Source organism: Kosakonia oryziphila (genome assembly GCF_900094795.1).
Lineage (GTDB): Bacteria > Pseudomonadota > Gammaproteobacteria > Enterobacterales > Enterobacteriaceae > Kosakonia > Kosakonia oryziphila.
On record NZ_FMBC01000044.1, the window covers coordinates 1 to 40,503 of the forward strand.

Genomic DNA, 40,503 nt, shown 5'->3' on the forward strand with positions numbered 1-40,503 from the left:
TGGCAAATAAACTGGCGCGAATAGCGTGGGCAATCACGACGAACCGCAATGAATATCAGGCCTGCCACATGCAGGCTTGACTTAATCTATTGATTTTTAGGTACTTAAAAAGTAGTTACCCATCTGGTTTTGCGAAGACTGGTTATTGATGACATGAACGGCATATCGGCCTGATGAGAAACCTCACGCAAAAAATGGCTCACTGAAGCCGGGGGGCTTTTCAGGTTCATCAGGCGCGGAACTCATCGTGGCGCGGGCATCCTTGCCCACATAGACGCCGGATAGATTTAAGCAAGCCCACCATTAATCAAAATCAGTGTTGCAAAAATGGGGGTGACCATAGATTTTTTGCTTTATTTTTCCCCTGGTCAGGTCATATTCTTAATTGGTTATCTTGCTAAACTAAAACGTGATTTAAATCACACTTAAATTATAACAAACATGTAACATTTCTATTTTTGCACAGTGGTGGACAAGGATATTCGCCATGGGTAAGTAACCTCTGTTTCTGGCAGGAGTATCATTCGAATGGCTGAAAGCAGCATAACAACCCGTGCATCGCTCACCAGCAGCGATACTCGCAGAAGGGTGTGGGCGATTATTGGCGCTTCATCGGGCAACCTGGTGGAGTGGTTTGATTTCTATGTCTACTCCTTTTGTTCTCTCTATTTTGCTCATATATTTTTTCCGGCAGGAAATACGACAACCCAGCTATTACAAACGGCAGGCGTATTTGCCGCCGGTTTTCTGATGCGCCCTATTGGCGGATGGTTATTTGGTCGAATCGCCGATCGCCGCGGGCGTAAAAACTCAATGCTGATCTCCGTCTGCATGATGTGCTTTGGATCTCTGGTCATTGCCTGTTTACCAGGTTATGCCGCAATCGGCACCTGGGCTCCAGCACTATTGCTGATTGCCCGTTTGTTTCAGGGGCTTTCAGTCGGCGGCGAGTACGGCACCAGCGCGACCTATATGAGCGAAGTCGCCGTGGAAGGAAGAAAAGGTTTTTACGCATCATTTCAGTATGTTACGCTGATTGGTGGGCAATTGCTGGCGCTACTGGTTGTCGTGATCCTGCAACAGATTCTTGATGATGCAGAATTACGCGCATGGGGCTGGCGTATCCCCTTTGCCATTGGTGCAGTGCTGGCCATCGTTGCACTTTGGCTACGCCGCCAACTGGATGAAACATCGCAGCAAGAAGTTCGGGCTTTAAAAGAAGCTGGTTCAATGAAAGGATTATGGCGCAACCGTAAAGCTTTTCTGATGGTGCTTGGGTTCACGGCGGGAGGATCGCTGGCGTTTTATACCTTCACCACTTATATGCAGAAATATCTGGTTAATACGGCGGGTATGCACGCAAACGTTGCCAGCATCATTATGACTATAGCTCTATTTGTCTTTATGCTAATTCAACCGATTATCGGTGCTTTATCTGACAAAATTGGGCGTCGCACATCAATGCTGCTGTTTGGCGGTCTTTCAATGGTGTGCACTGTACCGATCCTCAGTGCGTTGCACAGTGTCACGTCGCCATACGCGGCATTTGCTCTGGTGATGCTGGCGCTGGTGATCGTCAGCTTTTACACCTCGATCAGTGGGATCCTGAAAGCAGAAATGTTTCCCGCACAGGTGCGGGCTCTCGGAGTCGGGCTTTCTTATGCCGTGGCGAATGCCTTATTTGGCGGTTCGGCGGAATATGTCGCATTGTCGTTGAAGTCATTCGGTGTCGAAACCGCTTTTTTCTGGTACGTCACTGTGCTGGGAGCGTTAGCGTTTCTGGTCTCGCTTATGCTTCATCGCAAAGGAAAAGGCATTCGTCTTTAGTGACTTGCCAGTTGCCACACGGTATAACCCGTTGCGGCGCCGGCAACATCCCATGCGAAATCTTTCCAGCTCCAGCCGCTCCCTGCCGGGCGGCTGTCCCAAAGCTCCTTCGATGCGCCAAGGCTAATTGAAAACATCAGCCCTACCATTGCGCTGCGATCGCGGCTATATCCCTGATGTTGCGCTACCTCGTTACCAGCGGCAGAAAGCATGGCGGAAGCAAGAAAATGCTGCGCCTTATCTTGCCCACTCCAGCTATCATTCGCCATATGACTACAACCCGTCAGTAGCACCAGACTTGCTATCAGCATGTATTTCATCAGCAGACCCGAAAAAAAGCCCCATCACACGACAGGGCTTAATTATTTAAAGAATACGACTTATCAGCTTATCTATGCGGATACGGCGCAATCGGCGAATAAGTTTGCGTACCTTCACCGGATAATCTGCGATGCTTTGCAAATCACGATAATGATTCACCATGGTAGTATGCGTGCGGATAAGCTCCAGCTCTTTGTCGCGCTGAGCCGCCAATTCATGTTTCGGATCGTGAATCAGGATGGCGTTTTCCAGATCCAGCCGCCAGGCGCGGGGGTTCAGGTTGTTACCTGTCAGCAGGATCCATTCGTCGTCCACCCACATTCCTTTCAGGTGATAGGTGTTATCGTCGTCTTTCCATAAACGCACAACTAACTGATCGGTGTTAACGTAATACTGTAGTCTGCTCAGGAAGCGACGCAGATTGATTTCATACAAATAAGGTAGCGCGCCGATGATTTTGAACGGTTCATCTTCCGGAATGAAAAAGTCGTTAGCCGTTTTGTCGCCAACGATAATTTCCACTTTTTTACCCTCGCGCAATAACTGAATAATGTTACGCACCAGCACCGCAGGCAGGTTGAAATAAGGGGTACAAATCGTCAGCTTGTGCTCTGCACACGGCATCAGATGGAAAATAGTTTTGTTCAGCAGGCTGGATTTACCCAGACCGACCAGCGGCGTGACCGCCAGTTGATCGTTATCCGCATTGCCCTGGAAATGGTACGTAGCATCACGCAGCTCCTGACGGAACAGACGAATATCATTTTTGATTTCCGGGCTTTTCGGACGCTGAGCATTATCAAGACGATTTACGCCGCGTCCCTGAATCAGGTTTTGATCGACCCAGTTACGAATGATATCCGCCATTTGTGGGTTGCGGATCAGCTGATAGCGGTCATAACGATATTTATCGTGCTGATGTAAATAGACGTCATTGAGGCTTGCACCGCTGTAAAGTACGCTGTCATCAATGATAAATCCTTTGAAATGCAGCACTCCGAGGGCTTCACGCGTATTCACAGGAACACCATAGACCGGAACCACAACGTCCGGGTTTTCCTGAGCGAGGCGGCAATACCAGTCAGCGTTGGTGTTCAATGCTGCTGCGCCAATGCGGCCACGCTGGGCGCGGTGCCAGTCGACAAGCACACAGACATCCAGTTCCGGGCGCTGGCGCTTGGCTTCATACAGCGCGTGCAGAATTCCCTTCCCGCCATCGTCCTGCTCCAGGTACAGGGCAATGATATAGATCCGACGCGTAGCACTGGCGATTTTCGCCAGTAGCGTCTCCCTGAAATCAGTGGGTGAGTAGAAAAACTCTATGTCATCAACTGACTGAGCAATCTTGGGGAGTTGGGCAAGGTGTTGTTGATGTTTATTACGCTTAAATTTTGACAACATCACAGTGCGTTTCTTCTCTGTTTATTGAAGGGTCTTCTGTACCATGCAGACGACATAAGCGGGCAATAATAACACCGCGCCTGCCAAAGTCGTCAACATTTCCAGTGCCTTACTCAGGATTGCTCCGTCTTCATCAGTTGGAGAGACAATCCAACAATGCCATCTTCCAGCTGAATATCAACGTCAAATCCCAGTTTACGCGCCAGCGTCACCATACCGCGATTGTTGGGCATAGTAATACCATTCAAGCGCTTAAGTCCGTGATCCCGGGTATAACTGATAAGCTTCTCAAGTAAACGTCGGCCAAGCCCCAGCCCTTTCAAATCGGAGCGAACCAGCACAGCAAATTCAGCGTCAATATTATCCGGGTCGGAAATCGCACGTGTAACGCCCAGAATTTCTTCACCCTGATCTATGCGTCGTACTGCAACAAAAGCCATTTCCCGATCGTAGTCGATCTGTGTCATATTCGCTAAATCATCATGGGTAAATTCGTTGATCTCGCTAAAATAGCGGTAGTAAAGATCCTCTTTTGTCACCTGGGCGATAAAGTGCCGTAGCTGAGGCTCATCTTCTGGAAGAATCGGGCGGAACAGGCACTGCTCGCCGTTTTTCATCTCAACCTCTTCTTCCAGATGTTGAGGATAGGGACGAATAGCGAGACGTGTTTCACCGTTTCCGGCAACGGGGGCAATGGTCATGGTCACATCCAGCGCGGTGAAATCGCTACCGGAGGCAAGTAAAGGATGAATATCCAGCCGCTCAATTTCCGGGCAATCAACAATCAGATTCGAAACCTGCACCAGAAACTGGCTTAACCCAACGACATCCAGCGATCGTAACGCACTACGCCCGCGGATCTTTTTACTTTTAATCGCCTGAATCACCAGATAACGGGCGAGGTTCATGTTCAGCGGCGGCAATGCAACGGCGGCCTGATCTTCTGCGCGCCACTCAACGCCGCCTTCGCCTAACATAATCAACGGGCCGAACACAGGATCATGTTCAACAACCACCCGTAGTTCCTGCGCACCCGCGCGGTTTGCCATGCTTTGCACCTGCAAACCGTGAATACGCGCCTGCGGCCAGTTCATCTTCACACGATCAATAATCGCATCCGCTGCCTGCTGCACCTCGTTCGCCGTGCGCAGATAAAGCATCACCCCCTGGACTTCGGATTTGTGAGGAATATCCGGTGAACGCAGTTTTAAGGCGACCGGGTAACCAATCTGTTCGGCAATGTGTACGGCTTCAGCGCTGTCGTTGGCAATCCATGTCGGCAGTGTTTGCAGCCCCCAGGCGCCTAAAATCGGCTGGACTTCATGAGTATCCAGCGTTGTTGCACCCTCCATCAGCGCTTGCTGTAACAGATGGTGTGCTTCGGCGGTATTCGCCGCCATGCTGAGGGATATTGCGGGTGTTTCGCGGAGTTGTTTCTGGTTGCGGCGATACTCCACCATATGCATAAACGCAGTGATGGTGCCTTCCGGTGTGCGGTAAGTGGGTAAACCCGCTTCGCTGAACAGGCGTCGCGCTTCCTGCGAAGAAAACTCTCCGCACCAGTTGGTCAGAACAGTCACATATTTCCCGCGCGGATGTTTGTTCAGTGCGTCGATCAAGGTTACTGCGCTTTCACTGCCCGGTGCGGCGGCGCTGGGTGCATGGATCACCATCAACGCGTCGTAATCCTGGCTGTCGAGCAAAATATTAAGCGCCGCGACATAGCGCTCATTACTGGCATCATCGCGTAAATCAAGCGGGTTATCGGGGACGACGGAATCCGGTAACGCCGTGTGCAAACGGGACAGCGTCTCTTCGCTGAGCGCGGCCAGTTTGCCATTACGCAGCCAAAGTTCATCCAGCGCCAGCGCTGCCGGCGCGGCGCCATTACTGACGATCATCAGGCGCTCGCCGCGCAGAGGGCGCATATGACTGAGTGTTTCTACTGCGGAAAACAGTTCATGTGTATCCTGGACACGCAGCAAACCGGCTCGCTGAATCGCCGCGTCCCATGCAGGATCAAGACCGGAATGCACCTGCAATAATCGCTGTGCTTCCGGGCTGCGGCCGCTTTTGATAACCAGGATAGGTTTATTTCGCGATGCGCTGCGGGCAGCAGAGACAAAGCGACGCGCATCGCTTAAATGTTCCAGATACAGCAGAATGGCGCTGGTTTTACTATCCCGCGCGAGAAAATCCAGCAGCTCGTCAACATCGATATCCAGGCTATCGCCAAGTGCGATGAAGTAAGAGAATCCCATTTCTCTTTGTTGTGCCCAGTCGAGGATCGTATTCGACACTGCCGCTGATTGGGAGATAAACGCCAGTTTGCCGCGCGTAATCGGCACTGGCGAAAAACTGGCGTTCAGTCCCTGCCACGGTGCAAGCAAACCGAGGCTGTTCGGGCCGAGCAATCGCATCTGGTAGCGTGCAGCGCAGGCCAGAAGAAGTGGATGCTGATCGGGAGGCGCAGAGAGAATAATGCAGGTTTTGCAGCCTTTTTGCCCCAGCGCATCAAGTAGTTCAAGGTTGCGTTTGGCATGTGTGCACAGCACCGCGAGATCGGGCGTAAACGGTAGGCTGGCGACATCCGGCCAGGCCAGCACGCCCTGAACCGCTTTATAGGCGGGCGTAACCGGCAATACCGGCCCGGCAAAACCTCCCGCCAGTAAATTGCGCATCATCAGAAAACCTGCGCGATCCGCCTTCATTGACGCGCCCACCACCGCAATCGATCGGGGACGCAATAACGCTTCCAGCCCTCGTTGGCTCATACCGGCCTCCGCTTAAGAGAGATCCGATGATTTTAAACGTTTTCGGTTGTGTTTGCTGTGATAGCGGATGGATGGTGGGTTTTCCCTGCCAGATAACGTTCGCGAAAGAGCGTGAAATGTTCGCCAAGCGCCTGTGCGGCCTTGTTGTCGTGCGCGATATCCAGCAACGCAATCGCCACTTCTGCGGTGCAATATTGATCGTCGGCATGTGCTTCCCGTAGGCGGTAAGCGGAAACGCGCGAGAGATCCACAGAGATAACTGGCAGTGCATCCAGATAAGGGCTTTTGCGAAACATTTTTCGCGCTTCAGTCCAGGTACCGTCCAGCATAATAAACAGTGGCGGTTTACCTGTCGGCGGCGAGCTCAGCACTTGCCGTTCACTGCCCGCATAAGAGGCGGGAAACACCACCATTGGCTGGTACGCCTCACAGCGGCAGAGATCGATAAGCGCCTGCGGCGGTTCGGTGCGCGACCACTGAAAAGCCAGCGTATTGGGTAGCACGTCAGCAATCAACCTTCCGGTATTGCTCGGCTTCATCGGTTCGGTATCAAACATCACCAGACAGAAACGGCTGTTGGCGGTCGCGGGTTTTAACGTTTCACACAGACACTGTCGTAGCGGCAACAGGCAACGCTGGCAGCGACGGATACGGTTACCACGGGCAAGGAACGGACGCGTCGAACGGGCAAGACGTTCGGCGCGGAGTCGAAGAACAGCGTTTTCGGTCATGGGGATTGCGCAATAAAAACGCCATTGTCGCAGAGCCGGAAACGGGGCACAAGATGCGCCCCGACGGGATCACAGCGATTCGTTGAGCCAACTGTCGAACGGTGCTTTCGGCATGGCGCCGCTAAGCATGTCGACAACTTCACCATTCTTGAACAGCATAATGGTTGGAATACTGCGAATGCGGAATCGTGCGCTCAGTTCACGTTCAGCTTCGGTGTTTACTTTGACAAATCGCACTTTACCGTTGCGTTCTTCCGCCACATCTTCAAAAATCGGCGCAAAACTACGGCATGGGCCGCACCATGGTGCCCAGAAATCAACGACCACGGGCAGATCGTCTTTCAGCAATTTATCCAGCGTTTCACCAGTAGCATTGATCACATCTCCATCGAACAGCTCGTGTCCACAGCGTCCACATTTTGCACCGTCGTTCATTCTCTCTTCGGGAATGCGGTTCAGCGCCTGACAGCTTGCACATACGGTATTCATAACTAACCTCAGGAAAAGCGATGGTACAGAGCGGCATGACTGCCGGTATGTTTCTACTATGTTACATATTATTAATAAGAAGCTCTTAAACGACAATGCGTTTTGTTCAATGAATACAATAGTCGATAGCTTTTGAACGAATTAATGGCGAAGCGCAAGGACATCAGGTAATCTGCGCGCTTCGCGCAGCGCTGGTGGAGAAAAGCATGAACGATGAATTAAAGAACAAAAGCGGCAAGGTCAAAGTGATGTATGTCCGCAGTGATGATGATTCCGATAAACGTGGCCAAAACCCACGCACCGGGAAAGGGCCAGCACGAGCAGGATCGTCGTCTCGTGCCGGAGATGACCGTCGTACTGCCCGCGATGATCGTGGCCGCCCTGGCCGTGATGACAGAAACCGTTCTGCCCGCGACAACAACAGTCGCCGCCCGCAGCGAGACAATTACAATGAGCGTAGTGATTCCCCATGGCGTACTGTTTCCCGCGCGCCGGGCGACGACACGCCTGAAAAACCGGATCATGGCGGTATCAGCGGTAAAAGCTTTATCGATCCCGAAGTGCTGCGTCGCCAGCGCGCAGAAGAGACGCGCGTATACGGCGAAAACGCCTGCCAGGCGCTGTTCAGCAGCCGTCCTGAATCCATTGTTCGCGCTTGGTTTGTGCAGAGTGTAACGCCGCGTTTTAAAGAAGCCCTGCGCTGGATGGCGGCAAACCGCAAAGCTTATCATGTGGTGGATGACGAAGAACTGGAGAAAGCGTCCGGTACGGAACATCACGGCGGTGTCTGTTTCCTGATCAAAAAACGCAATGGATTAAGCGTGCAGAAATGGGTGGCAAGTGCCGGTGAAGAGGATTGTGTACTGGCGCTCGAAGATGTTGGCAACCCGCATAACCTCGGTGCGATTATGCGTAGCTGCGCGCACTTTGGCGTCAAAGGTGTGGTGTTGCAGGATGCTGCGGTGATTGAATCCGGTGCGGCAGTGCGTACCGCAGAAGGCGGAGCCGAACACGTTCAGGCAATTACTGGCGACAGCTTTGTCGATGCATTGGAAGAGTTCCGTCAGGCAGGTTATGCGCTGGTAACGACTTCCAGTCACAACGGTACGCCGCTGTTCAAAGCGGCATTACCGAAAAAAATGGTGCTGGTACTAGGCCAGGAGCGCGATGGGTTATCTGATGCGGCGCTTTCCCGCACGGATCTGAGTGTCTCGATTGATGGTACTGGCAACGTTGAAAGTCTCAATGTTTCTGTGGCAACCGGCGTGCTGCTGGCAGAATGGTGGCGGCAGAACAAAGCCTGAGCCTGAGACTGACGTTAGCCAGTAGATTAAAAGAGCCAGCGCCTTTATGAGGGCAGCCCGCAACGCTGGCTTTTTTTACTCGGTTTCCGCGGGCAATGTCGGCATCCAGTCGATAGGCTGTTCTCCATGCTGCTCCAGCCACTGATTTGCCAGCACAAAGTGATTACAACCAAAGAAACCGCGATGCGCAGAGAGTGGCGACGGGTGCGGCGCACGTAAAACATGGTGGCGGGATTTGTCGATAATCGCCCCTTTCTTCTGCGCATGCGAACCCCAGAGCAAAAACACAATGCCTTCCCGATGTTCATTAATCAGCGCGATCACTTTGTCGGTAAAGGTTTCCCAGCCGAGACTGGCATGTGAGTGCGCCTGGCCGGCACGTACTGTCAGCACGGTATTGAGTAACAATACGCCCTGGCGCGCCCAGCTCTCCAGATAACCATGCTGTGGTCGTACGAAGCCAGGGATGGTGTTTTCCAACTCTTTATACATATTCAACAGGGAAGGTGGGATGGCGATCCCCGGGCGCACAGAAAATGCCAGACCGTGTGCCTGACCAGGACCGTGATAGGGATCCTGCCCCAAAATCACCACTTTAACATCGCCCAGTTCGGTAAAACGGAAAGCGTTAAACACATCTTTCTGCGGTGGGTAGATGGTCATTCCGGACTGCCGCTCAGCCGCAACCGTACTGAGGGTATTGATAAAGTAGGACTGCTGTTTTTCTTCTGCCAGCACATCATGCCATGTTAATGAGGTGGTCATCCCGCTCTCCTGCGAAGTTGGTTCCCCATAGCTTAACTGCTTCTTGTGGCATAACAAAATTCACCATCGGCTTTTGCTGAATTCACTAAAAAAAATTGAAAATTTACAAAAATTTTTAAGGTTGTTTGAAACGCGTAACTTGATATAAAACAAGTGTATTGCCTAATAACCATTTTTACTGTGTGGTTTTTGTTGATTTAAATCAAAGAATACGGGGTGTCAGACTGGTATATAAACAATCAGACAACAATGGTTTTACCAATTGGCCGGGAAAACCGGCTAATCGAATAATGTGCCGAAGGGAGGCAAATCATGATTACTGGTATCCAGATTACTAAAGCTGCAAACAACAACCTGCTAAACTCGTTCTGGCTGCTTGATAGCGAAAAAGGCGAAGCACGTTGCGTTTGTGCAAAAGGTGGTTTCGCGGAAGATGAAGTCGTTGCAGTCAACAAACTGGGCGCTATCGAATATCGTGAAATTCCGATGGAAGTGAAACCGGAAGTGCGTGTGGAAGGCGGTCAGCATCTGAACGTGAACGTTCTGCGTCGTGAAACGCTGCTTGATGCCGTTGAACATCCGGAAAAATACCCGCAACTGACCATTCGTGTATCCGGTTATGCAGTACGTTTTAACTCGCTGACGCCGGAACAGCAGCGCGACGTTATTGCTCGTACCTTTACTGAAAGCCTGTAATTTCAGGCTGATATAAAAAATGCCGGGATATCCCGGCATTTTTTTACTCTTCTGTTTTTTGCGGCTCGCTGCTCACTGCGCTGGGCTTGCGTCGCTTACCGATGTTTTTGGTATCGCGATGGCGTTGCTTCACACGAGGCTTCTCTTTTTCTTTCTCTTTTTTCTTCTCTTCGCGTTTGGCCAGCACTTTTTTCGATGGCTTGCCTTTCAGCTTCTCGCTTGGTACTCGCGTTGTCGGGCGCAGTTCGTCCACGACGCGCGCTTTCAGCGGCTCTTCAACATAACGGCCTACTTTGCCCAGCAACAGGTGATCGTGCGCTTCAACCAGGGAAATGGCTGCGCCTTTGCGGCCGGCGCGGCCAGTGCGGCCAATACGGTGCAGGTAGGTGTCGCCACTGCGTGGCATATCGAAGTTAATGACGTGGCTGACATCCGGAATGTCGATACCACGCGCAGCAACATCGGTAGCAATAAGCACATTGACGCGACCATCGGTCAGACGTTTGATCGCTTCGTTACGTTTCACCTGTACCATCTCGCCTTCGAGATAGCAGTTATTGATGCCCGCTTCGCGCAGCCAGCCTGCCAGCTCATGTACGCGTTCACGTTTACGCACGAAGACGATAGAACGGCTGACTTCTGGTTGTTTCAGTAGGTGTATCAGCAGAGCGGTTTTGTGTTCAAGGTTGTCGGCGCGGTAGTACCATTGGTGGATTTTCTTACGTTCGCGCGTTGACGGTGTGGCGGAGACTTCTACCGGATCTTCCAACAGACGTTCAGCGAAATTTTTGATCGCATCGCCTTCAAGCGTTGCGGAGAAGAGCATAGTCTGCTTGCGCCAGCGAGTTTCACCCGCAATGTGCTCGATATCCTGGGCGAAACCCATATCCAGCATGCGATCGGCTTCATCGAGGATCAACGTTTCTACTGCGCGACAGTCGAAGTTCTCTTCTTTAATGTATTGCAGCAAGCGGCCGGTGGTGGCAACCACGATATCCTGGTTTTCGCTGAACACTTCGGCGTGGTTCATGTAGGCGACGCCGCCAGTAATGGTAGCGATATCCAGATGGGTATTCGCCGCCAGTTCTCGGGCATGATCAGCAACCTGCATTGCCAGCTCGCGGGTTGGCGTCAGGATCAGAATACGCGGCGGGCCGGATTTCTTACGTGGAAAGTCCAGAAGGTGTTGCAACGCTGGCAGCAGATAGGCCGCCGTTTTACCGGTACCAGTAGGCGCAGAGCCAAGGACGTCACGCCCCTCAAGCGCAGGCGGAATGGCAGCTGCCTGGATGGCGGTTGGGCGCGTAAAGCCTTTATCCTGGAGCGCGTCCAGCAGGCTGTCGTCAAGTTCGAGTTCGGAAAAAGTCGTTACAGTCATGATCTACCTCTGTGTGGGGCGCTGATTATAGACGTTACGGCTGGAATCTTCATCTGTTGTCTGCTTACCGCTTTTCCGGCGCATTGCTTTCGCCTATGCTACGCTTGTTTCCGTATTGAGGTAGTAAAGATGTCTCAGTCAAAGGCTCAGTTGCGCCGTGACGGTTTCACGTTTAAAGAATTCTTTGTCGCACACGATCGTTGCGCCATGAAAGTAGGCACTGATGGTTTGATGTTGGGTGCCTGGTCGCCGGTATCGAAAGCCCGGCATGTGCTGGATATTGGCACGGGCAGCGGTCTGCTGGCGCTGATGCTGGCGCAGCGAACCGGGCCGACGGTGGCCATTGATGCCGTCGAACTTGATGAGCAGGCTGCTTCGCAGGCGCAGGAAAATGTGCTGGCATCACCGTGGGCAGATCGTATCACAGTTCACGAGGCTGATATTCGCCAGTGGAGCAATGAGAATACGGTACGTTACGATCTGATTGTCAGCAATCCTCCCTATTTTGACGAAGGGGTGAAATGTGCGACGCCAGAACGCGATCGCGCGCGCTATACTGCCACATTGAATCATCAGTCATTACTGGAAATTGCTGCCACACTGGTGACGGAAGAAGGCTTTTTCTGTGTTGTATTGCCGATTGAAGCCAGCGAACTTTTCACGCAGAAAGCGCTTGGTATCGGCTGGCATTTACGTTTGCGAACCGATGTGTCAGAAACGGAAAGCCGTTTACCGCATCGTGTCCTGCTGGCGTTCTCGCCGCGTGCCGGTGACATGTTCGTCGACCGGCTGGCGATTCGCGGGCCGGATCAGCGCTATTCTGACAGCTATACCGCGCTGACCCAGAGCTTCTACTTGTTTATGTAATTGCGCGGCGAAAGTACCGTCGGGCCGGATTCCGCAAGCTGTTCGGGGTAATCCAATGTGTAATGCAACCCGCGGCTCTCTTTGCGCTGCATCGCGCAGCGTACAATCAGCTCGGCTACCTGTACCAGGTTACGCAGCTCCAGCAGATTATTAGAGACGCGGAAATTGGCGTAGTACTCGTCAATTTCCTGCTGCAACAAGGTAATGCGGCGCATCGCGCGTTCAAGCCGTTTTGTGGTACGTACGATACCCACGTAATCCCACATAAACAGCCGCAGTTCGTGCCAATTATGTTGCAGAATAACCCGCTCATCGGCGTCGTCGACGCGGCTTTCATCCCAGGCTGGCAGCGCCGGAATGGCATGTGCATGTGGCATGCGGAGGGCAATGTCTTCCGCTGCCGACCAACCGTACACCAGACATTCAAGCAGTGAATTCGATGCCATGCGGTTCGCGCCGTGCAGGCCGGTATAGCTCACTTCGCCCACGGCGTAGAGGCCATCGACATCGCTACGTCCGTGATCGTCAACCATCACGCCGCCGCAGGTGTAGTGCGCAGCAGGCACTATTGGCACAGGTTCTTTGGTCAAATCGATCCCCAGACCCAGCAATTTTTCATAAATCATCGGAAAGTGATGACGAATAAATTCTGCGGGTTTATGGCTAATATCGAGGTACATGCAGTCCACACCGAGGCGCTTCATTTCATGATCTATAGCGCGGGCGACGACATCACGCGGAGCCAGTTCGCCACGCGGATCAAAATCTGGCATAAAACGCGTACCGTCCGGACGTTTCAACCAGGCTCCTTCACCGCGCAGCGCTTCGCTGAGCAGGAAGCTGCGCGCCTGCGGATGAAACAGCGCAGTGGGATGGAACTGGTTAAATTCCAGGTTCGCTACCCGGCAACCAGCGCGCCACGCCATGGCGATGCCGTCACCGGAGGAGATATCAGGGTTGGTGGTGTATTGATAGACTTTTGATGCGCCGCCGGTCGCCAGCACTACCGCCTTTGCCTGGCAGGTTTCCACCTGTTCTTTATTTCGGTTCCACACCCATGCTCCAACGACGCGACGCGTACCCGGAAGACCGATTTTGTCCGAAATAATCAAATCCACCGCATTGCAGCGTTCGAGTACGCGAATATTCGGATGGTTAAAGGCCTTGCTGACCAGGGTATTTTCCACCGCTTTACCGGTGGCATCAGCGGCATGAAGGATGCGGCGATGGCTGTGCCCGCCTTCGCGCGTCAGATGGTAGCTGGACTCGCCATTTGCGGCGACCTCGGTGTCAAATAACACCCCTTGATCGATAAGCCACTGTACGCAGGAACGCGCATTGCTGGCGACAAATTCTGCCGCGTGACGTTCAACAATTCCTGCGCCAGCAATCAGCGTATCTTCCACATGGGATTCAACGCTGTCTGTTTCGTCAAAAACGGCTGCAATGCCGCCCTGAGCATAAAATGTTGAGCCTTCACTGATTGGCCCCTTACTTAAGACGATGACTTTGTGTTGTGCAGCCAGACGTAAAGCCACTGAAAGACCGGCGGCGCCGCTACCGACAACCAGCACATCACAGGAGAGTTCAGGCGTTGTTTTCATGATCTGTGTTTAATTTACTAAACAATGTTTGCTGAGCATAGCACCGTGTCCGGAGAAAGATCACTCTTTTTTGCAAGGGTTGTATTAATGGCTAAACATAACCTTTGTGCCAGCATCTGTCATAAGCGGAAAAAATAGTTAAGATGCAAATCGTTAGTGAAGGTGTATTAGAGGTGAAAAAAAACCACTATTGAGTTACTCTCTGGCGATCTTAAGGTCTTTTCTTTGAGAAAACACAGTGTTCAGCGTTTGCAGACTTATAATGAGTGATAATGATTTTTTGCGAACGATACACAAAAACAATGGCGTAACGGAACTTTACTGTAAACCTGGGCTCTAATTGGCTGCTTGCTCATATTGCAGTATTGGAGTGGCGTTTCTGGATACGCGTGGAAATTGGTTTTGGGGAGATTTTACCTCGGATGAGCGAGCAGTTAACGGATCAGGTTCTTGTCGAAAGGGTCCAAAAAGGAGATCAGAAAGCGTTTAACTTACTGGTAGTGCGCTACCAGCATAAAGTGGCGAGTCTGGTTTCCCGGTATGTCCCTTCAGGCGATGTACCTGATGTCGTACAAGAATCATTTATAAAGGCCTATCGCGCGCTTGATTCGTTCAGGGGAGATAGTGCTTTTTATACCTGGTTATACCGAATTGCTGTTAACACAGCGAAAAATTACCTGGTCGCCCAAGGGCGCAGGCCGCCATCCAGTGATGTGGACGCTATTGATGCAGAAAACTTCGAAAGTGGCGGTGCACTGAAAGAAATTTCGAACCCTGAGAACTTAATGTTGTCAGAAGAACTGAGACAAATAGTTTTTCGTACCATTGAGTCGCTCCCGGAAGATTTACGCATGGCAATTACGTTGCGGGAGTTGGATGGCCTGAGTTACGAAGAGATTGCGGTCATCATGGATTGTCCGGTTGGTACAGTGCGTTCACGTATCTTCCGTGCGCGTGAAGCTATTGATAATAAAGTTCAACCGCTTATCAGGCGTTGACGATAGCGGGATACTGAAAAAGGTATTAGGCATGCAGAAAGAACAACTTTCCGCTTTAATGGATGGCGAAACGCTGGATAGCGAGCTGCTCGCAGAGCTGACCCGCGATCCTGAAATGCAGAGAACCTGGGAGAGCTATCACCTGATTCGCGACTCTATGCGCGGTGATACGGCCGATCTCCTCCATTTCGATATCTCCGCCCGCGTGATGGCCGCGATTGAGAACGATGCCGTTGAAACCACAACGCCGTTGATTCCAGAAGCGCAGCCTGCACCGCACCAATGGCAGAAGATGCCGTTCTGGCACAAGGTTCGCCCGTGGGCAAGCCAACTGACCCAAATGGGCGTAGCGGCATGCATATCGCTTGCTGTTATTGTTGGAGTCCAGCACTATAATGGCTCGACTGAATCAACCCAACAGCCCGAAGCTCCAGTGTTTAATACGCTGCCGATGATGGGTAAAGCCAGTCCGGTAAGTTTGGGGGTTCCTTCTGATGCATCGGCAAACGCCGGTCAGCAACAACAGGTGCAGGAACAGCGTCGTCGCATTAATGCGATGTTGCAGGATTACGAACTGCAACGCCGTCTGCACTCCGAACAGCTTCAGTTTGAGCAGGCGCAAACGCAGCAGGCCGCTGTACAGGTGCCGGGAAATCAAACTTTAGGAACGCAATCGCAGTAATGAAGCAACTTTGGTGTGCCATGTCTTTTGTGGCTACTGGCCTGTTCTTCTCTGTCAACGCCTCGGCTGATGTTTCATCCGGGGCGTTGTTACAGCAAATGAATGTGGCGAGTCAGTCACTCAACTACGAACTCTCTTTTATCAGTATTAATAAGCAGGGAGTAGAGTCTTTACGCTACCGCCATGTACGTGTGAATGACCAACCGATTGCACAGCTATTGCAGATGGACGGTCCACGTCGGGAAGTGGTGCAGCGGGGCAGTGAGATCAGCTACTTTGAACCTGGTCTTGAGCCCTTTACGCTCAACGGCAACTATATTGTCGATTCGATGCCGTCGCTGGTTTATAGCGATTTCAAACGTCTTTCCCCTTACTATGACTTCATCTCAGTGGGCCGTACGCGCATTGCTGACAGGCTGTGCGAAGTGATCCGCGTAGTGGCGCGCGATGGCACCCGGTACAGTTATATCGTCTGGATGGATGAGGAGACGCATCTGCCAATGCGTGTCGACCTGCTCGATCGCGATGGCGAAACCCTTGAACAGTTCCGCGTCATCGCATTCTCGGTCAATGACCAGGTTACCAGCAATATGCAGACACTGGCAAAAGCCAGTCTGCCACCGTTGTTGTCATTACCGGTTGGCGATAAGGCTGATTTTAACTGGATGCCATCCTGGGTGCCGCAGGGTTTTGAGCTGGTCTCCAGCAGCCGCCGTAAATTGCCAACACTTGAGATGCCGGTTGAATCGCGTCTTTATTCTGATGGTTTATTCAGCTTCTCAGTTAACATCAGCCCGGCCAATCAGAACAGTGCCGAACAGTTACTGCGTACCGGTCGACGCACTGTGATGACCACGGTTCGCGATAACGCGGAAATTACTGTTGTCGGCGAATTGCCACCGCAAACTGCAAAACGCATTGCGGACAGCCTTAAATTCAAGGCCGCACAATGATTAAAGAGTGGGCGACTGTCATTTCCTGGCAAAATGGTAACGCGCTGGTCGAATGTGATGTCAAAGCATCCTGTAGCAGCTGTGCTTCCCGTGCAGGTTGCGGTAGCCGTGTGCTGAATAAACTGGGCCCGCAAACAACGCACACCATTGCTGTTCCTTGCGAACAACCGCTGGTGGCGGGGCAAAAAGTGGAGCTGGGCATTGCCGAAGCCAGCTTGCTGAGCTCCGCCATGCTGGTGTATATGTCGCCACTGGTGGGGCTGTTTGCCGTGGGCGCCATTTTCCAGTCGCTGTTTGCTGCCGATATCGCGGCGCTGTGCGGTGCGGTGCTGGGCGGTATTGGTGGCTTTTTACTCGCGCGCGGGCTGTCGCCAAAGCTGGCTACCCGTAGTGAATGGCAACCAGTGATCTTAAGCGTAGGCTTGCCGCCAGAGATGATTCGCGTCGATATTGCCACTACTGAAAATCGTCCGTAATTTCCCTTTTCGCCTTGCGGTAATGGCTTCACTTTCTGGCATTTCCCCGCATTGTGGTTGTAGTGTAGAATGCGGCGTTTCAGTACATTTGACGTCAGGCGCGAACAGGCCTCTTAGCTACTCGTAAGGCATAAAATCTCACTCTATGAAGAATATTCGTAACTTTTCGATCATCGCTCACATCGACCACGGTAAGTCTACGCTGTCTGACCGTATCATCCAGATTTGCGGTGGTCTTTCCGATCGCGAAATGGAAGCCCAGGTTCTTGATTCGATGGATCTTGAGCGCGAGCGCGGTATTACTATCAAAGCGCAAAGTGTGACGCTGGATTATAAAGCCAACAATGGTGAAATCTACCAGCTCAACTTTATCGATACCCCAGGTCACGTTGACTTCTCCTATGAGGTTTCCCGCTCGCTGGCTGCCTGTGAAGGGGCGCTGCTGGTGGTGGATGCCGGGCAGGGCGTTGAAGCCCAGACGCTGGCGAACTGCTATACCGCCATTGAAATGGATCTTGAAGTGGTGCCGGTACTGAACAAGATCGATCTGCCGGCAGCCGATCCTGAACGCGTTGCGGAAGAGATTGAAGACATCGTCGGTATCGACGCTACCGATGCGGTGCGCTGCTCGGCGAAAACCGGCGTCGGCGTTCCGGACGTACTGGAACGTTTGGTGCGTGATATTCCGCCGCCAGAAGGCGATCCGGATGCGCCGTTGCAGGCGCTGATTATCGACTCCTGGTTCGATAACTACCTTGGCGTGGTTTCTCTGGTGCGTATCAAAAACGGCACTATGCGTAAAGGCGACAAAATTAAGGTGATGAGCACCGGGCAGGTCTATAACGCTGACCGCCTCGGTATTTTCACGCCGAAACAGATTGACCGTAACGAACTAAAATGCGGCGAAGTAGGCTGGCTGGTCTGCGCAATTAAAGACATTCTCGGCGCGCCGGTCGGCGATACCCTGACTACAGCCCGTAACCCAGCAGACAAAGCGCTGCCAGGCTTTAAAAAAGTGAAACCGCAGGTTTATGCGGGGCTATTCCCGGTCAGTTCCGATGATTATGAAAACTTCCGTGACGCGCTTGGTAAGCTGAGCCTGAACGATGCTTCGCTGTTCTATGAGCCGGAAAGTTCCACCGCGCTGGGCTTCGGCTTCCGCTGCGGCTTCCTCGGCCTGCTGCACATGGAGATCATTCAGGAACGTCTGGAGCGTGAATACGATCTGGATTTGATTACCACGGCGCCGACCGTAGTCTACGAAGTGTTGACCACCAACAAAGAAGTGGTTTACGTCGACAGCCCTTCCAAGCTGCCACCGCTGAACAATATCGACGAACTGCGCGAGCCAATCGCCGAATGTCATATGCTGTTGCCGCAGGAATACCTGGGCAACGTCATTACCTTGTGCGTAGAAAAACGCGGCGTACAGACCAACATGGTTTACCACGGTAACCAGGTGGCGCTGACTTATGAAATTCCGATGGCGGAAGTGGTACTGGATTTCTTCGACCGCCTGAAGTCGACCTCGCGCGGTTATGCGTCGCTGGACTACAACTTCAAACGTTTCCAGGCTTCAAACATGGTACGTGTGGACGTGCTGATTAACGGTGAGCGCGTTGATGCGCTGGCGCTGATCACCCACAATGATAACGCGCCGTACCGTGGCCGTGAGCTGGTGGAGAAGATGAAGGAACTGATCCCACGTCAGCAGTTTGATATCGCGATTCAGGCGGCGATTGGCAACCACATTATTGCCCGCTCAACCGTGAAACAGCTGCGTAAAAACGTTCTGGCAAAATGTTATGGCGGTGACGTCAGCCGTAAGAAAAAGCTGCTGCAGAAACAGAAAGAAGGTAAGAAACGTATGAAGCAGGTCGGTAACGTCGAACTGCCGCAGGAAGCGTTCCTTGCCATTCTGCACGTAGGCAAAGAGAGCAAATAACCTAAAGGAGTTGGCATGGCGAACATGTTTGCCCTGATACTAGTGATCGCGACGCTGGTGACGGGAATTTTATGGTGCCTGGATAAGTTTATTTTTGCACCGAAACGTCGGGAACGTCAGGCCACTGCGCAGGCTGCGACAGGTGATGCGCTTGATGCAAAAACACTGAAGAAAATCGGTCCGAAACCGGGCTGGCTGGAAACGGGCGCTTCAGTATTCCCGGTGCTGGCTATTGTTCTGGTCGTGCGTTCGTTTATTTATGAACCTTTTCAGATCCCATCAGGTTCGATGATGCCGACGCTGCTGATTGGCGATTTTATTCTGGTGGAGAAATTCGCCTATGGCATTAAAGATCCCATTTACCAGAAAACGCTGATCGAAACCGGTCATCCAAAACGTGGCGATATTGCCGTATTTAAATACCCGGACGATCCGCGTCTTGACTACATCAAACGCGTAGTCGGCCTTCCGGGCGATAAGGTCACTTATGATCCAGTGAGCAAACAGGTTACCGTGCAGCCGAACTGTAGCTCTGGCCAGGCATGCGGTAGCGCACTGCCAATCACCTACAGCAATGTGGAAGAGAGCGATTTTGTGCAGACTTTCGGCCGTCGTACCGGCGGTGAAGCGAGCAGCGGTTTCTTCCAGATGCCGAAAGGGCAGAGTATGGACGATGGCGTGCGTCTGACCGAGCGTAAAGAGACGCTGGGTGATGTGACGCACCGCATTCTGACCGTGCCTATCGCGCAAGATCAACTGGGGATCTACTATCGTCAGGCGAACCAGCCGCTGGGTACGTGGATTGTGCCGCCGGGTCACTACTTCATGATGGGCGATAACCGCGACAACAGCGCGGATAGCCGTTACTGGGGGTTTGTACCGGAGCAAAATCTGGTGGGCCGGGCCACGGCAATCTGGATGAGCTTCGAGAAACAAGAAGGTGAATGGCCGACAGGCGTACGCCTGAATCGTATCGGCGGAATTCATTAATTAGCCGGGGCGCAATCATTACGCTTGCGCCCCGAATTATTTCCAAGATTATTCCCATCTGACTAACGACAACTCCGGTCGTTGCGTATAGAATATTCCCCCGAAGTTTAGGACTGGTTCCCACAAGAGCCACGGCACACGAAACCGCGTTGGTTTGTTTTCAGGTCGGTTTCGTGTGCTGCATTGTTGACGCATTTATTTATTGGTATCGCATGAACCCCATCGTAATTAATCGGCTTCAGCGGAAGCTGGGCTACACTTTTCAACATCAGGATCTGTTGCAGCAGGCATTAACCCACCGCAGCGCCAGTAGCAAACATAATGAGCGTCTCGAATTTCTCGGCGACTCTATTTTAAGTTTTGTGGTTGCAAATGCGCTTTATCATCGTTTCCCGCGTGTGGATGAAGGTGATATGAGCCGTATGCGTGCGACGCTGGTGCGCGGAAATACGCTGGCGGAAATCGCCCGCGAATTTGAACTGGGTGAATGTCTGCGCTTAGGGCCGGGTGAATTGAAAAGCGGCGGTTTTCGCCGTGAGTCTATTCTGGCGGACACCGTTGAGGCATTAATTGGCGGGGTATTCCTTGATAGCAATATCCAGACCGTCGAACAATTAATCCTGAACTGGTACCAGACGCGTCTGGACGAAATCAGTCCTGGCGATAAACAAAAAGATCCGAAAACGCGCCTGCAGGAGTTTTTGCAGGGTCGCCATCTGCCGCTGCCTTCCTATCTGGTGGTGCAGGTGCGTGGCGAAGCGCACGATCAGGAATTTACTATCCACTGCCAGGTCAGCGGCCTGAGTGAACCGGTGGTCGGCACAGGTTCCAGCCGTCGCAAGGCGGAACAAGCTGCAGCCGAACAGGCGCTGAAAAAACTGGAGCTGGAATGAGCACTGAAACTGAAAAAAGCTATTGCGGGTTTATCGCCATCGTTGGGCGTCCTAACGTTGGCAAATCCACCTTGCTGAATAAGCTGCTGGGGCAGAAGATTTCGATCACCTCCCGCAAAGCGCAAACCACGCGTCACCGCATCGTCGGCATCCATACCGAAGGGGAATATCAGGCAATTTACGTCGATACCCCTGGGCTGCATATGGAAGAGAAACGTGCAATTAACCGGTTGATGAACAAAGCAGCCAGCAGTTCCATTGGTGATGTTGAACTGGTGATTTTTGTTGTCGAAGGCACCAAATGGACGCCGGACGACGAAATGGTGCTCAACAAGCTGCGTGACAGTAAAGTGCCGGTGATCCTCGCGGTCAACAAAGTTGACAACGTGCAGGAAAAAGCGGATTTGCTGCCGCACCTGCAATTCCTGGCAAGCCAGATGAATTTCCTCGATATCGTGCCTCTCTCTGCGGAAACTGGCACCAACGTCGATACCATCGCCAACATCGTGCGCAAGCATTTGCCAGAAGCAATTCACCACTTTCCGGAAGATTACGTGACTGATCGTTCTCAGCGCTTTATGGCTTCTGAGATCATCCGTGAAAAATTGATGCGTTTTCTCGGTGCCGAATTGCCTTACTCGGTTACCGTGGAGATCGAACAATTTGTCACTAATGAACGCGGTGGCTACGATATCAATGGGTTGATCCTGGTTGAGCGCGAAGGGCAGAAGAAGATGGTGATTGGCAACAAAGGCGCCAAAATCAAAACCATCGGCATTGAAGCCCGTAAAGATATGGAAGAGATGTTCGAAGCCAAAATTCACCTCGAACTGTGGGTGAAGGTGAAATCCGGCTGGGCCGATGACGAGCGCGCCTTGCGCAGTCTCGGTTATGTAGACGATCTCTAAGCGTGCCATCTCGATGAATTTAGGCGGCCAGGCCGTAAGTTTTGCAATCAGCGACTGGCTTACGCAAAAGCAGCCTGTGCATCTGCAACCTGAACGCCGGACATAACCTAATGGAAGGCTGGCAGCGCGCATTTGTTCTGCATAGTCGCCCCTGGAGCGAAACCAGTCTGATGCTGGACGTCTTCACGGAAGAGTCAGGCCGCGTGCGCCTTGTCGCCAAAGGCGCACGTTCAAAACGCTCCAGTCTGAAAGGCGCTTTACAGCCTTTTACCCCTCTGCTGGTTCGCTTTAGCGGGCGCGGTGAAGTTAAAACCCTGCGCAGCGCGGAAGCGGTATCACTGGCGCTGCCGCTGAGCGGTATCACGCTCTACAGCGGTCTCTACGTCAACGAACTTATCTCCAGAGTGCTGGAGCACGAGACGCGTTTCTCGGAACTCTTTTTTGATTACCTGCACTGTATTCAGGCGCTGGCTGGCGTAACCGGCACGCCGGAACCCATCCTGCGCCGCTTTGAGTTGGCGCTGCTTGGCCATCTCGGTTACGGCGTGGATTTTCTCCACTGCGCGGGCAGCGGTGAGTCGGTGGATGATGGCATGACCTACCGCTACCGGGAAGAGAAGGGCTTTATCGCCAGCGTGGTGATCGATAACAGCACTTTTACCGGGCGACATCTGCGTGCGCTGGCGGAGCGAGAGTTTCCGGATGCCGACACCCTGCGTGCTGCAAAGCGCTTTACCCGCATTGCGTTAAAGCCGTATCTTGGTGGCAAACCGCTGAAAAGCCGCGAGCTATTCCGGCCGTTTGTTCCCAAACGATAGCGGAAAAATTACAGGCCAGGCGGGGCGAAGACCGCGCCGGAACCCATAAAAATACGAGGATTGTCATGGCTGAATTACTGTTAGGCGTCAATATTGATCACATTGCCACCCTGCGTAACGCGCGCGGGACCGCATACCCGGATCCAGTGCAGGCGGCGTTTATAGCCGAGCAGGCGGGCGCTGATGGCATCACCGTGCATCTGCGTGAGGATCGCCGTCACATTACCGACCGCGACGTGCGCATTTTGCGTCAGACTCTGCACACGCGTATGAATCTGGAAATGGCGGTCACCGAAGAGATGCTGGCGATCGCCTGTGAAACTAAACCGCACTTCTGCTGCCTGGTGCCGGAAAAACGCCAGGAGGTTACCACTGAAGGCGGGCTGGATGTTGCCGGTCAGCGTGAGAAAATGCGTGATGCCTGTCAGCGCCTGGCGGCAGCGGGTATTCTTGTTTCGCTGTTTATTGATGCTGATGATGAACAGATCAGCGCCGCCGCCGAGGTTGGCGCTCCCTATATTGAGATCCACACTGGCTGTTATGCCGATGCTAAAACCGATGCGGAGCAGGCAAAAGAACTTGAACGCATTGCCAAAGCGGCAACCTATGCTGCAAGCCTGGGGCTGAAAGTGAATGCCGGCCACGGCCTTACGTATCACAACGTGAAAGCGATCGCTGCACTGCCGGAGATGCACGAATTGAATATCGGCCATGCGATTATTGGCCGTGCAGTAATGAGTGGTCTGAAAGAGGCTGTAGCTGAAATGAAACGTCTGATGCTGGAAGCGCGCGGCTAATGGCGATTCTGGGAATTGGTACGGATATCGTTGAGATAGCCCGCATCGAAGCGGTGATCGCCCGTAGCGGCGATCGCCTTGCCAGACGGGTGCTGAGCGCGAATGAGTGGGAAATCTATCAGGCGCATCAGCAGCCGATTCGTTTCCTGGCAAAACGCTTTGCTGTGAAAGAAGCGGCAGCGAAAGCGCTGGGCACGGGGATCCGCAACGGGCTGGCGTTTAATCAGTTCGAAGTCTTTAATGACGAGCTGGGCAAGCCGAGCCTGCGCTTATGGGAAGAGGCGCAGCGTATGGCCGAAAGAATGGGCGTGCGCAGTACGCACGTGACGCTGGCGGATGAGCGCCACTACGCCTGTGCAACGGTAATTATCGAGAACTAGGCTGTGTCCCATAATTGTGCGCGAGTGGCGCTGATGGTCATTTTTACGCAGGGCAAGGCGCGAACGGCGACGTTTGGGGAGCCAAATGAGCCGTGAGCAACGCAGCCATGCGTAAAAATGGCCTCAGCCCTTCGGGACGCGTTTAAAAAGTGCGTTCTCTGCGTTGTCGGACTTGAACACAGGCTCACTATGCCCTGCATCCTCCGCCTTGATAACGCGCGTTGTACCCAGCGTCGCCAGCACGACCAATTACGGGACACAGCCTAGATTTTATCGGCGTGGTGCAACAGGACAAACTTGTCCCACAGTTGTTCTTCGCTTTCCACATGCGCGGGATCTTTGAGGATCGTATTGGGGATCGGGCATACTTTCTGGCAGGTCGGGGTTTCATAGTGTCCGACACACTCAGTGCAACGGTCGCTGTTAATTTCATAAATGCTGTCGCCCATCGAAATCGCCTCGTTAGGGCATTCCGGCTCGCACATATCGCAATTGATGCATTTTTTGGTAATTAACAGCGCCATCAGGAAAATCTCAGAAACATCACGAACAGGGCGGGCATTATACGATCATTCCCTGTTCAGACCAGTTTTTTTACCAGTTCCTCGCTGTGCCGAATACGCTCCGGCGCATGCTCCAGATCCTGCTGCACCAGCGCCATAAACAGTAAATCTGTCAGCATCATTTGCGCGCTGGTGGAGGAGATCGCCGCGCTGCGTGTCGTCTGCTCTTCGGCAATGGTATAGAGGCAATGCGTTGCGCGTTGTTGCAGCGCATTAGGCGTAAAACCGGTAATTGCCAGAACCTTACCGCCCACGCGTAGCGTCTCATCTACGGCCATATTGATCTCTCGCCGTTCACCGGTATAGGAAACCGGCAGCAGGAGTTCGTCCGGCTCCATGGCCTGCACGGTCGCCAGTAGGGCGTGCATATCCTGCTCGACGACAGCGTTAATGCCGATTTTCATTAGCTTCCAGCCGAAGTTGCGTGCAACCAGTCCGGATGCGCCAATCCCCGTCAGGATGATGCGCCGTGCGTCGCGCAGCAGGCATACGCTTTCCAGCAGCTTCTCCTCGCTGTTGATATCCAGCGAAGCATGCATAGCGCTTTGATACTCGTTGATCAACTTTTCCCCAACGACTCGCAGCGGATCGTCACCGCGAATTTTGTTATGCACCGGAATTGAGTAGGGGTTCGGATTACTGGCTAACGCTTCGCTGATCGCCAGCTTCATCGCCGGGAAACCTTTAAAATCCATCTTCTGCGCAAATTTCACCACGCTCGACTGGCTGACACCCGCTTCAGCGGCCAGTTGTTGTGAGCTTAGATGGCGCGCGTGATCGGGCTTTTCCAGCAGAAATTCCGCCAGTTTTTTATCGCTCTGCGCAAGACCAGGGTAACGCTGGCGGATACGAATCAAACAGTTCATAACATCTCCGGGAGGTCTGATCAGCCGCTGTGGCTGTACCCGGCTAAGCGGGCGAAAGAATTTAATATTCCATCAATGGATTATTATTATGAATTAAAAATTCTATTGGTACAAAGCATCGATGAGCAGTTTTTGACCAGGATCAGGCGCTCACCGCGCACGGGTGGATTCCACCTGCGGCGAGTTATCCAATCGGCGAATTGCCGGAATTAAACCGGTGCCAACCGTGGCGATGATCACGGCAAGCGCGCTACTTTCAGGCACCATCCACGCCACTGCGCCCTGTGAAAGGTGCGCGGGTGAGATATTGTCATTGTGGCTGTGGATTATGGTTGTGTGCTGGCAGTGTAGAGCATCCGGCAATAAACAGCATCTGCTTATTATCCGGGACGGCTGTTACCGGAAATGTGAGGATCTATCTGTTAGGCTATGAAAGAGTGATCGCCACAACCGGAGGCTGGCGGTCAGGGATAAACAAGGCAGAGGGATAACATTTGGCTACTACTGAGCGCCGCGTCGTTTTTTTTGACCTCGATGGCACACTGCATCAGCAGGATATGTTCGGGACATTTCTGCGCTATTTACTGCGCCATCACCCGCTTAACGTCTTACTGGTATTGCTGCTGTTGCCGGTAATTATTGGCGGATTATTAATCAAAGGGCGCGCAGCGCGCTGGCCGATGAGCTTGCTGCTGTGGGGATGCACGTTTGGTCACAGCGAGCACCATTTGCTGGCGCTCCAGCAGAGATTTGTTGCCTGGTTTCGCGGGCGCGTAACGGCATTTCCGGTCGTCCAGACAAGGCTGACTAACTATCTTGCGGCAGCAGATGCGGATATCTGGCTGATTACCGGTTCGCCACAATCGTTAGTGGAACAGACCTATTTCGACACGCCCTGGCTACCGCGTGTGAATCTGATTGCCAGCCAAATCAAACGGCGTAACGGCGGCTGGGTGTTAACAATGCGCTGCCTGGGCCATGAAAAGGTCGCGCAGTTAGAGCGTAAAATCGGCACACCGCTGCGCCTGTACAGTGGCTACAGCGATAGCAAGCAGGATAATCCGTTGCTCTATTTCTGCCAGCACCGCTGGCGTGTTACGCCGCGCGGTGAACTGCAACAACTGGAGTAGTGCCTGACCGGGGCGCTGTGTATAATGCGCCCCGCCTGAATCACTGGAGTACTTCCCTTTGTCCAACCCTGAACTGAATCACGAGTACTGGATGCGTTATGCACTGACGCTGGCAAAGCGAGCCTGGGATGAGGGCGAAGTTCCTGTTGGCGCGGTACTGGTTTATCACGACCAGGTGATCGGTGAAGGCTGGAACCGGCCGATTGGCCGCCACGATCCGACTGCCCATGCTGAAATCATGGCGCTACGCCAGGGCGGGCTGGTACTGCAAAATTATCGTCTGATCGATACCACGTTATATGTCACGCTGGAGCCGTGCGTAATGTGCGCCGGTGCCATGGTGCATAGCCGCATCGGACGGCTGGTGTTTGGCGCGCGCGATGCCAAAACGGGCGCGGCGGGATCGCTGCTGGATGTGCTACATCATCCGGGCATGAATCACCGGATTGAAATGGAAGAGGGGGTATTGCGCGACGAGTGTGCGGCTATGCTGAGCGACTTTTTCCGCCTGCGCCGGATAGAGAAAAAAGCGTTGAAGAAATCGCCGCCAGACTCGACAAATCTTCAGGCCTGATAAGGTGAAGCTGTTGTCCGGCAACCCACGCCAGCGAAAAAATTAGCGATTTACTTTTAGCGGATTTTTTACCAGCGTTTCGGGTACCAGTAACGGGTTACGTAGGAAGGCAACGTTGGGCGCCAGCGCACTGAATGGCATCACGCCGTAATCCGGGCGGTTAAGTTCATCTGTCGAAACTGCTGGATAACTTTGCGCCAGTTGCAGGGTTTTGGTGGCTAGCTTCTCTTTTTCCAGCAGATAACCCACCAGACTAATTTCGTATTTACGAATATTTTCTACATAAGAATAAGCTTCGTGACCACGGGCGTAACCGTAAGTCAGCTTGCTGTAATAAGGTTTCTGGCTCAGCAGCGGTAGCCGCTGTTTGACATCGGCCCAGCTATCGGGATTACCTTTGGTTTTCGCCGTCAGCGCACGGGCATCAAGCATATGCGCGTAACCCATATTGTAGGCCGCCAGCGCAAACCAGATTTTCTCATCCTGCGGTACGCTATCCGGCACTTTGCTCATCATATCCACTAGATAGCGGGTGCCGCCGCTGATGCTTTGCTCAGCATCAGTACGATCGCTTAAGCCCAGACTCTGCGCCGTATTTTTGGTCAACATCATCAAACCGCGCACGCCGGTGGGTGAGGTGGCCTGCGAATCCCAGTGCGACTCCTGGTAAGAAATGGCCGCCAACAACCGCCAGTCGATCTCCTGCGCATTTTTTTCAAAGATCGGCTGAAGGTCTGGCAATACGCTGTCCACTGCGCGCAGGAAAGTGCGCGTATCCACATAATCAAAATCTTCGCCGTGCCCGAGGTATTTCTCCTCCAGACGGGCGAGCGTGCCGTCTTCATTCATATTATTGAAGAAGTCGAGCATTGCCGCTGACAGAGTATTATCGTCATCACGTTTGCTGAACCAGGTCACGGGCTGTTCATCGGTGATATCCAGCGCGACGGTCAGTTCAGGATGAACGCGCTGGAACAGGCTGATTGCCACTGAATCGGCCACGGTATAACTCAGTTTACCCTCGACAACCTGCTCCAGCAGCGCCGTTGTGCCCAGTTTTTCGTCCACTTTCCAGCTTAAGTCTGGATACTTTTTCTCTTTAAGCTCTCGCAGATCATCCAGCGCAACGTGGCCGGGAGCGATGGTTAACTGATCGGCAGTGATCGATTGCAGCGAGCGTGGGCGAAAGCCGCCAACGCGATAAACCAGTTGTTGCGAAACCGAATAGTAGACTGGGCCAGTCTGGTAGTTTTTGATACGTTCGCTGTTATAGACAAGGCCAGCAGCAAGCATATCGGCGTCATCGTTATCGAGATCGTCGAAAAGCTGGCTGATGTTCTGCCGCACGGTCACTTTCAGTTTGACGCCGAGGTAATCGGCAAAATGCTGTGCCAGATCGTAATCCAGCCCGGTGGTTTTCCCGTCAATGACGGCATAGGTCAGCGGGCTGGAAAGTGTACTGATGCGCAGCTCCCCGCGCGCTTTGATCGCCGCGATGCGATTGTCGGCTTTACCGAACCATGGAATGGAAGGCCACAGAGCCGCTGCCAGCAGCAGGGTGACAATGCCGATGAGCAGATAATTAATCTTAAATTTTTTCAATTAGTTAATTCTCTGCACAGTGCTTTGCTTCAGAATATTTTTTACCGTGGTAACAACAGTGTTTGTCGGTGATTGAGCGGCATTTTGCGCAACAAAACGCCAGTTGGCAACTAATTAGAGCAGTCGGCGACAGCTATTGTTAAAAAATCAGACATGGTTTATTTCGACGCAAACGGTTTCGTCGCCGCGCACTATTCTCTATAATGACGCCCGTTTTCCCCCCTGGTGCACACTTAAAGCGTCCCTGACGCTTCGAAGACGAGAGACTTATGATGGAAATTCTGCGTGGTTCGCCTGCATTGTCCGCTTTCCGTATCAACAAACTGCTGGCGCGTTTTCAGGCAGCCAACCTCCCGGTCAGTAATATTTATGCCGAGTATGCTCACTTTGCCGATCTGAATGACAGCCTTACCGAAGAAGAGTACGCACGGCTCCAGCGCTTGCTGAAATACGGCCCGAGCCTTGGCAGCCATACGCCGACCGGAAAATTGCTGCTCGTCACACCTCGTCCTGGCACCATCTCTCCCTGGTCTTCTAAAGCGACCGATATTGCCCACAATTGCGGCCTGAATAAAATCAATCGCCTTGAGCGCGGCGTCGCATATTACGTTGATGCGGCGGGCCTGAGCGATGCCCAGTGGAATGAGATTGCCGCCGAACTGCATGACCGCATGATGGAGAGTGTATTCACCTCGCAGGCGGACGCCGCGCGTCTGTTTGAACACCATCAACCGGCACCGGTGCAGAGCGTTGATCTGCTTACTGAAGGTCGCCAGGCGCTGATCGACGCGAACCTGCGTCTTGGCCTGGCGCTGGCGGAAGACGAAATTGATTACTTGCAGGATGCGTTCACCCGTATGGGGCGTAATCCGAACGACATCGAACTCTATATGTTTGCGCAGGCGAACTCCGAGCACTGCCGCCACAAGATTTTCAACGCCGACTGGGTGATTGATGGTAAGCAGCAGCCGAAGTCGCTGTTCAAAATGATTAAAAACACCTTCGAGCAAACGCCGGATTTCGTGCTGTCAGCCTACAAAGACAACGCGGCGGTCATGGAAGGTTCGGAAGTGGGGCGCTTCTTCGCCGATCGCGCGGAAGGCCGTTACGATTTCCACCAGGAACCGGCACATATCCTGATGAAAGTGGAAACCCATAACCACCCGACGGCGATTTCACCGTGGCCGGGGGCGGCGACCGGCTCCGGCGGCGAAATCCGCGATGAAGGGGCGACCGGTCGCGGTGCGAAACCGAAAGCCGGGCTGGTGGGCTTCTCCGTTTCCAACCTGCGTATTCCGGGTTTTGAACAGCCGTGGGAAGAAGATTTTGGTAAGCCGGAGCGTATTGTTACCGCGCTGGATATCATGACCGACGGCCCGCTGGGTGGTGCCGCGTTCAATAACGAATTTGGTCGTCCGGCGCTAAATGGTTACTTCCGTACCTATGAAGAGAAAGTGAACAGCCACAACGGCGAAGAGCTGCGTGGCTACCACAAACCGATCATGCTGGCGGGCGGGATCGGTAATATTCGCGCGGATCACGTACAGAAAGGCGAGATCACCGTTGGCGCGAAACTGATCGTGCTCGGCGGCCCGGCGATGAATATCGGCCTCGGCGGTGGCGCGGCGTCTTCTATGGCCTCCGGCCAGTCTGATGCGGATCTCGATTTCGCCTCCGTACAGCGTGATAACCCAGAGATGGAACGTCGTTGCCAGGAAGTGATCGACCGTTGCTGGCAATTGGGCGATGCCAATCCGATCCTCTTTATTCACGATGTTGGTGCGGGCGGTCTGTCGAACGCCATGCCGGAACTGGTGAGCGATGGTGGTCGTGGCGGTCGTTTCGAACTGCGCGATATCCTCAGCGATGAGCCGGGTATGAGTCCGCTGGAAATCTGGTGTAATGAATCGCAGGAGCGTTATGTGCTGGCGGTTGCGGCCGATCAACTGGCGCTGTTTGACGAACTTTGCCGCCGCGAACGCGCGCCGTACGCGGTGATCGGTGAAGCCACCGACGCGCAGCACCTGACGCTGAATGACAAGCACTTTAACAACCAGCCTATCGACATGCCGCTGGATGTGCTGCTGGGTAAAACGCCGAAAATGACGCGTGACGTAGAAACCCGTCAGGCAACTGGCGATACCTTCAATACGCAAAGCATTTCTGTGGCTGAGGCGGTAAATCGCGTGCTGCATCTGCCGGCTGTGGCGGAAAAAACCTTCCTCGTCACCATTGGCGACCGTACGGTAACCGGCATGGTTTCCCGCGATCAGATGGTTGGCCCATGGCAGGTGCCGGTAGCTAACTGTGCGGTCACCACGGCCAGCCTTGACAGCTACTACGGAGAAGCGATGGCACTGGGCGAACGTGCGCCGGTTGCGCTGCTGGACTTTGCAGCTTCTGCTCGCCTGGCGGTGGGTGAAGCATTAACCAATATTGCGGCGACGCAGATTGGCGATATCAAACGTATCAAACTATCCGCAAACTGGATGGCGGCAGCCGGTCACCCCGGTGAAGACGCAGGCCTGTATGCGGCGGTAAAAGCTGTTGGTGAAGAGCTTTGCCCGGCACTGGGGCTGACCATTCCGGTGGGCAAAGACTCCATGTCGATGAAAACCCGCTGGCAGGAAGGCAGCGAGCAGCGTGAGATGACCTCGCCGTTGTCGCTGGTGATCACTGCTTTTGCCCGCGTGGAAGATGTGCGCCATACGGTGACGCCGCAGCTTTCAACGGAAGATAACGCCCTGCTGCTAATCGATCTCGGCAACGGCAACAACGCGCTGGGCGCGACGGCGCTGGCGCAGGTTTACCGTCAACTGGGCGACAAACCGGCGGATGTGCGTAACGTCGGGCAATTAAAAGGCTTCTACGATGCCATTCAGGCGCTGGTGGCCGATCGTAAACTGCTGGCTTACCATGACCGTTCCGATGGTGGTTTGCTGGCCACGCTGGCTGAAATGGCCTTTACCGGCCACTGCGGCGTGCATGTTAACGTTGCGGCGCTGGGTAGTGATCGTCTGGCGGCGCTGTTTAACGAAGAGCTAGGCGCGGTGATTCAGGTACGTGCCGCCGATCGCGAGGCGGTGGAAAACGTACTGGTGGCCTACGGTCTGGGCGATAATGTTCATTATCTTGGCCGTGCCGTTTCCGGTGACCGCTTTGTTATCGAAGCGGACGGCCAGCCAGTGTTCAGCGAAAGCCGCACCACGTTGCGTATGTGGTGGGCAGAAACCACCTGGCAGATGCAGCGCCTGCGCGACAACCCGGAATGCGCGGATCAGGAGCATGACGCGAAAGCGAATGATGCCGATCCGGGGCTGAACGTGAAACTGTCGTTCGACATCAACGACGATATTGCCGCGCCGTTTATTGCCACTGGCGCGCGCCCGAAAGTGGCGGTGCTACGCGAGCAGGGCGTTAACTCCCATGTGGAAATGGCGGCAGCGTTCCACCGCGCCGGGTTTGATGCCATCGACGTGCATATGAGCGATCTGCTGGCCGGGCGCAGTGGTCTGGGAAACTTCCACGCGCTGGTAGCTTGCGGTGGCTTCTCTTACGGTGACGTATTGGGTGCGGGCGAAGGCTGGGCGAAGTCGATTTTGTTCAATGACCGCGTACGTGATGAGTTTGAAACCTTCTTCCATCGTCCGCAGACGCTGGCGCTGGGGGTATGTAACGGTTGCCAGATGATGTCTAACCTGCGTGAACTGATCCCGGGTAGCGAACTGTGGCCGCGTTTTGTGCGTAACCACTCCGATCGCTTTGAAGCGCGTTTCAGCCTGGTTGAAGTAACGCAAAGCCCGTCGCTGCTGTTGGCCGGCATGGTCGGTTCGCAGATGCCGATCGCCGTTTCTCACGGTGAAGGCCGTGTCGAAGTGCGTGACGCTGGGCATCTTGCTCAACTTGAGAGCAAAGGGCTGGTGGCGCTGCGCTATGTCGATAATTTCGGCAAAGTGACGGAAACCTATCCGGCTAACCCGAACGGTTCGCCGAACGGTATTACGGCGGTAACCAGCGAAAGCGGCCGCGTGACCATTATGATGCCACACCCGGAGCGTGTGTTCCGTACGGTTTCTAACTCCTGGCACCCGGAAAACTGGGGCGAGGATAGCCCATGGATGCGTATCTTCCGCAACGCCCGTAAGCAACTGGGTTAATCGGCTGTTGCAGACAAGCCCTCTTCCTTCGGGAAGGGGGCTTTTTCTTTGCCCGCTCCACTGTCGGCATTTCCCGACAACAGATATTTCTCACTGTCTCTAAAAGGAGACATTTAAATTATTGATTATAAAGTAATTATTAATCCGTGTTGACAAGTGTTGCTGAATAGCGACAGGTTGGTGAAATGATAAACAGTAGTGTTTTACCAATTGTCGGTAAAAATTCATTAATAATCAGTATATTAAAATAATAATTTATAAATTGGCATAATACATGCATAATGACAGTCAGTGGCTCATTCACATTCTTATGTCAGCCCCTTCGGGACGCGCTACATAAACTCAGAATGACGCACTTAAAGGTGCCTGCCGTCCAACTGCTGATCATTGCGTAGCTTTATCAGATATCGGGCGAAACGTCGAGTTAGGCACCGCCTAATTTTTAAACAAAGCCGGGTTAATACCCGGCTTTGTTGTTTCTGGTATTTACTAAATCGGTTAGCATTCCGGTATCTTTTTTAGCGAGAGTACTGCATTGAAACGCTGGCCTGTTTTTCCCCGCTCGCTGCGCCAACTGGTCATGATGGCGTTCCTGTTGGTTTTATTACCGCTGCTGGTTTTGGCCTGGCAGGCGTGGCAAAGCCTGAATGCGCTCAGTGCCCAGGCTTTGCATACCAACCGTACCACGTTGATTGACGCACGTCGCAGCGAAGCGATGACCAATGCTGCGCTCGAAATGGAGCGCAGCTATCGGCAGTATTGTGTGCTGGATGATGCAACGCTGGCGCGGGTTTACCAGAATCAGCGTAAACGCTACAGCGAAATGCTTGATGCGCACGCGGGCGTACTGCCGGATGACAAACTCTACCAGGCGTTACGCCAGGATCTGAGCGATCTTGCTCAGTTGCAATGTAAAAACAGTAGTCCGTCGGCAGCGGCTTCCGCGCAGCTTGAAGCCTTTGCCGCCGCTAATACTGACATGGTGCAATCCACTCGCGCAGTGGTGTTCTCGCGCGGGCAGCAACTGCAACTGGAGATCGCTGAACGCGGACAATTTTTCGGCTGGCAGGCGTTGGTGCTGTTCCTGGTAAGTCTGGGCCTGGTGCTGCTGTTTACCCGCATGATCATCGGCCCGGTGAAGGGAATCGAGCGGATGATCAACCGGCTGGGAGAGGGGCGATCTCTGGGTCACTCTGTCGTATTTAAAGGGCCGCGGGAACTGCGTTATGTGGGCGAACGGATTATCTGGCTCAGTGAGAGGCTGGCCTGGCTGGAATCCCAGCGTCATCAATTTTTACGCCATCTTTCCCATGAACTCAAAACGCCGCTCGCCAGTATGCGCGAAGGAGCGGAACTGCTTGCTGATGAAGTGGTTGGACCGCTGACGGCGGAGCAGAAAGAGGTGGTGGAGATCCTTGATGCCAGCAGCCGCAATCTGCAAAAGCTGATTGAACAACTGCTTGATTACAACCGCAAACTGGCGGATGGCGCGGTCGAACTGGAACAGGTGGCGCTGGAACCGTTGATTGATATGGTGATCTCCGCTCACAGTTTACCGGCACGAGCTAAAATGATGCATACCGAGATCGCACTGGATGCAGCAAGCTGCCAGGCCGAACCTATGCTGTTGATGAGTGTGCTGGATAATCTTTACTCCAACGCGGTGCACTATGGTGCTGAATCCGGTACCATTTATCTGCGCAGTTTTACAGCCGATAATCGGCTTTGTATTGAGGTGGCAAATACTGGTACGCCGATCCCTGAAAGCGAACGAGAGATGATCTTTGAACCTTTCTTTCAGGGAAGCCACCAAAGGAAAGGGGCGGTGAAAGGAAGCGGATTAGGGTTAAGTATCGCCAGAGATTGCCTCCGCCGTATGCAGGGTGAGCTGCAACTGGTGGCGGACGGTAAAGCCGATGTCTGTTTCCGTATTGAGTTACCGCTTAATACGCCGGAAAAATCCATTTAATGAATCTATATCTGGTGAGCATGTTGCATCTCTTTTCCCGCGTGGTTAACGCGGTTACACAGCAAAATATCTGGCTTCGTGCACTTCCCTGCCTGTTACTGGTGGGCTGTGTGATGCAGAAGCCGCAAAGCGCCATTCATGATGACCAGGAAGTGAGACTCCCTGATCATCAACTGGCTGATTTCCTGGCAACGGACTGTGAGGATATCTGGTCGTTATCGGGACCGGACGTTGACAATAACCCACTCTACTGGCTGCGCAGTATGGATTGTGCCCAGCGCTTAGCACCAGCGGCCGCGCGTGCAGAAGCGCGTTCATGGTCTGATGAAAGCTGGCAGGCCACTTTCCGGCGCGGTATTTTGCTCTCCAGCGCGAAGATTTCGCCACTGGAACGTCGGGAGTATAACGACAAGCTGGATGCGTTAAGTCCGCTTATCCCGGCACAAGTTCGTCCGATCTTCCAGCTCTGGCGCGATGGCGAAGCCTCGAAATTGCAGCTTGCCGATGAGCGCAGCCGCTACAGTAAACTTCAGCAATCCACTGACAGCGAGCTGGATAGTCTGCGTCAGCAACAGCGGTTCCTGCGCGAGCAATTGGAAACGACCACGCGCAAACTGGAAACCCTCACCGATATTGAGCGTCGCCTTTCCACGCGCAGCAAACCTGCGGCTACCGATCTACCCGATAATATTCACACGCCGAAAACGGATGCGACTCAGGAGGATGTGAAACCATGACCAGCCGTAAACCTGCCCACTTGTTGTTGGTGGATGACGATCCTGGATTGCTGAAACTGCTGGGGTTGCGCCTCACCAGCGAAGGCTACAGCGTTGTCACCGCAGAAAGCGGACAGGAAGGGTTGCGCATTCTCACCAGGGAAAAGGTCGATCTGGTGATCAGCGATTTACGCATGGATGAGATGGATGGCATGCAGCTTTTTGCGGAGATCCAGCGCGTGCAGCCGGGAATGCCAGTGATTATCCTGACGGCGCACGGTTCGATCCCTGATGCCGTGGCCGCCACCCAGCAGGGCGTTTTCAGTTTCCTGACCAAGCCGGTGGATAAAGATGCGCTGTATAAAGCCATCGATGATGCGCTGGAACATAGCGGCTCCGCCAGTGACGATCAATGGCACGAAACTATTGTAACCCGCAGTCCTCTGATGCTGCGTCTGCTTGAGCAGGCGCGCATGGTGGCGCAATCGGATGTTAGCGTGCTGATTAACGGTCAGAGCGGAACCGGCAAAGAGGTTCTGGCACAGGCGATCCACAATGCCAGCCCGCGCAGCAAAAGTGCATTTATCGCCATTAACTGTGGCGCGCTACCGGAGCAGTTGCTGGAGTCGGAGTTGTTTGGTCACGCGCGCGGCGCGTTTACTGGCGCGGTCAGCAGCCGTGAAGGTCTGTTCCAGGCCGCAGAGGGTGGCACTCTGTTTCTTGATGAGATTGGCGATATGCCGATCCCATTGCAAGTCAAGCTGTTGCGTGTATTGCAGGAGCGCAAAGTACGTCCGCTCGGCAGCAACCGCGATATTGATATTAATGTACGCATTATTTCGGCGACGCACCGTGATTTGCCAAAAGCGATGGCGCGCGGCGAATTCCGCGAAGATCTTTACTATCGCCTGAATGTAGTGAGCCTCAAGCTACCGGCGCTGGCCGAGCGTGCGGAAGATATTCCTTTGCTGGCCAATCATCTTCTGCGCCAGGCGGCGGATCGGCATAAACCCTTTGTGCGCGCCTTTTCTACCGATGCGATGAAGCGCTTAATGACTGCTTCCTGGCCTGGTAATGTGCGTCAGTTGGTGAATGTGATTGAACAATGTGTGGCGCTGACCTCATCGCCGGTGATCAGCGATGCGCTGGTTGAGCAGGCGCTGGAGGGGGAAAACACCGCGCTGCCGACTTTTGTTGAAGCGCGCAATCAATTTGAACTCAACTATCTGCGTAAGCTGCTGCAAATCACCAAAGGCAATGTGACACATGCTGCCCGTATGGCGGGGCGCAATCGCACTGAGTTCTACAAGTTGCTCTCCCGACATGAGCTGGACGCCAACGACTTTAAAGAGTAATGGCGAAATGATTATGGTACTGTGAACAACCGATTACGATGCAGCAGGCTGGTAAGAGCGTGTAAGGAAAAACCATGAAAAAAATTGATGCGATTATTAAACCTTTCAAACTGGATGATGTGCGCGAAGCGCTGGCAGAAGTCGGCATCACCGGGATGACGGTGACCGAAGTGAAAGGTTTTGGTCGTCAGAAAGGCCACACCGAGCTTTATCGCGGTGCCGAGTATATGGTGGACTTTCTGCCAAAAGTGAAAATTGAAATCGTGGTGACTGACGATATCGTTGATACCTGTGTGGATACCATTATCCGCACGGCGCAAACCGGCAAAATCGGTGACGGTAAAATCTTTGTCTTTGACGTGGCGCGCGTGGTGCGCATCCGTACGGGCGAAGAAGACGACGCCGCGATTTGATATTTTTCCCTCACCCCCGCAGGGTGAGGGAGACTGATTTACAACACTTTATGTGGGCCAAAGCATTCGTAGTGAATCTTCTCTTTGGCAATGCCGAGCGCCACAAGCTGTTGGGCGGCAAACTGCATAAACCCGACCGGGCCGCACAGATAAAATTCCATCGACGGGTCGCTAAATTTCCCTTCCAGCGCTGTTAAATCCATTAACCCTTCACTGTGAAAACGACCGCGATCGACCTCCTGCGGTTGCTGATACCAGACATGCTGGTAGAAACCGTTGAGTGAAGCACCAAGCTGGCTGACTTCATCAGCAAAAGCATGAACCTGACCATCAAGCGCGGCGTGGAACCAGTTAACCTGAGCGGAATGCTGCGTTTTGACCAACTGATCCAGCATCGCCAGCATCGGCGTCTGGCCGACACCGGCAGAAATCAGCGTTACTGGCGTAGTAGCCGGTATAGCCATAAAGAAATCCCCGGCAGGCGCGGCCAGATGAACAATATCGCCCGGTTTGGCTTCGTCGTGCAGCCATTCGGAAACCTGACCGCCCGCTTCGCGTTTCACGGCAATACGGTAAGTTTTGCTATTTGGCTGGCGGGTCAGCGAGTACTGGCGAATCTCCTGGTGAACAAAACCTTCCGGCTTCAGCCAGATGCCGAGATATTGCCCCGGCTGATAATCCGCAATAGGCAGGCCATCGACAGGTTCAAATTCAAAACTGGTGATCAACGCGCTCTGCGGGATTTTTTCACGCAGACGGAAAGCACGAGTGCCTTGCCAGCCGCCGTTTTTTTCTGCGTGCTCGCTGTAGATTTGCGCTTCACGATTGATAAAGACGTCCGCCAACACACCGTAGGCTTTTCCCCAGGCATCCAGTACTTCCTTGCCGGGGTTGAACATCTCATCGAGCGTTGCCAGCAGATGCGCGCCAACAATGTTGTACTGCTCCGGCTGGATCTGGAAACTGGTGTGTTTTTGGGCGATTTTTTCTACTGCAGGCAGCAGGGCGGCGAGATTATCAATATTGCTGGCATAAGCGGCAATGGCATTGAACAGCGCTTCACGCTGATCGCCATTGCGCTGGTTGCTCATGTTGAAGATCTCTTTCAACTCCGGATTATGCGTAAACATACGGTCATAAAAATGGGCGGTCAATTTGGGACCGGTCGCGGCCAGCAGGGGAAGGGTGGCTTTTACCGTTGCGATGGTTTGGGCGTCGAGCATGAGTGCTTCCTTTTTTGGTTAATTTTTAAAGATGCATTTAAAATGTATCTTATGGCGCAGCGTACAGGTTTGTAAAGTGCCGACAATGTAAAGGGATTTGAACGTGAATAACTTGCATCACAAACCTGAAAAGAAATCCGTTTTCTCGACGTATGGGGTTATCGCTCAAACCCTTGTCTGATGCGGAGCCAAACGTTTGCGTAAAAACCTTTGTCAAGACCTGTTATCGGGTTATTAATCAGTTATACTGTGAGCCGTTCCCCAAATTGGGCCTTCGAAAAGAGTTGTTTTGCTAGCTGAGTCAGGAGATGCGGATGTTAAAACGTGAAATGAACATTGCCGATTATGATGCCGAATTATGGCAGGCTATGGAGCAAGAGAAAGTACGTCAGGAAGAGCACATTGAACTGATCGCCTCCGAAAACTACACCAGCCCGCGTGTGATGCAGGCTCAGGGTTCTCAGCTGACGAACAAATACGCCGAAGGTTACCCGGGCAAACGCTACTACGGTGGTTGCGAATACGTGGATATCGTGGAGCAACTGGCTATTGATCGCGCGAAAGCGCTGTTTGGCGCGGATTACGCTAACGTGCAGCCGCATTCTGGTTCGCAGGCGAACTTCGCGGTCTACACTGCGTTGCTGCAACCGGGCGATACCGTTCTGGGTATGAACCTGGCGCAGGGCGGTCACCTGACTCACGGCTCCCCGGTTAACTTCTCTGGCAAACTGTACAACATCATCCCTTACGGTATTGATGAGTCCGGTAAAATTGACTACGAAGACATGGCGAAGCAGGCGAAAGAGCACAAACCGAAGATGATTATCGGTGGTTTCTCTGCTTACTCAGGTATCGTTGACTGGGCAAAAATGCGTGAAATCGCCGACAGCATCGGTGCTTACCTGTTTGTTGACATGGCACACGTTGCGGGTCTGATCGCCGCAGGTGTTTATCCGAACCCGGTTCCGCATGCGCACGTTGTGACCACCACCACCCACAAAACTCTGGCTGGCCCGCGCGGCGGCCTGATCCTGGCGAAAGGCGGTAGCGAAGAACTGTACAAAAAATTGAACTCCGCTGTTTTCCCAAGCGCGCAGGGTGGCCCGCTGATGCATGTGATCGCCGGTAAAGCGGTGGCGCTGAAAGAAGCGATGGAGCCAGAGTTTAAAGTTTACCAGCAGCAGGTCGCTAAAAACGCTAAAGCGATGGTGGAAGTGTTCCTGAACCGTGGCTACAAAGTGGTGTCTGGTGGTACTGAAAACCACCTGTTCCTGCTGGATCTGGTGGACAAAAACCTGACCGGTAAAGAAGCCGATGCAGCGCTGGGCCGTGCGAACATCACCGTTAACAAAAACAGCGTGCCGAACGATCCGAAGAGCCCGTTCGTTACTTCTGGTATCCGTATCGGTAGCCCGGCAGTCACCCGTCGCGGCTTCAAAGAAGCAGAAGTGAAAGAGTTGGCTGGCTGGATGTGTGACGTGCTGGACAGCATCAATGATGAAGCGGTTATTGAGCGCACCAAACAGAAAGTGCTGGATATCTGTGCGCGCTTCCCGGTTTACGCGTAAGCATTAAATCTGAAAGCAAGAAGGCCGCATGGAGCGGCCTTTTTTACGGTGTGCCGGGCATGCTCAGCAGCCTGGGGGTGAAAGTCCCCTGTCCAGCCTGATGGTGGCGAAGGACTAGTGAAGCGCAAGGGCGTCGTCGTGAGGCGGGGTCTGAAGGAAGCGTGGAGCAAAACCATGACCTGACGAACAGAAATCCGATACGAGGCCTACCCGGCAGGCGGAGCAAGCCATTGATTGCAAAGGCCATAACCATCAAGAGCCGGGGTGGTAGATTGGGCAGGTGTGTGGTGAAAGCGGCTGAGCTTACCCCGGGAGGCCTGTCCGGCGTTCTGCATTCAGAACTGAGCGCACCGTAAGGTGCGCTGACCGG

At 53.3% G+C, this 40,503-nt stretch carries 36 protein-coding genes; 23 read left to right on the forward strand and 13 right to left on the reverse strand.

Annotated elements, in window-relative coordinates; translation table 11 throughout:
* The first annotated feature begins 528 nt into the window (after positions 1-528).
* The gene (locus tag GA0061070_RS18460; protein ID WP_090137466.1) at positions 529-1,827 is read left to right on the forward strand and encodes an MFS transporter; all 1,299 of its coding nucleotides are present in this window, start codon (positions 529-531) and stop codon (positions 1,825-1,827) included.
* On the opposite strand, the gene GA0061070_RS18465 is transcribed toward GA0061070_RS18460, so the two are convergent.
* From GA0061070_RS18465 to trxC, 5 genes are all read right to left on the reverse strand, one after another.
* The gene (locus GA0061070_RS18465) at positions 1,824-2,147 is read right to left on the reverse strand and encodes a YfiM family lipoprotein (RefSeq protein ID WP_090137467.1); all 324 of its coding nucleotides are present in this window, start codon (positions 2,145-2,147) and stop codon (positions 1,824-1,826) included. The two genes, GA0061070_RS18460 and GA0061070_RS18465, sit on opposite strands and share 4 nt — an antisense overlap.
* A 46-nt stretch (positions 2,148-2,193) precedes the next feature.
* Positions 2,194-3,549, reverse strand: coding sequence for a CDP-diacylglycerol--serine O-phosphatidyltransferase (gene pssA, locus GA0061070_RS18470; RefSeq protein WP_090137468.1), 1,356 nt, complete (start codon positions 3,547-3,549; stop codon positions 2,194-2,196).
* Positions 3,550-3,662: 113 nt separating this feature from the next.
* The gene (locus GA0061070_RS18475; protein ID WP_090137469.1) at positions 3,663-6,323 is read right to left on the reverse strand and encodes a bifunctional acetate--CoA ligase family protein/GNAT family N-acetyltransferase; all 2,661 of its coding nucleotides are present in this window, start codon (positions 6,321-6,323) and stop codon (positions 3,663-3,665) included.
* 32 nt (positions 6,324-6,355) lie between these two features.
* On the reverse strand, positions 6,356-7,054 hold the full coding sequence (locus GA0061070_RS18480) for a tRNA-uridine aminocarboxypropyltransferase (RefSeq protein WP_090137470.1): 699 nt from the start codon (positions 7,052-7,054) through the stop codon (positions 6,356-6,358).
* A gap of 69 nt (positions 7,055-7,123) precedes the next feature.
* Complete coding sequence (trxC, locus tag GA0061070_RS18485; RefSeq protein ID WP_090137471.1) at positions 7,124-7,543, reverse strand: thioredoxin TrxC; 420 nt, start codon at positions 7,541-7,543, stop codon at positions 7,124-7,126.
* A 206-nt stretch (positions 7,544-7,749) separates the two neighbouring features.
* On the opposite strand from trxC, the gene GA0061070_RS18495 reads away from it, so the two are divergent.
* Positions 7,750-8,847, forward strand: a complete 1,098-nt coding sequence (locus tag GA0061070_RS18495; protein ID WP_090137472.1) for a tRNA/rRNA methyltransferase — start codon at positions 7,750-7,752, stop codon at positions 8,845-8,847.
* Positions 8,848-8,922: 75 nt separating this feature from the next.
* Here GA0061070_RS18495 and ung read toward each other — a convergent pair whose 3' ends face one another.
* Positions 8,923-9,612: a uracil-DNA glycosylase gene (ung, locus tag GA0061070_RS18500; protein WP_090137473.1), complete on the reverse strand. Its 690-nt coding sequence runs from the start codon at positions 9,610-9,612 to the stop codon at positions 8,923-8,925.
* Between the two features lie 312 nt (positions 9,613-9,924).
* On the opposite strand from ung, the gene grcA reads away from it, so the two are divergent.
* Positions 9,925-10,308 (forward strand): autonomous glycyl radical cofactor GrcA, encoded by a 384-nt coding sequence (gene grcA, locus GA0061070_RS18505; protein ID WP_090124446.1) that lies wholly within the window; start codon positions 9,925-9,927, stop codon positions 10,306-10,308.
* 43 nt (positions 10,309-10,351) lie between these two features.
* Here the strand turns inward: grcA and srmB are convergent, their stop codons facing one another.
* Positions 10,352-11,686, reverse strand: a complete 1,335-nt coding sequence (gene srmB, locus GA0061070_RS18510; protein ID WP_090137474.1) for an ATP-dependent RNA helicase SrmB — start codon at positions 11,684-11,686, stop codon at positions 10,352-10,354.
* A 129-nt stretch (positions 11,687-11,815) separates the two neighbouring features.
* On the opposite strand from srmB, the gene trmN reads away from it, so the two are divergent.
* Positions 11,816-12,553: a tRNA(1)(Val) (adenine(37)-N(6))-methyltransferase TrmN gene (gene trmN, locus GA0061070_RS18515; protein WP_090137475.1), complete on the forward strand. Its 738-nt coding sequence runs from the start codon at positions 11,816-11,818 to the stop codon at positions 12,551-12,553.
* On the opposite strand, the gene nadB is transcribed toward trmN, so the two are convergent.
* Positions 12,538-14,157 (reverse strand): L-aspartate oxidase, encoded by a 1,620-nt coding sequence (nadB, locus tag GA0061070_RS18520; protein WP_090137476.1) that lies wholly within the window; start codon positions 14,155-14,157, stop codon positions 12,538-12,540. The genes trmN and nadB overlap by 16 nt on opposite strands.
* Positions 14,158-14,579: 422 nt before the next feature.
* On the opposite strand from nadB, the gene rpoE reads away from it, so the two are divergent.
* The 11 genes from rpoE to acpS all read left to right on the forward strand — a co-directional run bounded on the left by rpoE (position 14,580) and on the right by acpS (position 23,997).
* Positions 14,580-15,155: an RNA polymerase sigma factor RpoE gene (gene rpoE / locus GA0061070_RS18525; protein WP_010434081.1), complete on the forward strand. Its 576-nt coding sequence runs from the start codon at positions 14,580-14,582 to the stop codon at positions 15,153-15,155.
* 31 nt (positions 15,156-15,186) lie between these two features.
* Positions 15,187-15,837: an anti-sigma-E factor RseA gene (gene rseA, locus GA0061070_RS18530; RefSeq protein WP_090137477.1), complete on the forward strand. Its 651-nt coding sequence runs from the start codon at positions 15,187-15,189 to the stop codon at positions 15,835-15,837.
* Positions 15,837-16,790: a sigma-E factor regulatory protein RseB gene (gene rseB / locus GA0061070_RS18535; RefSeq protein ID WP_090137478.1), complete on the forward strand. Its 954-nt coding sequence runs from the start codon at positions 15,837-15,839 to the stop codon at positions 16,788-16,790. Before rseA ends, rseB begins: the two co-directional genes overlap by 1 nt.
* A complete protein-coding gene (gene rseC, locus GA0061070_RS18540) occupies positions 16,787-17,266 on the forward strand; it encodes a SoxR-reducing system protein RseC (RefSeq protein WP_090137479.1) in 480 nt (159 codons plus the stop codon). The genes rseB and rseC overlap by 4 nt, the downstream gene beginning before the upstream one ends.
* A 145-nt stretch (positions 17,267-17,411) precedes the next feature.
* Positions 17,412-19,211: a translation elongation factor 4 gene (gene lepA / locus GA0061070_RS18545; protein WP_035888216.1), complete on the forward strand. Its 1,800-nt coding sequence runs from the start codon at positions 17,412-17,414 to the stop codon at positions 19,209-19,211.
* A gap of 15 nt (positions 19,212-19,226) precedes the next feature.
* Entirely contained in the window at positions 19,227-20,201 is a 975-nt protein-coding gene (gene lepB / locus GA0061070_RS18550) for a signal peptidase I (RefSeq protein ID WP_090137480.1), read from the forward strand.
* Positions 20,202-20,413: 212 nt separating this feature from the next.
* Positions 20,414-21,094 (forward strand): ribonuclease III, encoded by a 681-nt coding sequence (gene rnc / locus GA0061070_RS18560; RefSeq protein ID WP_090137481.1) that lies wholly within the window; start codon positions 20,414-20,416, stop codon positions 21,092-21,094.
* Positions 21,091-22,002 (forward strand): GTPase Era, encoded by a 912-nt coding sequence (gene era, locus GA0061070_RS18565; protein WP_090137482.1) that lies wholly within the window; start codon positions 21,091-21,093, stop codon positions 22,000-22,002. Before rnc ends, era begins: the two co-directional genes overlap by 4 nt.
* Positions 22,003-22,112: 110 nt before the next feature.
* A complete protein-coding gene (recO, locus tag GA0061070_RS18570) occupies positions 22,113-22,820 on the forward strand; it encodes a DNA repair protein RecO (protein ID WP_090137483.1) in 708 nt (235 codons plus the stop codon).
* 65 nt (positions 22,821-22,885) lie between these two features.
* On the forward strand, positions 22,886-23,617 hold the full coding sequence (gene pdxJ, locus GA0061070_RS18575) for a pyridoxine 5'-phosphate synthase (protein ID WP_090137484.1): 732 nt from the start codon (positions 22,886-22,888) through the stop codon (positions 23,615-23,617).
* Entirely contained in the window at positions 23,617-23,997 is a 381-nt protein-coding gene (gene acpS / locus GA0061070_RS18580; RefSeq protein WP_090137485.1) for a holo-ACP synthase, read from the forward strand. The genes pdxJ and acpS overlap by 1 nt, the downstream gene beginning before the upstream one ends.
* A gap of 263 nt (positions 23,998-24,260) precedes the next feature.
* Here acpS and GA0061070_RS18585 read toward each other — a convergent pair whose 3' ends face one another.
* From GA0061070_RS18585 to GA0061070_RS24880, 3 genes are all read right to left on the reverse strand, one after another.
* Positions 24,261-24,521: a YfhL family 4Fe-4S dicluster ferredoxin gene (locus tag GA0061070_RS18585; protein WP_090137486.1), complete on the reverse strand. Its 261-nt coding sequence runs from the start codon at positions 24,519-24,521 to the stop codon at positions 24,261-24,263.
* A gap of 56 nt (positions 24,522-24,577) precedes the next feature.
* Positions 24,578-25,426, reverse strand: coding sequence for a MurR/RpiR family transcriptional regulator (locus GA0061070_RS18590; RefSeq protein WP_090137487.1), 849 nt, complete (start codon positions 25,424-25,426; stop codon positions 24,578-24,580).
* A 150-nt stretch (positions 25,427-25,576) separates the two neighbouring features.
* Positions 25,577-25,789, reverse strand: a complete 213-nt coding sequence (locus GA0061070_RS24880; protein WP_139109791.1) for a hypothetical protein — start codon at positions 25,787-25,789, stop codon at positions 25,577-25,579.
* 131 nt (positions 25,790-25,920) lie between these two features.
* Here GA0061070_RS24880 and yfhb point away from each other — a divergent pair, with 131 nt between their 5' ends.
* Both yfhb and tadA read left to right on the forward strand, forming a co-directional pair.
* Complete coding sequence (gene yfhb / locus GA0061070_RS18595; RefSeq protein WP_090137488.1) at positions 25,921-26,556, forward strand: phosphatidylglycerophosphatase C; 636 nt, start codon at positions 25,921-25,923, stop codon at positions 26,554-26,556.
* Positions 26,557-26,614: 58 nt separating this feature from the next.
* On the forward strand, positions 26,615-27,130 hold the full coding sequence (tadA, locus tag GA0061070_RS18600) for a tRNA adenosine(34) deaminase TadA (RefSeq protein WP_090137489.1): 516 nt from the start codon (positions 26,615-26,617) through the stop codon (positions 27,128-27,130).
* 42 nt (positions 27,131-27,172) lie between these two features.
* Here tadA and mltF read toward each other — a convergent pair whose 3' ends face one another.
* Positions 27,173-28,732 carry a membrane-bound lytic murein transglycosylase MltF gene (gene mltF, locus GA0061070_RS18605; protein ID WP_090137490.1) on the reverse strand — a complete coding sequence of 520 codons (1,560 nt, stop codon included), beginning with the start codon at positions 28,730-28,732 and terminating at the stop codon, positions 27,173-27,175.
* Between the two features lie 269 nt (positions 28,733-29,001).
* On the opposite strand from mltF, the gene purL reads away from it, so the two are divergent.
* The 5 genes from purL to glnB all read left to right on the forward strand — a co-directional run bounded on the left by purL (position 29,002) and on the right by glnB (position 37,342).
* On the forward strand, positions 29,002-32,889 hold the full coding sequence (gene purL, locus GA0061070_RS18615; protein WP_090137492.1) for a phosphoribosylformylglycinamidine synthase: 3,888 nt from the start codon (positions 29,002-29,004) through the stop codon (positions 32,887-32,889).
* Positions 32,890-33,424: 535 nt separating this feature from the next.
* A complete protein-coding gene (gene qseE / locus GA0061070_RS18620) occupies positions 33,425-34,858 on the forward strand; it encodes a two component system sensor histidine kinase QseE/GlrK (protein WP_090137493.1) in 1,434 nt (477 codons plus the stop codon).
* Positions 34,858-35,595, forward strand: coding sequence for a two-component system QseEF-associated lipoprotein QseG (qseG, locus tag GA0061070_RS18625; RefSeq protein WP_090137494.1), 738 nt, complete (start codon positions 34,858-34,860; stop codon positions 35,593-35,595). Before qseE ends, qseG begins: the two co-directional genes overlap by 1 nt.
* Positions 35,592-36,929, forward strand: coding sequence for a two-component system response regulator GlrR (glrR, locus tag GA0061070_RS18630; RefSeq protein ID WP_090137495.1), 1,338 nt, complete (start codon positions 35,592-35,594; stop codon positions 36,927-36,929). The genes qseG and glrR overlap by 4 nt, the downstream gene beginning before the upstream one ends.
* Before the next feature lie 74 nt (positions 36,930-37,003).
* A complete protein-coding gene (gene glnB, locus GA0061070_RS18635; RefSeq protein ID WP_002438074.1) occupies positions 37,004-37,342 on the forward strand; it encodes a nitrogen regulatory protein P-II in 339 nt (112 codons plus the stop codon).
* Between the two features lie 38 nt (positions 37,343-37,380).
* Here the strand turns inward: glnB and hmpA are convergent, their stop codons facing one another.
* Positions 37,381-38,565 carry an NO-inducible flavohemoprotein gene (gene hmpA / locus GA0061070_RS18640; RefSeq protein WP_090137496.1) on the reverse strand — a complete coding sequence of 395 codons (1,185 nt, stop codon included), beginning with the start codon at positions 38,563-38,565 and terminating at the stop codon, positions 37,381-37,383.
* A gap of 314 nt (positions 38,566-38,879) precedes the next feature.
* Here hmpA and glyA point away from each other — a divergent pair, with 314 nt between their 5' ends.
* Positions 38,880-40,133, forward strand: a complete 1,254-nt coding sequence (gene glyA / locus GA0061070_RS18645; RefSeq protein ID WP_090137497.1) for a serine hydroxymethyltransferase — start codon at positions 38,880-38,882, stop codon at positions 40,131-40,133.
* Positions 40,134-40,503 lie beyond the last annotated feature (370 nt).

What these genes read in the sequence shown, in the direction of transcription:
- GA0061070_RS18460 (WP_090137466.1), top strand. Translation starts at nt 529, where the DNA reads ATGGCTGAAAGCAGCATAACAACCCGTGCATCGCTCACCAGCAGCGAT.
- GA0061070_RS18465 (WP_090137467.1), bottom strand. Translation starts at nt 2,147, where the DNA reads ATGAAATACATGCTGATAGCAAGTCTGGTGCTACTGACGGGTTGTAGT.
- pssA (WP_090137468.1), bottom strand. Translation starts at nt 3,549, where the DNA reads ATGTTGTCAAAATTTAAGCGTAATAAACATCAACAACACCTTGCCCAA.
- GA0061070_RS18475 (WP_090137469.1), bottom strand. Translation starts at nt 6,323, where the DNA reads ATGAGCCAACGAGGGCTGGAAGCGTTATTGCGTCCCCGATCGATTGCG.
- GA0061070_RS18480 (WP_090137470.1), bottom strand. Translation starts at nt 7,054, where the DNA reads ATGACCGAAAACGCTGTTCTTCGACTCCGCGCCGAACGTCTTGCCCGT.
- trxC (WP_090137471.1), bottom strand. Translation starts at nt 7,543, where the DNA reads ATGAATACCGTATGTGCAAGCTGTCAGGCGCTGAACCGCATTCCCGAA.
- GA0061070_RS18495 (WP_090137472.1), top strand. Translation starts at nt 7,750, where the DNA reads ATGAACGATGAATTAAAGAACAAAAGCGGCAAGGTCAAAGTGATGTAT.
- ung (WP_090137473.1), bottom strand. Translation starts at nt 9,612, where the DNA reads ATGACCACCTCATTAACATGGCATGATGTGCTGGCAGAAGAAAAACAG.
- grcA (WP_090124446.1), top strand. Translation starts at nt 9,925, where the DNA reads ATGATTACTGGTATCCAGATTACTAAAGCTGCAAACAACAACCTGCTA.
- srmB (WP_090137474.1), bottom strand. Translation starts at nt 11,686, where the DNA reads ATGACTGTAACGACTTTTTCCGAACTCGAACTTGACGACAGCCTGCTG.
- trmN (WP_090137475.1), top strand. Translation starts at nt 11,816, where the DNA reads ATGTCTCAGTCAAAGGCTCAGTTGCGCCGTGACGGTTTCACGTTTAAA.
- nadB (WP_090137476.1), bottom strand. Translation starts at nt 14,157, where the DNA reads ATGAAAACAACGCCTGAACTCTCCTGTGATGTGCTGGTTGTCGGTAGC.
- rpoE (WP_010434081.1), top strand. Translation starts at nt 14,580, where the DNA reads ATGAGCGAGCAGTTAACGGATCAGGTTCTTGTCGAAAGGGTCCAAAAA.
- rseA (WP_090137477.1), top strand. Translation starts at nt 15,187, where the DNA reads ATGCAGAAAGAACAACTTTCCGCTTTAATGGATGGCGAAACGCTGGAT.
- rseB (WP_090137478.1), top strand. Translation starts at nt 15,837, where the DNA reads ATGAAGCAACTTTGGTGTGCCATGTCTTTTGTGGCTACTGGCCTGTTC.
- rseC (WP_090137479.1), top strand. Translation starts at nt 16,787, where the DNA reads ATGATTAAAGAGTGGGCGACTGTCATTTCCTGGCAAAATGGTAACGCG.
- lepA (WP_035888216.1), top strand. Translation starts at nt 17,412, where the DNA reads ATGAAGAATATTCGTAACTTTTCGATCATCGCTCACATCGACCACGGT.
- lepB (WP_090137480.1), top strand. Translation starts at nt 19,227, where the DNA reads ATGGCGAACATGTTTGCCCTGATACTAGTGATCGCGACGCTGGTGACG.
- rnc (WP_090137481.1), top strand. Translation starts at nt 20,414, where the DNA reads ATGAACCCCATCGTAATTAATCGGCTTCAGCGGAAGCTGGGCTACACT.
- era (WP_090137482.1), top strand. Translation starts at nt 21,091, where the DNA reads ATGAGCACTGAAACTGAAAAAAGCTATTGCGGGTTTATCGCCATCGTT.
- recO (WP_090137483.1), top strand. Translation starts at nt 22,113, where the DNA reads ATGGAAGGCTGGCAGCGCGCATTTGTTCTGCATAGTCGCCCCTGGAGC.
- pdxJ (WP_090137484.1), top strand. Translation starts at nt 22,886, where the DNA reads ATGGCTGAATTACTGTTAGGCGTCAATATTGATCACATTGCCACCCTG.
- acpS (WP_090137485.1), top strand. Translation starts at nt 23,617, where the DNA reads ATGGCGATTCTGGGAATTGGTACGGATATCGTTGAGATAGCCCGCATC.
- GA0061070_RS18585 (WP_090137486.1), bottom strand. Translation starts at nt 24,521, where the DNA reads ATGGCGCTGTTAATTACCAAAAAATGCATCAATTGCGATATGTGCGAG.
- GA0061070_RS18590 (WP_090137487.1), bottom strand. Translation starts at nt 25,426, where the DNA reads ATGAACTGTTTGATTCGTATCCGCCAGCGTTACCCTGGTCTTGCGCAG.
- purL (WP_090137492.1), top strand. Translation starts at nt 29,002, where the DNA reads ATGATGGAAATTCTGCGTGGTTCGCCTGCATTGTCCGCTTTCCGTATC.
- qseG (WP_090137494.1), top strand. Translation starts at nt 34,858, where the DNA reads ATGAATCTATATCTGGTGAGCATGTTGCATCTCTTTTCCCGCGTGGTT.
- glrR (WP_090137495.1), top strand. Translation starts at nt 35,592, where the DNA reads ATGACCAGCCGTAAACCTGCCCACTTGTTGTTGGTGGATGACGATCCT.
- glnB (WP_002438074.1), top strand. Translation starts at nt 37,004, where the DNA reads ATGAAAAAAATTGATGCGATTATTAAACCTTTCAAACTGGATGATGTG.
- hmpA (WP_090137496.1), bottom strand. Translation starts at nt 38,565, where the DNA reads ATGCTCGACGCCCAAACCATCGCAACGGTAAAAGCCACCCTTCCCCTG.
- glyA (WP_090137497.1), top strand. Translation starts at nt 38,880, where the DNA reads ATGTTAAAACGTGAAATGAACATTGCCGATTATGATGCCGAATTATGG.